This window comes from Kitasatospora sp. NPDC002551 (genome assembly GCF_040296005.1).
Lineage (GTDB): Bacteria > Actinomycetota > Actinomycetes > Streptomycetales > Streptomycetaceae > Kitasatospora.
Genome location: NZ_JBEOWI010000050.1, coordinates 1 through 57,671, shown reverse-complemented (window position 1 = coordinate 57,671; position 57,671 = coordinate 1). Strand labels below are relative to the sequence as shown.

General features: G+C 75.6%; 42 protein-coding genes, 3 tRNA genes and 1 pseudogene (1 of these 46 running past the window's edge). 20 read left to right on the top strand and 26 right to left on the bottom strand.

Annotation, left to right across the window (positions count from 1 at the left end):
• A protein-coding gene (locus ABT093_RS31670; protein ID WP_350570267.1) for a S41 family peptidase crosses the window boundary here: on the bottom strand, positions 1-2,328 show its 5' portion. 900 nt of this gene lie to the left of the window's left edge; 2,328 of the gene's 3,228 nt are visible here — the first part of the coding sequence; its start codon is at positions 2,326-2,328; its stop codon lies beyond the left edge, outside the window.
• 224 nt (positions 2,329-2,552) lie between these two features.
• Here ABT093_RS31670 and ABT093_RS31665 point away from each other — a divergent pair, with 224 nt between their 5' ends.
• Positions 2,553-4,256, top strand: coding sequence for a chitinase (locus tag ABT093_RS31665; RefSeq protein ID WP_502884359.1), 1,704 nt, complete (start codon positions 2,553-2,555; stop codon positions 4,254-4,256).
• A gap of 114 nt (positions 4,257-4,370) precedes the next feature.
• Here the strand turns inward: ABT093_RS31665 and ABT093_RS31660 are convergent, their stop codons facing one another.
• Positions 4,371-4,733 carry a MerR family transcriptional regulator gene (locus ABT093_RS31660; protein ID WP_350570265.1) on the bottom strand — a complete coding sequence of 121 codons (363 nt, stop codon included), beginning with the start codon at positions 4,731-4,733 and terminating at the stop codon, positions 4,371-4,373.
• Positions 4,734-4,798: 65 nt separating this feature from the next.
• Here ABT093_RS31660 and ABT093_RS31655 point away from each other — a divergent pair, with 65 nt between their 5' ends.
• Complete coding sequence (locus tag ABT093_RS31655) at positions 4,799-6,022, top strand: MFS transporter (RefSeq protein WP_350570263.1); 1,224 nt, start codon at positions 4,799-4,801, stop codon at positions 6,020-6,022.
• 23 nt (positions 6,023-6,045) lie between these two features.
• Here ABT093_RS31655 and ABT093_RS31650 read toward each other — a convergent pair whose 3' ends face one another.
• Entirely contained in the window at positions 6,046-6,729 is a 684-nt protein-coding gene (locus tag ABT093_RS31650; RefSeq protein WP_502884358.1) for a response regulator, read from the bottom strand.
• A gap of 83 nt (positions 6,730-6,812) precedes the next feature.
• Positions 6,813-7,973 (bottom strand): sensor histidine kinase, encoded by a 1,161-nt coding sequence (locus tag ABT093_RS31645; RefSeq protein ID WP_350570259.1) that lies wholly within the window; start codon positions 7,971-7,973, stop codon positions 6,813-6,815.
• Between the two features lie 185 nt (positions 7,974-8,158).
• On the opposite strand from ABT093_RS31645, the gene ABT093_RS31640 reads away from it, so the two are divergent.
• Positions 8,159-8,815 (top strand): DUF2306 domain-containing protein, encoded by a 657-nt coding sequence (locus tag ABT093_RS31640; protein WP_350570258.1) that lies wholly within the window; start codon positions 8,159-8,161, stop codon positions 8,813-8,815.
• A gap of 42 nt (positions 8,816-8,857) precedes the next feature.
• Positions 8,858-9,793, top strand: a complete 936-nt coding sequence (gene hemC / locus ABT093_RS31635; RefSeq protein ID WP_350570257.1) for a hydroxymethylbilane synthase — start codon at positions 8,858-8,860, stop codon at positions 9,791-9,793.
• 84 nt (positions 9,794-9,877) lie between these two features.
• On the opposite strand, the gene ABT093_RS31630 is transcribed toward hemC, so the two are convergent.
• A tRNA-Lys gene (locus tag ABT093_RS31630) sits at positions 9,878-9,951 on the bottom strand.
• Between the two features lie 78 nt (positions 9,952-10,029).
• Entirely contained in the window at positions 10,030-10,938 is a 909-nt protein-coding gene (locus ABT093_RS31625; RefSeq protein WP_350570255.1) for an NADP-dependent oxidoreductase, read from the bottom strand.
• A gap of 190 nt (positions 10,939-11,128) precedes the next feature.
• On the opposite strand from ABT093_RS31625, the gene ABT093_RS31620 reads away from it, so the two are divergent.
• Positions 11,129-12,712 carry a Na+/H+ antiporter gene (locus tag ABT093_RS31620; protein ID WP_350570253.1) on the top strand — a complete coding sequence of 528 codons (1,584 nt, stop codon included), beginning with the start codon at positions 11,129-11,131 and terminating at the stop codon, positions 12,710-12,712.
• Positions 12,713-12,997: 285 nt separating this feature from the next.
• Positions 12,998-14,659 (top strand): glucose-6-phosphate isomerase, encoded by a 1,662-nt coding sequence (gene pgi / locus ABT093_RS31615; protein ID WP_350570251.1) that lies wholly within the window; start codon positions 12,998-13,000, stop codon positions 14,657-14,659.
• Positions 14,660-14,812: 153 nt separating this feature from the next.
• On the opposite strand, the gene ABT093_RS31610 is transcribed toward pgi, so the two are convergent.
• The 6 genes from ABT093_RS31610 to ABT093_RS31585 form a co-directional block, all read right to left on the bottom strand.
• Positions 14,813-14,886: transfer RNA gene (locus tag ABT093_RS31610), tRNA-Lys, on the bottom strand.
• 89 nt (positions 14,887-14,975) lie between these two features.
• A complete protein-coding gene (locus ABT093_RS31605) occupies positions 14,976-15,503 on the bottom strand; it encodes a bifunctional DNA primase/polymerase (RefSeq protein WP_350570249.1) in 528 nt (175 codons plus the stop codon).
• A gap of 182 nt (positions 15,504-15,685) precedes the next feature.
• Positions 15,686-16,093, bottom strand: a complete 408-nt coding sequence (locus tag ABT093_RS31600) for a DUF8844 domain-containing protein (RefSeq protein WP_350570247.1) — start codon at positions 16,091-16,093, stop codon at positions 15,686-15,688.
• Between the two features lie 284 nt (positions 16,094-16,377).
• On the bottom strand, positions 16,378-17,748 hold the full coding sequence (locus ABT093_RS31595; protein ID WP_350570246.1) for an AAA family ATPase: 1,371 nt from the start codon (positions 17,746-17,748) through the stop codon (positions 16,378-16,380).
• Positions 17,749-17,756: 8 nt separating this feature from the next.
• On the bottom strand, positions 17,757-19,403 hold the full coding sequence (locus ABT093_RS31590; RefSeq protein WP_350570244.1) for an ATP synthase subunit B family protein: 1,647 nt from the start codon (positions 19,401-19,403) through the stop codon (positions 17,757-17,759).
• Positions 19,400-20,686, bottom strand: a complete 1,287-nt coding sequence (locus tag ABT093_RS31585) for a hypothetical protein (RefSeq protein ID WP_350570243.1) — start codon at positions 20,684-20,686, stop codon at positions 19,400-19,402. The genes ABT093_RS31590 and ABT093_RS31585 overlap by 4 nt, the downstream gene beginning before the upstream one ends.
• A 205-nt stretch (positions 20,687-20,891) precedes the next feature.
• Here ABT093_RS31585 and ABT093_RS31580 point away from each other — a divergent pair, with 205 nt between their 5' ends.
• Positions 20,892-21,542 carry a histidine phosphatase family protein gene (locus ABT093_RS31580; protein ID WP_350570242.1) on the top strand — a complete coding sequence of 217 codons (651 nt, stop codon included), beginning with the start codon at positions 20,892-20,894 and terminating at the stop codon, positions 21,540-21,542.
• Between the two features lie 31 nt (positions 21,543-21,573).
• Here the strand turns inward: ABT093_RS31580 and ABT093_RS31575 are convergent, their stop codons facing one another.
• Positions 21,574-23,172 (bottom strand): NsdA family TPR-like regulatory protein, encoded by a 1,599-nt coding sequence (locus ABT093_RS31575; protein ID WP_350570241.1) that lies wholly within the window; start codon positions 23,170-23,172, stop codon positions 21,574-21,576.
• 362 nt (positions 23,173-23,534) lie between these two features.
• On the opposite strand from ABT093_RS31575, the gene ABT093_RS31570 reads away from it, so the two are divergent.
• The 3 genes from ABT093_RS31570 to ABT093_RS31560 are packed head-to-tail and all read left to right on the top strand — an operon-like array spanning position 23,535 to position 25,550.
• Positions 23,535-24,035: a hypothetical protein gene (locus tag ABT093_RS31570; RefSeq protein WP_350570240.1), complete on the top strand. Its 501-nt coding sequence runs from the start codon at positions 23,535-23,537 to the stop codon at positions 24,033-24,035.
• A 60-nt stretch (positions 24,036-24,095) separates the two neighbouring features.
• A complete protein-coding gene (locus tag ABT093_RS31565) occupies positions 24,096-25,034 on the top strand; it encodes a spermidine synthase (protein ID WP_350570238.1) in 939 nt (312 codons plus the stop codon).
• Positions 25,035-25,085: 51 nt separating this feature from the next.
• On the top strand, positions 25,086-25,550 hold the full coding sequence (locus tag ABT093_RS31560; RefSeq protein WP_350570237.1) for a GNAT family N-acetyltransferase: 465 nt from the start codon (positions 25,086-25,088) through the stop codon (positions 25,548-25,550).
• A gap of 63 nt (positions 25,551-25,613) precedes the next feature.
• On the opposite strand, the gene ABT093_RS31555 is transcribed toward ABT093_RS31560, so the two are convergent.
• From ABT093_RS31555 to ABT093_RS31530, 6 genes and pseudogenes are all read right to left on the bottom strand, one after another.
• A complete protein-coding gene (locus ABT093_RS31555) occupies positions 25,614-26,531 on the bottom strand; it encodes a hypothetical protein (RefSeq protein ID WP_350570236.1) in 918 nt (305 codons plus the stop codon).
• A 128-nt stretch (positions 26,532-26,659) separates the two neighbouring features.
• A complete protein-coding gene (locus ABT093_RS31550; RefSeq protein WP_350570235.1) occupies positions 26,660-27,106 on the bottom strand; it encodes a DUF4442 domain-containing protein in 447 nt (148 codons plus the stop codon).
• A gap of 177 nt (positions 27,107-27,283) precedes the next feature.
• Positions 27,284-27,359: transfer RNA gene (locus ABT093_RS31545), tRNA-His, on the bottom strand.
• Between the two features lie 182 nt (positions 27,360-27,541).
• Entirely contained in the window at positions 27,542-28,144 is a 603-nt protein-coding gene (gene orn, locus ABT093_RS31540) for an oligoribonuclease (protein WP_350570234.1), read from the bottom strand.
• Between the two features lie 733 nt (positions 28,145-28,877).
• Positions 28,878-29,880 (bottom strand): annotated as a pseudogene (locus ABT093_RS31535) (helix-turn-helix domain-containing protein); the annotation flags it as partial.
• 1,563 nt (positions 29,881-31,443) lie between these two features.
• The gene (locus ABT093_RS31530) at positions 31,444-32,604 is read right to left on the bottom strand and encodes an HAD-IA family hydrolase (RefSeq protein ID WP_350570233.1); all 1,161 of its coding nucleotides are present in this window, start codon (positions 32,602-32,604) and stop codon (positions 31,444-31,446) included.
• A gap of 817 nt (positions 32,605-33,421) precedes the next feature.
• Here ABT093_RS31530 and ABT093_RS31525 point away from each other — a divergent pair.
• The 3 genes from ABT093_RS31525 to ABT093_RS31515 all read left to right on the top strand — a co-directional run bounded on the left by ABT093_RS31525 (position 33,422) and on the right by ABT093_RS31515 (position 36,692).
• Complete coding sequence (locus tag ABT093_RS31525) at positions 33,422-33,904, top strand: universal stress protein (protein WP_502884360.1); 483 nt, start codon at positions 33,422-33,424, stop codon at positions 33,902-33,904.
• A 162-nt stretch (positions 33,905-34,066) separates the two neighbouring features.
• The gene (locus ABT093_RS31520; protein ID WP_350570232.1) at positions 34,067-35,899 is read left to right on the top strand and encodes a hypothetical protein; all 1,833 of its coding nucleotides are present in this window, start codon (positions 34,067-34,069) and stop codon (positions 35,897-35,899) included.
• Positions 35,900-35,921: 22 nt separating this feature from the next.
• Positions 35,922-36,692 carry a bestrophin-like domain gene (locus ABT093_RS31515; RefSeq protein WP_350570230.1) on the top strand — a complete coding sequence of 257 codons (771 nt, stop codon included), beginning with the start codon at positions 35,922-35,924 and terminating at the stop codon, positions 36,690-36,692.
• Positions 36,693-36,797: 105 nt separating this feature from the next.
• Here the strand turns inward: ABT093_RS31515 and ABT093_RS31510 are convergent, their stop codons facing one another.
• The 4 genes from ABT093_RS31510 to ABT093_RS31495 form a co-directional block, all read right to left on the bottom strand.
• Entirely contained in the window at positions 36,798-37,988 is a 1,191-nt protein-coding gene (locus tag ABT093_RS31510; RefSeq protein ID WP_350570228.1) for an acyl-CoA dehydrogenase family protein, read from the bottom strand.
• 95 nt (positions 37,989-38,083) lie between these two features.
• Positions 38,084-39,103, bottom strand: a complete 1,020-nt coding sequence (locus tag ABT093_RS31505; protein ID WP_502884357.1) for a hydroxymethylglutaryl-CoA lyase — start codon at positions 39,101-39,103, stop codon at positions 38,084-38,086.
• Positions 39,100-41,346, bottom strand: a complete 2,247-nt coding sequence (locus ABT093_RS31500) for an acetyl/propionyl/methylcrotonyl-CoA carboxylase subunit alpha (RefSeq protein WP_350570227.1) — start codon at positions 41,344-41,346, stop codon at positions 39,100-39,102. Before ABT093_RS31500 ends, ABT093_RS31505 begins: the two co-directional genes overlap by 4 nt.
• A gap of 109 nt (positions 41,347-41,455) precedes the next feature.
• On the bottom strand, positions 41,456-43,144 hold the full coding sequence (locus tag ABT093_RS31495; RefSeq protein WP_350570226.1) for a carboxyl transferase domain-containing protein: 1,689 nt from the start codon (positions 43,142-43,144) through the stop codon (positions 41,456-41,458).
• Between the two features lie 134 nt (positions 43,145-43,278).
• Between ABT093_RS31495 and ABT093_RS31490 the strand changes: the two genes are divergently transcribed.
• Together ABT093_RS31490 and ABT093_RS31485 are read left to right on the top strand one after the other, a co-directional pair.
• Positions 43,279-43,986 (top strand): SACE_7040 family transcriptional regulator, encoded by a 708-nt coding sequence (locus ABT093_RS31490; protein WP_350570225.1) that lies wholly within the window; start codon positions 43,279-43,281, stop codon positions 43,984-43,986.
• Positions 43,987-44,486: 500 nt separating this feature from the next.
• On the top strand, positions 44,487-48,338 hold the full coding sequence (locus ABT093_RS31485) for an ABC transporter ATP-binding protein (RefSeq protein WP_350570279.1): 3,852 nt from the start codon (positions 44,487-44,489) through the stop codon (positions 48,336-48,338).
• 64 nt (positions 48,339-48,402) lie between these two features.
• Here the strand turns inward: ABT093_RS31485 and ABT093_RS31480 are convergent, their stop codons facing one another.
• The gene (locus ABT093_RS31480; RefSeq protein WP_350570224.1) at positions 48,403-49,416 is read right to left on the bottom strand and encodes an ATP-grasp domain-containing protein; all 1,014 of its coding nucleotides are present in this window, start codon (positions 49,414-49,416) and stop codon (positions 48,403-48,405) included.
• Positions 49,417-49,615: 199 nt separating this feature from the next.
• On the opposite strand from ABT093_RS31480, the gene ABT093_RS31475 reads away from it, so the two are divergent.
• On the top strand, positions 49,616-50,152 hold the full coding sequence (locus tag ABT093_RS31475) for an NUDIX hydrolase (protein ID WP_350570223.1): 537 nt from the start codon (positions 49,616-49,618) through the stop codon (positions 50,150-50,152).
• Between the two features lie 48 nt (positions 50,153-50,200).
• On the opposite strand, the gene ABT093_RS31470 is transcribed toward ABT093_RS31475, so the two are convergent.
• Positions 50,201-51,217 (bottom strand): hypothetical protein, encoded by a 1,017-nt coding sequence (locus tag ABT093_RS31470; RefSeq protein ID WP_350570221.1) that lies wholly within the window; start codon positions 51,215-51,217, stop codon positions 50,201-50,203.
• Positions 51,218-51,424: 207 nt separating this feature from the next.
• Entirely contained in the window at positions 51,425-52,549 is a 1,125-nt protein-coding gene (locus ABT093_RS31465) for an ABC transporter substrate-binding protein (protein WP_502884356.1), read from the bottom strand.
• Between the two features lie 410 nt (positions 52,550-52,959).
• Here ABT093_RS31465 and ABT093_RS31460 point away from each other — a divergent pair, with 410 nt between their 5' ends.
• The 4 genes from ABT093_RS31460 to ABT093_RS31445 all read left to right on the top strand — a co-directional run bounded on the left by ABT093_RS31460 (position 52,960) and on the right by ABT093_RS31445 (position 57,570).
• Positions 52,960-54,477, top strand: a complete 1,518-nt coding sequence (locus ABT093_RS31460) for an APC family permease (protein ID WP_350570220.1) — start codon at positions 52,960-52,962, stop codon at positions 54,475-54,477.
• A 265-nt stretch (positions 54,478-54,742) separates the two neighbouring features.
• Positions 54,743-55,780, top strand: coding sequence for a tryptophan--tRNA ligase (gene trpS, locus ABT093_RS31455; RefSeq protein ID WP_350570276.1), 1,038 nt, complete (start codon positions 54,743-54,745; stop codon positions 55,778-55,780).
• A gap of 91 nt (positions 55,781-55,871) precedes the next feature.
• Positions 55,872-56,828, top strand: a complete 957-nt coding sequence (locus ABT093_RS31450) for a S66 peptidase family protein (protein WP_350570219.1) — start codon at positions 55,872-55,874, stop codon at positions 56,826-56,828.
• A gap of 13 nt (positions 56,829-56,841) precedes the next feature.
• Positions 56,842-57,570: a nucleoside/nucleotide kinase family protein gene (locus ABT093_RS31445; protein ID WP_350570218.1), complete on the top strand. Its 729-nt coding sequence runs from the start codon at positions 56,842-56,844 to the stop codon at positions 57,568-57,570.
• Positions 57,571-57,671: the final 101 nt, after the last annotated feature.

Sequence of the window (57,671 nt, the reverse complement as noted above, 5' to 3'; positions counted from 1 at the left end):
GCGCGGGTCGGAGGACTCGCCGGCCAGCACCCGGTCGACCAGCCAGCGTCCGTCGGAGGAGCGGTGGGCGTTGGCGCCGAGCAGGCCGAGCGGCTGCTGGGCGAGCGCGGGCCCCTCGCCGCGCCGGGACGGGGTGACGTAGGCGTGCGAGGTGCCGAGTTCGCCGAGCAGCTCGCGCAGCAGGTCGGCGAAGTCGTCGGGACCGGCGATCCGCTCCAGCAGCGGCTCGTACTGGGCGACCAGGGCGGGCCAGTCCAGCCCGCACATGCCCGCGTCCCAGAACTGGTCGCGCACGATCCGGGCGGCCTCCGCGTAGGCCTGGCGCCACTCGGCGGCCGGGTGCACGGTGTGGGTGATCCGCCGCAGGTCGACGCTGGTGCCGGCGGAGGGGGCGGCGACCGGGACGATCCGCAGGGTGCCGGCCGAGTAGACGGCCACCGAGCCGCCGTCGCCGGAGACCGCGTAGCCGTCGAGCCGGTCGGCGAGCGTGGAGCGGGAGCCGCGGGCCAGGTCGAAGTACTCCAGGGAGGGGCGGCCGGAGGTGTCGTCGGGGTTGGTGAAGGTCTGCCCGAGGACGCCGGAGATCGGCCAGCGCAGCCAGACCAGCCCGCCGCGCACCGCGTCGGTGGCCGAGTACTTGCCGGCCAGCACCGGGAACGGGATCAGCCGCTCGCCGATGCCCTCGGCGTCCACCTCGACGGTGCCGTCGCCGCCGCCGTCGCCGTGCGGGGCGCCGTCCTCGGCGGGGGCGGCGAACGGCGACGGGGTGCCGGCGGTGAGCGGGACGACGTAGGGGCGGCAGCCGAGCGGGAAGGAGAGGTCACCGGTGTGCACGTCGTGCACGGGGTCGAAGCCGCGCCAGGACAGGAAGGCCAGGTAGCGGCCGTCCCGGGTGAAGACCGGCTGCTCGTCCTCGAACCGGCCGTCGGTGACGTCGACCACCGGCCCGGGGACGTCGGCGCGGGTGAGCCGGATGCGGCGCAGCGAGCGGCCGGCGGCGGGCTGGGACCAGGCGATCCAGTGCGCGTCGGGGGAGAAGCGGGCGCTGGTGACCGGTCCGTGGCCGGAGGAGGCGAGTTCGCGCACGCCGCCGTCGGCGGCGGTGACCAGCAGCAGCCGGCCGTCGGAGGTGGTGGCCGCGAGGCGGGCGCCGTCGGGGGCGGCGGTGAGTTCCAGGACGCGGCCGATCCGGCCGGCGGCGAGCACCCGGTGGCCGTGCTGGGAGGGGGCGTGCTCGTGGCCGGGCAGCGGCACGACCTCGACCGCGTCCTCGCCCTCGGCGTCGGTGATCCAGGCGGCCTCGCCGGTGCGGCCGAGCACGACGGGCAGCCGGGTGCGCACGCCGGGGGTGTCGGCGAGCGCCCGGGCCGGGCCGTCGCGGTGGGTGAGCCAGTACTGGCTGCCGCGGACGGTGATCACCCCGGCCCGCCCGGTGGCGTCGCAGGCGAGGTCCTTGACGTGCGAGGCGGCGCTGACCTGGTACGGGCGCCGGCCGGCCCGGGCGCCGCCGAGCGGCACCCGCAGCCGGCGCGGGGCGGGCGCGTCCAGGCCGTCGAGCAGCCAGAGGTCCCCGGCGTGCTGGTAGACGATCCGCACGCCGTCGGTGGCGGCCTCGCGGGCGTAGTAGGAGGCGTGGTCGGTGTGCCGGCGCAGGTCGGTGCCGTCGGGGCGGCAGGAGTAGAGGTTGCCGACGCCCTCGTGGTCGCAGAGGAAGGCGATCCGCCCGCCGTCGGCGGCGGTGACCGGCATCGGGGAGGCGAGGTGCCCGGGCAGGTCGGCGAGGATCTGTGTGCCGTCCACCCAGAGCCGGCCGGTGGCACCGCCCCGGTAGCGCTTCCAGGCGGCGGGCTCGTGCGGGGCGGCGCCGGTGAGCAGCACGGTGTGGGCCGGGCCGACCTGGGCGTCGCCGACCGGGCCCCAGGGCATCCGGCGGGCGGGGCGGCCGTCGGCGGGCAGGGCGTGCGCCCAGGTGTAGTGGCCGAAGGGCTCGTGGTAGGAGGTGACGGCGAGCAGTTCGCCGTCCGGCAGCCAGCCGCGCAGGCGGGTGTCCTGGCTGCCCCAGTGGCTGAGCCGGACGGCCTCGCCGCCGTCGACGGGGGCGGTCCAGATCTCGGGGGCGAGGCTCTGCCAGGCGGTCCAGGCGAGGGTGGCGCCGTCGGGGGAGAGCCGGGGGTGGCTGACCCGGGTGCGGTCGCAGCTGACCCGCCAGGCCCGGCCGGTCGCGGTGGCACCGGGGTCCAGCGGGGCGACCCAGACGTCGTCCTCGGCGGTGAACGCCAGCAGGCCCCCGCGCAGGTGGGGGTAGCGGAGGTAACCGGGCGACGTCACCCCTCCATGCTTCGACGGGGCGTCACGCGCGGCAACCGGAAGGGCCGCCGAGCCGCTGCCCCGGGCGCCGGAACCGGTCTGGACCATTGACACCGTACGGCCGGATCCACTTCAGTGGTCTAGTCCAACTCATCTGCCCGGCCGCGCCGTTCCCCCACCACCGGTGCGCGCCCAGGCATGTCCGGACGCCCCCACGACCGCGCCCTCCGCAAGGAGTCCCCCACATGCGCAGAACCCCTGTGACCCCTGTGACCCCCGCGTCCCCCGCCACCTCCCGCCGCTCGCGCACCCTGCTGGCCGCCGGCACCGCCTCGGCCGTCGCCGCGGCCACCATGGTCGGCCTCACTCTGGGCCTGGCGCCCAGCGCCTCGGCCGGCGAGTTCCTGGTCAACGGCGGCTTCGAGAGCGGCGCCCTCGGCCCGTGGAGCTGCTCGGCCGGCTCCGGCAGCGTCGTCACCGGCCAGGCCCACGGCGGCAGCTACGCCCTGGCGGCGGCCGCCTCGGCCGGCGACACCGCCCGCTGCGCGCAGACCGTCACGGTCGCGCCCAACACCACCTACACGCTCAGCGCCCACCTCAAGGGCTCCTACGTCTACCTCGGCGTGGACGGCGGCACCGCGACCTGGACGCCCGGCACCGGCGGCGCCTACCAGAAGCTGAGCACCACCTTCACCACCGGCGCCACCCAGACCAGCGCCACCGTCTACACCCACGGCTGGTACGGCCAGGGCACCTACTACGCGGACGACGTCTCGCTGGACGGCCCCGGCGCGCCCAGCCCGACCATCACGCCCACCCCCACGGTCACGCCCACGGTGACCCCCACCGTGACGCCCACGGTCACCCCGACCGTCACGCCCACCGTGACCCCGACCGGCACGCCCACCGGCACGCCCACCACGCCGCCGCCCGGCTCCAAGTCCCTGGTCGGCTACCTGCACGCCAGCTTCGCCAACGGCGCCGGCTACACGAAGATGGCCGACGTCCCCGACTCCTGGGACATCATCAACCTCTCCTTCGGCGAGCCGACCTCGGTCACCTCCGGCGACATCCGGTTCAACCGCTGCCCGGTCACCGAGTGCCCGAGCGTCGAGTCCGACGCCGACTTCAAGGCCGCCATCGCCGCCAAGCGCGCCAAGGGCAAGAAGGTGCTGATCTCGATCGGCGGCCAGAACGGCCAGGTCCAGCTCACCACCACCGCCGCCCGGGACGCCTTCGTCAGCTCCGTCTCGGCGATCATCGACAAGTGGGGCCTGGACGGCCTGGACATCGACTTCGAGGGTCACTCGCTGTCGCTCCAGACCGGCGACACCGACTTCAAGAACCCGACCAGCCCGGTCATCGTCAACCTGATCTCCGCGATCAAGACGCTCAAGGCCAAGTACGGCCCGAACTTCGTGCTGACCATGGCCCCGGAGACGTTCTTCGTCCAACTCGGCTACCAGTACTACGGTTCCGGCCCCTGGGGCGGCCAGGACCCGCGGGCCGGCGCCTACCTGCCGGTCATCCACGCCCTGCGCGACGACCTGACGCTGCTGCACGTCCAGGACTACAACTCCGGCTCCATCATGGGCCTGGACAACCAGTACCACTCGATGGGCGGCGCCGACTTCCACGTCGCGATGACCGACATGCTGCTCAAGGGCTTCCCGGTGGCGGGCAACACCAACAACGTGTTCCCGGCGCTGCCCGCCTCCAAGGTCGCCATCGGCATGCCGGCCACCACCAACGCGGGCAACGGCTACGTCGCCCCGGCCGAGGTCAACAAGGCGCTGGACTGCCTCACCAAGCTGGCCAACTGCGGCAGCTACGTGCCCAAGTCCGGCGCCCAGCCCGGCCTGCGCGGTCTGATGACCTGGTCGATCAACTGGGACCAGTTCGGCGGCCGGGAGTTCTCGAAGAACTTCGACTCCTACTTCCGCCGCTGACGGACCGGCAGGCCGACGGACCGGCAGGCCGACGGACCGGCGGACCGACGGACCGACGGACCGACGAGCCGCTGAACCGAAGGACCGCTGAGCGACGGGACCCGAACCCGTCGCTCAGCGGTCCACCCGTACCGCCGCCAGGTACTCGGCGATCGCGTCCCGGTTGCGGGTCAGACAGGCGATCCGCGCGCTCATCCCGGCCAGCTCCTGCTCCAGGGTGGCGATCATCTCCGGTGTGGCGTCCTCGAAGTGGATCGTCCGGGGCTTGCTGAGGCAGGGCAGGATCTGTTTGATGATCCGGGTCGGCAGCCCCGCGTCGAGCAGCCCCCGGATCTGCAGCACCCGGTCCACCGTCGTCCCGTCGTACGCGCGGTAGCCGTTCGCGCAGCGCCCGGCCGCGATCAGCCCCTGCTCCTCGTAGTAGCGCAGCAGCCGCCGGGACGCCCCGGTCCGCTCGGACAGCTCGCCGATCCGCATGTGCCCCACCTCACAGCCGGTCGCGTTGACCCTCACATCAGTGTGAGGGTTCGAGCATAACGGCCATGCGGACCACTTCCCGGACCATCGACCGACCCGCCGCGGCCGCCCGCGGCCGGCGCCCTGCCCTGCCCCTGCCCGCCCTCCTCGCCCTCGCCACCGCCGTCTTCGTCACCGCCCTCACCGAGACCCTGCCCGCCGGCGTGCTGCCCGCCATGAGCGCCGACCTCGGCGTCGGCGAGTCCGCGATGGGCCAGTCCGTCACCGTCTACGCCCTCGGCACCGCCCTCACCGCCGTGCCGCTCACCGCGGCCACCGCCGGCTGGGGCCGGCGGCGCCTGCTGCTCACCGCGATGCTCGGCTTCGCCGCCGCCAACACCGTCACCGCGCTGTCCACCGACTACCCGCTCACCATGGCCGCCCGGTTCGTCGCCGGGGTCGCCGCCGGCCTCGCCTGGGCCCTGCTCGCCGGATACGCCCGCCGGCTCGCGCCGCCGGAGCTCCAGGGCCGGGCCATCGCCGTGGCGATGGCCGGCGCGCCGCTCGCCCTGTCGCTGGGCGTGCCCGCCGGGGCCTTCCTCGGCGAGGTGCTCGGCTGGTGGGTGGCCTTCCTGCTGATGACCGTGATCGCCCTCGGCGTGACCGGCTGGATCGCCGCGGCCGTCCCCGAGGTGCCCGGCCAGGCCCGCGGCGAGCGGACCCCGGTGCTGCGCGCCCTGGCCGTCCCCGGCGTCACCCCCGTGCTCGCCGTCACCTTCGTCTTCGTCCTCGCCCACACCGTCCTCTACACCTACATCGCGCCCTTCCTCGACCGGCGCGGCATGGGCGGCGCCACCGACGCCGTGCTGCTCGCCTTCGGCGTGGCCTCGCTCGCGGGCATCTGGTTCACCGGCGCGCACATCCACCGCCGGCTGCGCGCGCTCACCGTCGTCTCGACCCTGCTGGTCGCGGCCGCCGCGGCCGTGCTCGGCCTGGCGGCCGGCAGCGCCGCCGCCGTCTACGCCGCCGCCGTGCTCTGGGGGCTCGGCTGGGGCGGCGTCCCGACCCTGCTGCAGACCGCCGCCGGGGACGCGGGCGGCGAGCAGGCGGACGCGGCGCAGGCGATGCTGGTCACCCTGTGGAACGCGGCGATGGCCGGCGGCGGGGTGGCCGGCGGCCTGCTGCTGGACCGGCTCGGCACCGGCTCCTTCCCGTGGACCGTCCTGCTCCTGCTGCTGCCCGTGCTCGCCCTCGTCCTGGCCGCCCGCGTCCACGGCTTCCCGGCCCGCCGTCCGGGCGCGGCTTCCTGACCACGGGCCGGCGCCCCGGGCGCTCAGTACCCGCCGCCCCCGTACCCGCCGAGCGGGTCCCGGGGCGGCATCAGCCCGCCGCGGTAGGAGATGGCCACCGCCTGCGCCCGGTCCCGGGCGCCGATCTTCGCCAGCACCCGCTTCATGTGGGTCTTCACGGTCGACTCGGCGAGCACCAGCAGCGCGGCGATCTCCCGGTTCGAACGCCCCTCGGCCGCCAGCCGCAGCACCTCCCGCTCCCGCGCCGTCAGCTGGGCGAGCCGGATGTCCTGCGGCTCCGGCGGCGGTCGCCCGCCGCCCCGGCCGACCACCTGGGCGACCAGGTCCCGGGTGACCGCGGGGTCCAGCACGGACTCGCCCGCGGCCAGGGTGAGCACCGCGTCGATGAGCCGCTCGGCCGAGGCCCGCTTCAGCAGGAAGCCGGCCGCCCCGGCCCGCAGCGCCCCCCAGACGTAGTCGTCGTGGTGGAAGGTGGTCAGCACCAGCACCCGGGTGGGCAGCCCGGCGGCGGTGATCCGCCGGGTCGCCTCCACCCCGTCGACGCCGGGCATCCGGACGTCCATCAGCACCACGTCCGGCAGCAGCTCCCGGCAGCGGGCGACCGCCGCCGGCCCGTCCGCCGCCTCGCCGACCACCTCGATCCGGTCGTCGGTCTCCAGCACCAGGCGGACCCCGGCGCGCAGCAGCGCGTCGTCGTCGGCCACCACGACGCGCACCCGTCCGCCCGCCGGCCCCTGCCCCGGTTGTTCCCGCCCGGCCGGCCCCCCTGCCGCCGGCCCCTGCCCGGCCGTCACGGGACCGGCAGCTCGGCGCGCAGCCGGAACCCGCCCGGCTCGCCCGGCCCGTGCTCCACCCGGCCGCCGAGGACCGAGACCCGCTCGGCCACGCCCAGCAGCCCGCGCCCGGCCGCGTACCCGGCCGGCACCCCCCGCCCGTCGTCGCAGACCTCGACGGCCAGCCGGCCGGCGGAGCACCGGACGGTGACCGCGACGGTCCCGGCGCCCGCGTGCTTGACGGTGTTGGTGAGCGCCTCCTGGACGATCCGGTACGCCGACACGTCCAGGCTGCGCGGCACCCGGCGGGCGGCGGGGTCGATCCGCATCCGCACCCGCAGCCCGGTCCGGCCCAGCCGCTCGGCCAGCCGCTCCAGGTCGGCGATCCCGGGCTGCGGCGCCGCGCCCTCGGCGTCCCCGTCGCCCGCGCCGCGCCGCAGCAGGCCGAGCACCCGGTCCAGGTCGTCGAGCGCCTCCCGCCCGGTGTGCTCCATCCCGTGCAGCAGCTCCCGGGTGCGCTCCGGTTCGCGGTCGAGCAGCCGGCGCGCGGCCCCGGCCTGGACCAGCACCACGTTCAGGGTGTGGCCCACGGAGTCGTGCAGCTCCCGGGCGAGCCGGGCCCGCTCCTCGGCGACCACCTCCCGGCGCAGCAGCAGCCGGGCGGCCTCGCGCTGCTCGGCCCGCCGGGCCGACCCGTAGCCGACCGCCCAGCCGAGCAGCCAGAGGAACAGCACCCCGGCCGGGATGACGGGGTAGGCCCGGCCGAGGTCGGCGAAGTACGCGGCCATCCCGAGCAGCGCGGCGAACGGGCCGAACCAGGCGCGGCGCCGGGGCGCGTACAGGCCGAGCGAGTAGAGGCCGACGAGGTCGGCGTACGGGGAGACCGGGCTCGGCAGCACGAACAGCGCCTCCGCCGAGAGCGCGGCCGCCCCGACCAGGTACCCGGCCAGCGGCCTGGTCCGGCGCACCGCCAGCGGTCCGGCCACCGCCGCGCTCAGCGCGAGGGCGAGCGGCAGGCCGCCGTGCAGCCGGCCGGCCGAGCCGATCCGCTCGACGGCCATGACCAGCAGGAAGGCACCGGCCAGCGCGACGTCCCAGCGCTCGGCCGGGACCGTCCGGAGCGCGGGCAGCGACGGACCGGCGAGCGCGGTCGCCCGGGCGGGCGGCGGAGGAGTCATGGCGGCTCCGGGGTCGGGGGCGGTGGCCGCCACGCGGTGGTGCGGGCGCACGGGCCGTACGGTAGCGGCGGCCCCTCGGCCCGCGCATCGCCCTGGTGGGGTATTCCGGACCCCCTGCGGGGGCAGGCCGCGGGACCCCGCCGGGCGGACGCGGGCGGGCCACCGCGGTCCGTAGCGTCCGGGCCATGAACGCTCCCGATCCCCGCACCGCACCGCGCCCCGGCCGGGCCCGCCGGGCGGGCTGGTGGACGGTCACCGTCCTCGCCCTCGCCACCGCCCTGCTCACCGCCCGCTACCTGACCCTCGACCCGGAGGTCTTCCTCGACCGGCAGCGCGCCGTCTACCTGGCCCACCGCGTGCCGCTCGCCCTGCACGTCGGCGGCGGGGTGCTGGCGATCCTGCTGGGCCCCTGGCAGTTCCTGCCCCGGCTGCGCGCCCGCCGCCCGGCCCTGCACCGGCTGACCGGCCGGCTCTACCTGCTCGCCGTACTGGCCACCGGCACCGGTGGCCTGCTGCTGGCACCCCACGGGCTGGTCGGCCCCATCGCGCCGATCGGCTTCACCGCGCTCGCCGTCCTGCTGCTGCTCTCCTCGGCGCTGGCCTGGAGATCCGCCCGGCGCCGCGACCTGGTCCGCCACCGGGCCTGGGCCACCCGCTCGTACGCGCTGATCCTCGCCGCCGCCACGCTGCGGATCTGGCTGCCGGTGATGGACCTCGCGGGCGTCCCGTTCGACCAGGCCTACGCGGCCGTGGGCTGGACCTGCTGGCTGATCAACCTGGTGGTGGCCGAGCACCTGATCGGCCGCTTCCCGCGCCCCGCCGCCGCGCCGCCGGCCGGGTGACCCGGGACCGTCCGCGCTGTCATGACGCCCTATCATCCGGCCATGACCACCGCAGAGTTGATCCGCATCGTCTCCCGCTCCTCGCCGATGGCGCTCGCCCAGGTCGAGCGGGTCAGGGCCGAGCTCGCCGCCCTGCATCCGGGGGTGCGCACCGAGGTGGTGCCGGTGACCACCTCGGGCGACCGCTGGATGGGCGACCTCGCCCGGCTCGGCGGCAAGGGCGCGTTCACCAAGGAGGTGGACGCCGCGCTGCTGGCCGGCGAGGCGGACCTCGCCGTCCACTGCCTCAAGGACGTGCCCGCCGACCGCCCGCTGCCGGCCGGCACCGTGTTCGCCGGCTACCTGCGCCGCGACGACATCCGCGACGCGCTCGTCCACCCCGGCGGCCTGACCCTGGACGAGCTGGCGCCCGGCACCCGGATCGGCACCTCCTCGGTCCGCCGCCGGGCCCAGCTCGCCGCCTCCCATCCGCACCTGGAGTGCGTGCCGATGCGCGGCAACGCCAACAGCCGGCTGGCCAAGCTCGCGGCGGGGGAGGCGGACGCGCTGCTGCTCGCGCTGTCCGGGCTGGAGCGGATCGGCGAGGCCGCGCGGATCGGCGAGGTGCTGTCGCCGGACGTGATGTGCCCGCCGATCGGCGCCGGGATCCTCGCCCTGCAGTGCCGGGCCGAGGACACCGCCACCATCGACGCGGTCACCGGCCTCGGCGACCAGCCGACCTGGCGCGAGGCGAGCGCCGAGCGGATGTTCCTGCACGTGCTCCAGGGCCACTGCAACTCGCCGATCGCCGGCTACGCCCGGGCCGAGGCGGACGGCCGCCTCTCGCTGCGCGGCCGGGTCTTCACCCCGGACGGCAAGCAGGTCCTGGACGCCCACGAGTGGGCCGGCTCGCTGACCCCGGAGGACCTCGGCACCGCGACCGCCCTCGCCCTCAAGCGGCAGGGCGCCTCCGAGCTGATCGCCGCCATCCCGCACTGAGGCACCGGGGCCGGGGGCGGGTGCTCCCGGCCCCGGAAACGCCGGAAGGCCCCTCGCTCTCACGAGGGGCCTTCCGGCTGTCTGTGCGCCGCCAGGGACTCGAACCCCGGACCCGCTGATTAAGAGTCAGCTGCTCTAACCAACTGAGCTAGCGGCGCCTGCTGACGAGGAAGACCTTACCTGGTCAGCGGCCGAAACACACAATCGGCCCGGAGTCCCGCCCCCGGCGGGACCGCTCAGGGGGTGAGCACGACCTTCCCCCGGACGTGCCCGGTGCCGACCAGCCGGTGGGCGTCGGCGACCCGCTCCAGCGGGAAGGTGTCGGCGATCTCCAGCCGCAGCCGGCCCGCCTCCCAGAGGCCGACCAGCTCGGCCAGCCGCGCCGCCGTCCGCTGCCCCCGGATCCCGAGCACGCCCAGGCGACGGGCCACCGGGTAGTCGACCACGGTGCCGATCCGGTCCCGGTCGGCGACCAGCTCGACGGAGGCCTCCAGCGCCCCGCGCCCGGCCGCGTCGAAGGCCGCGTCCACGCCCTGCGGGGCCGCCGCCCGGACCCGCTCGACCAGCCCCTCGCCGTACGTGACCGGGACGGCGCCCAGCTCCCGCAGGTAGGCGTGGTTGCGCTCGCCCGCGGTGCCGACCACCCGCGCGCCCCAGGCCCGGGCCAGCTGGACGGCGACCGTGCCGACCCCGCCGGCGGCGCCGTGCACGAGCACGGTGTCGCCCTCGCCGACCTTCAGCTCGGTCAGCGCGAGGTGCGCGGTCTGACCGGAGGCGGACAGCGCGCCCGCGTGCTCCCACGGCATCCCGGCCGGCTTGCGCACCAGCTGGGCGGCGTCGGCCGCGACCAGCTCGGCGGCGCAGCCGAGCAGCCGGAAGCCCAGCACCTCGTCCCCGACCGCCCAGCCGTCGACGCCGGGCCCGAGCCGGTCGACGACCCCGGCGAACTCGTTGCCGGGGGTCAGCCCGGGGACGAGCTCGATGCCGGCCGGGGCCTGGCCCTCCCGGATCGCGAGGTCCACCGGCTGCACCCCGGCGGCGTAGACCCGGACCCGCACCTGTCCCGGGCCGGGGACGGGGTCGGGCACCGCGGTCACCCGCAGTGCCTCGGGGCCGCCGAACCTGGGGACGGTCACTGCCTTCATCGCGGGCACTCCTGTCGGGTCCTGTCGGGCGAGTTCCCCTGATCCTGCGAGGTGAAGCGCGCTTGAGGTCAACCCCTTCCCGGCGTGTCGCCCCAGTTGAGATCATTGTCGGATTTATCCTCGACGGCGGCCCGGGCCATGTCCGGAGCCGCACACCCCCGCCCCCGCCCGCCACCGAGAGGACGTCCCCGTGGGCCAGCTGCCCCTGCTCTTCCTGGTGCTGCTCGCCTCCGTGGTGACCATGCCGCTGGCCCGCCGCTCCGGCGTGCCCCAACCGGTGCTGATGACCCTGCTGGGCATCGCCATGGCACTGATCCCGCAGATCCCCGACATCGCCATCGAACCCGAGCTGATCCTGCCGCTGGTCCTGCCGCCGCTGATCTTCGCCGTCGCCCGGCGCTCCTCGGTCCGCTACTTCAAGGCGAACATCCGCTCCATCCTGCTGCTCGCCGTCGCCCTGGTCGTGGTCACCACCGCCGTCGTGGCCGGCACCGTGCACTGGCTGCTGCCCGGACTGCCGATCGCCGCCGCCATCGCGCTCGGCGCCCTGGTCTCCCCGCCCGACCCGGTGGCCGCCGTCGCCGTGGCCGGCAGCGTCGGCCTGCCCCGCCGCCTGGTCTCCATCCTGGAGAGCGAGGGCCTGTTCAACGACGTCACCGCGATCGTCGTCTACTCGCTGGCCATCGACGCGGTGGTCGGCGGCCACTTCTCCGGCGGCGGGGCCGTGCTGCGCTTCGTCCTGTCGGCGGTCCTCGCGGTCGTCATCGGCGTCGCCCTCGGCTGGGCCAACACCAAGCTCGCCGCGCTGCTGGAGGACCCCACCCAGCAGGTCGCGCTCAACCTGCTGGTGCCCTTCGCCGCCTACAGCCTGGCCGAGGAGGTGCACGGCTCCGGCGTGCTGGCCGTCGTCGTCTGCGGCCTCTACCTCGCCGAACGGGCCGCCGACGCGGACGCCGTCGCCTACCGGCTGGTCGGCAACGCCTTCTGGGAGATCGTCGAGATCCTCATCACCGGCGTCGCCTTCGGCCTGATCGGCCTGGAACTCGCGACCGTCCTCAAGGAGGCCGGCTCCGGCTGGACCGGCATGCTCGGCGACGCCGCCGTGGTGATCGCGGTGGTCGTGGTGGTCCGGCTGCTCTGGCTGCTCCCGGCCGGCTGGCTCTCCCAGAAGCTGCGCTCCGGCTCCGAGGAGGACACCCCGATCAGCTGGCAGGAGAGCGTGCTGCTCTGGTGGTCCGGGATGCGCGGCGTGGCCACCGTCGCGCTGGCCCTGGCCATCCCGCTCACCCTGGACACCGGCGAGGCCTTCCCGGAACGCGGCCGGCTGGTCTTCATCGCGTTCAGCGTGGTGCTCTTCACCCTGCTGGTCCAGGGCCTCACCCTGCCCTGGCTGGCCAAGCGGTTCGAGCTCGACCTCGACCACGACCGGCACGAGCAGCAGGTCCGCCAGCTCTGGTGGCGGGCCGCCAAGGCCGGCCTGCGCAGGCTCGGCGAGCTGGAGGAGGCCGACCGGCTGCCCGCCGAGGTCGCCGATCGCCTGCGGGACCGTCAGCACGACCGGCTGGCCCGGCTCTGCCCGGAGAACTACGCCGAGGAGGAGGCCACCGAGGCCAAGCAGCGGCTCGCCCAGTGGCGCGCGGCGCACAGCGTCGAGCAGGAGATGATCGCGGCCTCCCGGCGCGAGATGCTGACCGCCCGCGCCGAGCCCGGCGCCGACCCGGAACTCGTCGACCAGGTGCTGCGCGGACTCGACCTGCGCTCCGAACGGCGCTGAGGGCCGGGCGGGGCTGACGGCGCGTCCGTCCGGGTGGCGGTGCGGCGGGTCGGGCGGCCGGTCCGTGACGGCCGGACGGACGCCCCGCGACGCCCGTCCGAACGGCGGGAATCCCGACGGATCGTCGGCGAACGGAATGTGCGCCCGGGGTCCCGGCGTTGCATAGGCTGGCCCCGGGCAAGGCCGTCAACGGAGTCGGCGCACCCCCAGTACCCGCACGACCTCGCGAAACCCTCCCGCCTGGCCCTGCCGGTATCTGCACCCAGATGAAACGAGGAGCCACCGATGTCGGAGACCCGCGCCGACGCCCGTACCCCGCTGGACCGCACCCCGCAGTGGGCCGCCCTCGCCAAGCACCGGGAGGAGTTCGGCGACACGCACCTGCGCGAGCTGTTCGCCGCCGACCCGGAGCGCGGCCGCCGCTACACCCTCCAGGTCGGCGACCTGCACGTCGACTACGCCAAGCAACTCGTCACCGACGAGACCCTGGCGCTGCTGCGCGAGCTGGCCGAGGCCACCGGCGTCGCCGCCCTGCGGGACGCCATGTTCCGCGGCGAGAGGATCAACACCACCGAGAACCGGGCCGTCCTGCACACCGCGCTGCGCGCCCCGCGCGGCGCCGTGGTCGAGGTCGACGGCGAGAACGTCGTCCCGGCCGTGCACGCCGTGCTCGACAAGATGGCCGCCTTCGCCGGGCAGGTCCGCGGCGGCGAGTGGCGCGGCCACACCGGCAAGCGGATCCGCACCGTCGTCAACATCGGCATCGGCGGCTCCGACCTCGGCCCCGCGATGGCCTACGAGGTGCTGCGCTCCTACACCCAGCGGGGCCTCGACGTCCGCTTCGTCTCCAACGTGGACGGAGCCGACCTGCACGAGGCGGTCCGCGACCTGGACGCCGCCGAGACGCTGTTCATCGTCGCCTCGAAGACCTTCACCACCATCGAGACCATCACCAACGCGGTCTCCGCCCGGAACTGGCTGCTCACCGAGCTGCGCGCGGACACCGACGCGGTCGCCAAGCACTTCGTCGCGCTCTCCACCAACGCCGAGGGCGTCGCCGACTTCGGCATCGACACCGCCAACATGTTCGAGTTCTGGGACTGGGTGGGCGGCCGCTACTCCTACGACTCGGCGATCGGCCTCTCGCTGATGATCGCCATCGGCCCGGACGCCTTCCGCGAGATGCTGGACGGCTTCCACCTGGTCGACGAGCACTTCCGCACCGCCCTGCCGGAGGAGAACGTCCCGCTGCTGCTCGGCCTGCTCGGGGTCTGGTACGGCGCGTTCTTCGACGCCCAGGCGCACGCCGTGCTGCCGTACTCGCACTACCTGTCGAAGTTCACCGCCTACCTCCAGCAGCTGGACATGGAGTCCAACGGCAAGTCGGTGGACCGCGACGGCCGCCCGGTGAGCTGGCAGACCGGCCCGGTGGTCTGGGGCACCCCCGGCACCAACGGCCAGCACGCCTACTACCAGCTGCTGCACCAGGGCACCAAGCTCATCCCGGCGGACTTCATCGGCTTCGCCCGGCCGGTCGCCGACCTGCTGCCCGGCCTGGTCGCCCAGCACGACCTGCTGCTCGCCAACTTCTTCGCCCAGACCCAGGCGCTGGCCTTCGGGAAGACGCCGGAGGAGGTCGCCGCCGAGGGCGTGCCGGCCGAGCTGGTCCCGCACAAGACCTTCCGGGGCAACCACCCGACCACCACCGTGCTGGCCGCCGAGCTGACCCCCTCGGTGCTCGGCCAGCTGGTCGCCCTCTACGAGCACAAGGTGTTCGTCCAGGGCGCGATCTGGAACATCGACTCCTTCGACCAGTGGGGCGTCGAGCTGGGCAAGGTGCTCGCCAAGCGAATCGAGCCGGTGCTGCTGACCGGTGAGGGCACGGAGGGGCTGGACAGCTCCACCGCCGCGCTGGTCGCCCGCTACCGCGAGCTGCGCGGCCGCTGACCCGGCCGGGGCCGGTGCACGGGCCGTCCGCTCCGGCGGGCGGCCCCGCCGGCCCCGCGGGTCCCGCCCGATGCTCCCGGCTGCTCCCGGTCCGGCCGTGGCCGGAAACGCCGGAAGGCCCCTCGCTCTCACGAGGGGCCTTCCGGCTGTCTGTGCGCCGCCAGGGACTCGAACCCCGGACCCGCTGATTAAGAGTCAGCTGCTCTAACCAACTGAGCTAGCGGCGCCTGCTGACAGAGAAGACTTTAGCAGCGGGGCGCGGTCCGGCCAAAATCGAATACCCGCACCTCCCGGGCCCGCCGCCGGCCCGGGCCGCTCAGAGCGCCTCGACCGGCTCACGGGCCGCCCGGACGCAGGCCCACAGCACGACGGAGGCCCCCGGCAGCCACGGCTCCCGGCTCTCCGGGGCGACGATCCACCGCCCCGGGCCGTGCCCCGGCGCGTCCGGGCCGCCCGCCGTGCGCTGCACCGGCGGCACCGTCACCGTGTCGCCCTTGCCGTGGCAGAGCAGCGGCGGCACGTCCCGGGCCCACTCCTCCCAGGCCAGCAGCCGGCGCAGCCGGGGCGCCGCGCCCGGCTGGACGAACAGCAGCGTCCGCCCCCGGACGACCGCCACCGGCCCGCAGCCGGGCCCGGAGGCCCACAGCTCGTCCAGTACCCGGCGGCCGAACAGCGCCGGCATGCTGATCACGTCGAAGGCCCGGCCGCACGGCAGCACCGAGGGTGCCCACGGGCGGGACTCCCACAGGGCGCGCATGCTGCGCGGGTACTCGCTGGCGGAGGCGAGCCAGGCCTCCCCGGCCACGGTCACGTACTCCACCGACTGATAGGTCCAGATGTCCACGCACAGGAGGGTGGGGCATCCGGAGGGTGTCCGGGAGGGAAAGCGCGGTTCGCCGGACAGCGGGACGCGTGGGGGCGTACCCTTCCGCTTCCCCCGGCATATGCCAGAGGCGAGGAGCCGGGCCGGGCCGCGAGCGGGCCGTTCCCGGCGGGCCGGTCCCGGCGACCGCCTCTGGGAACGGATCAGTCCTCGTGCCGCCGGGGGCGCAGCAGGGTGCGCCCGTACTCGATCATCTTGGCGGCGTAGTCCGGCGTCCAGTCCGCCCGGCCCGCGATCTCGGCCTCGGACAGCGCGTCGAACCGGCGCGGATCCGCCAGCTGCGCGGCCGCGACCGCCTGGAAGTCGGTGGCCCGCTCGGCGGCGGCCCGGAAGGCCAGCGCCAGCTCCGTGGAGCGGCGCAGCAGCTCGGCCGGGTCGTCGATCGACTCCAGGTCGAAGAAGCGCTCCGGCTCCGGTTCGTCGGCCTGCGGCTCGAACAGCAGCTGCGCCGGGCGCTGCCGCCGGCCGGGCGCCGCACCGGTGCCCGTGCCGGGACCGGCCGCCGCGGCGGGGCCGCTCGGGTCGGACGCCTGCGCATGGGAGTCGGGCATGGACGGACACCTCCGGGTGCTCGATGGGGGCGGGCGGCGGCTGCTCGGGTCGGGCGCCGCCCGGTCGTGGCCGCCGTCCATTGTCGCGCGGCGGCGGCCGGTAACGGAACGGTGCGCATCCGGGTGCTATTCCCACCCGGCGTGCCGGGGGCGTGTGTGCGCCGGTCCGGCCTTCCACGCGCCGGTTCGGTCCGCCCCGCGCCCCATGCCCCACGCCCCGCGCCTCGTGCCCCGTGCGGCCCGTGTGTCCGCCGCGTGTCCGCGCCGCCCCCGGACGGGGGCCGTCAGAGCCGGCCCAGCCGCACCCGGTGCTCGGACAGATGGTGCAGCACCCGGTGGTTGGCCTCCCAGCCGTCGGGGAACGCCACCGGAACGTTCAACTGCACCGGTTCGGTGGCCGGATGCTCGTCCAGCAGCTCCGCGATCCCCGCCCGGGCCACCACGATGCAGGCGTGCCGGTGCCGGGAGGCCAGCACGCAGAGCCGACCGGTCTCCAGGTGGAACGCGGTGGCGTCCGGCCGCCCCGACAGCGGGTGCAGCACCACCGTGACGTCGTACTCGCGCCCCTGCAGCCGGTTCGCGGTGTCCACGGTCACCGCGGGACCGGCCGTCGGGTCCACCGGCACCCCCACCCGGACGAGCGCGGCCCGCACCGCCGCCGCCTGGTCCCGGTGCGCCGTGCCGACCGCCACCCGGTCCGCCGTGAGCGGGGCGGACCCCTGCTCGGATCGCGCCGTCAGCCCGCGGTCCAGCAGCCGGCGCACGGTGGCCGCGACGGCCGCCACCGCCTGCGGGTCGGTGCGCACGGTGTGCCGGGCCGGCAGCTCCAGCAGCGCCCAGCCGTGCTCGGCGGCCCGGTCGATCGCCGCGTCCAGCGCCGAGCCGTCCGGGCGCACCGAGGCGGTCAGCGAGCGGTCCCCGGGGCCGGTGCCCGAACGGAACGGCGTGAACGGGTAGAACGCGCCGGAGATCAGCGGCGCCGCGCTGGCCGGCAGCCGCCAGGACACCGGCAGCCGGTGCGGCTCGATCTGCGGGTTGTGCGCCAGCAGGGTGACCACCGCGCTGCTCGACGGGTCGTACGACAGGCCCGCCCACTGCTCGGTGCCGACCACGGTGAACGGGTCCAGCTGGCCCGGGTCGCCGACGAACAGGGCCCGCTCGAACAGCCGGGCCACCGCCAGCAGCGCGTCCGAGCGCATCTGGTACGCCTCGTCCACGATCGCGTGCCGCCACGGCTGCTCGGCCCGCACCCACTGCCACTTCGCCGAGGTGGAGATCACCACGTCCAGCTCGGCCAGCTCGGCGACCTTGTCCGAGGGCGTGACGTTGGCGTGCCGCAGCACCTCCGGTCCCGGGCGGGCGTCGGCGGCGTGCAGCCGGCCGATCGTCAGATCCGGTGCCTTCACGGCCAGTCGGTCGACCAGGTCGTCCACCTGGCCATTGGTCTGGGCGACGATCATCAGCCGCTCGCCGGCCGCGACCAGCTCCCGGGCGGCGCGCACCACCAGGGTCGACTTGCCGGCGCCGGGCGGGGAGTCCACCACCACGCCGCGCGGCGCGCCGGCGGCCGGGCGGACGGTCGCCTCCAGGATCCGTGCCACCGCCGCGTCGGCGGCCGCGCCGGGGGTCTGGCCGGCGCCCTGCTCGGTGCTCATCGGGCGGATCACTCCCAGTCCTCGGCGGCGCCGGTCACGAGCGGCACCACGGTGACGACGGCCCCGGGCGGGCCGCCGTGCGTCCACGGCGTGTCGTCCGGATCGGGCAGCGGCGCCGCCTGCCGGACCGTCAGTTCGAACAGCGTGAAGGTGACCCGCTCGCCGGGCTCGGGCAGGCTCCCCGGCTCGGGCTCCTTCTTGCGCCCCATGCCGGACAGCACCCGCACCGTGATGGTGCCCTCCTGCGGGTCGGCCGCCGCGATCACGGCCTTCTGCGCCGGGCCCGCCCCGGCCTCGGGGGCCGCCGGTTCCCGGACCCGGTGCACCTCGCGGCCCAGGTCGGCGTGCGGGCGGTCGTCGGTCCGCACCGTCACCAGCGGGCGCGGCTTGGGGGAGCGGCCGGTGGTGTCGTAGTCCGGCACCACCTCGGTCACCACCCCGCTGAACGCCTCCCCGGCGAGCCGGTGCTCGGCCATCGCCAGCGGGTCGTCCAGCGCCTCCTGGACGTCCAGCCGGGCCTGCTCGCGCTCGCGCTGGGCGAGCTTGCGGGCGGCCGTCACGGCGTCGTCGATCCGCGGCTGCGGCGGCTCGCCGGCCGCCAGCCGGTCCCGGTGGCCGGTGTACGACCAGCGGTCGCCGGTCCAGCGCTCGGGCAGGTGGCCGGCCGGGGGCAGGGCGCGCAGCAGGTCCAGGCCGTGCCAGACGTCGTGCCAGGTCGGCAGCAGCTCCTCGCGCAGGACGGCGCGCAACTGCTCCACGGCGACCCGCACGGCCTCCCGGGCCGCCGCGGCGTCGCCGCCGCCCGGGCCGCCGGGTCCGCCCGCGCCGTCGGCCTCGCGCAGGGCCGCCGCGGCCGCGTCGTAGCGGGCGATCGCCGGGGCGAGCACCTTGGCGTCGAACACCGGGTCGGTGGTCGGACCGGCCGGCGGGTGGAGCAGCCGGCCCCCCTCGCCGCGCCCGGTCTCGGCCAGCTCCGCGGCCTCCGCGCCGGTCAGCCCCTCCGGCGGCGTGTGCCAGGCCAGCCGGGCGGCCAGGTGCTGGTCCTCCAGGTGGCTCTGGCCGGTGGCCCAGTGCCGGGCCAGCAGACCGGTCATCGGCAGCAGCAGGCTGGAGCCCGGCACCATGGCGCGCTCGGCGAGGTGGGTCAGCCAGCGGCCGAGCAGCGGCACCCGGGCCGGCGCCGGGAACGGGCCCGGATCCTCGTCCTCGGCGGTGCGGCGGAAACGGGTCGAGCGCCCGAGCAGCGCCAGGTACCGCACGCCCCCGCTGTTCGGCACGATCAGCTGCGGGGCGTCCGCGCACAGCTCGCGGACGACCGGCGTCTTCTCGCCGCTCTCCGGATCCTTCTCGGAACCCTCGATCAGCTCCACCTCGTCGCCGAAGGACTCCAGGTAGGGCAGCAGGTCGGCGGCCAGGTCGGCCAGGAACTCCGAGCGCAGCGTGCGGTTGAGCGGCTGCGGCACGATGTGCAGCGCCGGCACCCGCCGGTCGGTGCCCAGCAGCACGGCCAGCGGCGCGCCGTCCTCACCGGCCGAGGTCAGCGGGACGAGCACCAGCGGGCGCTCGGACAGGTGCCGGTGGCGGACGGTGGCCAGCGGCTCGGCCCGGCCGCTGCGCACGGCCTCCAGCCGGGCCAGGGTGGACAGCAGGCTCACCGCTCGGCCCCCGCACTCTCGGGCCGGGGGCGGCCGAGCGCCTCGGCGCGCAGCGCGGCGGCGTAGGCCAGCCGGGCGGCGGCCTCGTCGGCCCCGTCGCCGTCGGTCCCGTCGCCGTCCGCGTCGCTTCCGTCCCCGTCGGCGCCGTCCCGCGCCGGTCCGCCCCCGCCGCCCGGGCCGGTACGGGCCACGGCCAGCGCCTCGGTCACCGTGCGGATGCTGCCCAGCTCGCCCCGCACACCCCGGCCGAGCTGCTCCACCCGGTCCCCGCAGCGGGCCTGGGCCCGGCAGTGGAAGCCCAGTTCACAGGTGGAGAGGCAGTCCGGGCTGTACGCGGCGGGCACCGTCCCGACCGTCTTCTCCAGCTCCTCGGCGGACCGCACGGGCGTGCCGTCCGCAGCGGGGGAGAGGTCGAGGTCCGCCCCCGGCGGCAGCACCGCCAGCAGCCGCTCGATGCCGGTCATCCGGCTGAGCTGGCGCCGGGTGGTGGCCAGCTCGCGGCGCACGTCCACCGGCACGGCGGTCGGCCGGCTGCCGAAGTCCTCGGGGCAGACCAGCAGCACGCTGGTGCGCGGACTGCCCGGCAGCCGCTGCTCGGTGTACGGGTCCGGGTCCACCGGGCGCCCGGCCAGCGCGGCCGCGGCCTCCTGGAGGGCCAGCACGTAGACGGCGGCCTGCCGGGCGGCGGCGCCCACCTTGCCCGGGTCCGCGGTGCCGTCCAGCACCGGGAAGGACTTGATCTCCACGACGGTGCAGCGGCCGCCGTGCACCACGACGGCGTCCGGCTCCAGGTAGGCGGTGGAGCCCGCCACGTCCAGCCGCAGCATCGGGTGGTCGAGCAGCGTCCAGGCGTGCTCCTCGGCGGCCGCCTCGGCGAGCGCGGCCGCCGTCCGGTCGGCCCGGACCGCCGGACCGGAGGAGCGCAGCAGGTCCGGCACCAGCAGCGGCCCGCCCTCCTCGGACATGCCGAGCCGGCGGCGCAGCGGCTCCAGCAGCGCCGCGTAGCCGTCCTCCTTCAGCCGGGCCTCGAAGACGACGCCGCGCGCCAGCGCGAACGGCGACCGGCCGAAGGGGGCGGGGCGGCCGAGCCGGGCGGCCAGCGCCGACTTGTCCACCCCGGCGGCGTCCAGCACGGCGCGGCGGTGGCACCCCGGATTGGCGGCCAGGGCGGCGAGGGCACGGGCGTTCAGACTGCGCTGCGGCGCCGGTCCGCGCAGCTCGGCGAGCCGCTGGGCGAGCGGCTCCGCCGGCCCGCGGAGCGGGGCGTTCGTCGAGACGTTCATGGTGCGGCCCAGTGTCGCATCCGGTTCCGACAATCCGCCCCGGACGGGCCGTTGGCGGCGAACCCGCAGGTCCGGCCCGTCCCGCCCTCCTCGCCGCGGGCGGAGGCCGGGATCGTGGCCGCACCGCCCGTGGGGGATCATGGAGGCCGGTGCTCGCCGGCGAGGCCGACCGTTGACACCGCCCCCGAACGCGAGGAGCCTGCCCATGCCCGCCCGCATCCTGCTGGTCCGCCACGGTGAGACCGACTGGTCGGCCACCGGCCGCCACACCGGCCGCACCGACATCCCGCTGACCGAGGACGGCCGGGCGATGGCCCGGGCGCTCGGCGCCCGGCTCGGCGGCGCGCCCTGGAACGGCCTGCCCGACGCCCTCGTCTACACCAGCCCGCTCGGCCGCGCCAAGGAGACCTGCTCCCTGGCGGGCTTCGGCGACCGCGCCGTGGAGCGCCCCGAACTCCTGGAGTGGGACTACGGTCAGTACGAGGGCCGCACCGGCGCCGACATCCGCGCCACCGACCAGCCCGGCTGGCTGATCTGGCGCGACGGCGTCCCCGGCGGCGAGAAGCTCTCCGAGGTCGCCGCCCGGGTGGACGCGCTGCTCGCCGACCTCAACACCGAGCACGGCGTGCCGGACCCGGACACCACGGTCATGCACTGCGCCGACTGCGACGTCGTGCTCTTCGCCCACGGCCACCTGCTGCGCATCCTGACCGCCCGCTGGCTCGGCCTGCCGCCCGAGTACGCCCAGCGGTTCAAGCTCGGCACCGCCGCGCTCTGCGTGCTGTCCTGGGAGTACGGCGCACCGGCCGTCGAGCTGTGGAACGACCAGGGCCACCTGGAGACCCTGAAGCACTGAGCCGGGGCCGCCGCGGCCGGCCGCCGCCCGCTCAGGCGGCGGTCGCCGCCGCGCCGTACTCGGCCAGGAACCGCCCCACCTCCGGCACCCGCCGGTGCTCGCGCAGCCGCTGCGCGGTGTCCGCCAGCATCGAGCGGATCCGGGCCGAGCGGACGTCGCCGAACAGCGCCACGGCGGCCGAGCCGTACGCGGCCGCGCCGGCCAGGTCCCCCCGGCCGAGCCGGTCGTGGGCGAGTTCGGCGGTGTAGAGCACCCGGTTGCGCACGAAGTGCGGCTGCTGGAGCGCCATGGCCAGCCGGGCGTGCTCGCTGGCCCGGTCCCAGTCCCCGAGCGCGGACCAGCACTGGGCCTGCAGCCCGGCGAGTTCGGCCTCGCCGAAGAACGACATCCACTCCGGATCGGCCTCACCCGGGCCCTGCTCGAACAGCCGGCGGGCCCGGGTGACCGCCCGCTCGCAGGAGCCGCGGTCCTGCAGCAGTGCCCAGCCGCCGGCCTCGCGCATCGTCAGCAGGGCGAGCAGCCGGGGGGAGCCGAGGTGCCGGGCGGCGGACTGCCCGGCCTGGGCGGCGCGCAGCGCCTCGCGGGGGCGGCCGGCGTCCCGGGCGAGGAAGGCGCTGTTGGAGAAGACGTGCGCCTCCAGGGCGGAGTCGCCGGCCATCCGCGCGGTGGCCAGCGCCTCCGCGTAGTACGAGCGGGCGTCCGCGAGCCGGTTCGAGTCGTGCGCCAACCAGCCGACCGAGATGGCCAGTTCGCCGGCCCCGGCCTGGAGCCTGCGCTCGGTCTCGGTGGAGTACTCGCAGGCGTCGAGCAGCAGGTAGGCCTCCCGAAGGGAGCGGCCGGCCTGCTCGAACAGCGCGTCGGCGCCGTGCGCGTCGTCGGCCAGCCGGATGTCCCGGACGGCCTGCTCCACGCCGAGCACCTCGGCCGTGCCGACCTTGCGGGGCGGCGGGACGGGGCCGGGGCGGCCGGGCACGACGGCGCCACCGGGCGCCGCGGCGGTGGGGGCGCCGTGGGGGGCGGGGGCCGCGGCGGCCGGGCCGGGCAGGTCGATGCCGATCACGGCGGCCAGCGCGGCAGGGCCGCCGGCCAGGAACGTACGGCGACGCACGTCGTCGTTCTCCTCGTCACAGGGGTGCGGTTCGTCGGGCCACCCGGGCGCCGTCGCGAACCTCGGCACCGGGGCCCCGACCGGTGGGGGCGGTTCCGCGTACGGCGAGGCAGCGTACGGGAGTTGGGTGGAGAGCCGCGAGCGCGGGGCGGGCAGCGGCGGGAACACCGGATGGCCCGGCGGTGGCGCCCCGGCGCCCGGTCCGCCGTTCCCGCTCCCGCGGCCGGCGCCGTCGGGCGGGCGGCGGCGGACGGCGGTGCGGGGGGCGAAGCCGAGGTCGACCAGCGAGCGGTCCGGCCACATGTGCCGGAACACCCGCTCGTACGCGTAGTTGGGACAGCGGATCTCGCCGGACTCGACCCGCCCGACGTACCGGGCGTCGCAGGAGACGTGCTCGCCGATCTCCCGGGCCGCCCGGCGCACGGCCGTGGCGAACTCGCCCGGCGAGCGGTCGCCGCGCAGGGCACGCATCACGGTGTTGGGTGACGGGCGGTTCGGCTCGGCCGGTGGGGTGGCTGCCATGGTGCGCTCCGTGGTGGTGCGGGTGGCGGTGCGAGGGTCGGGCGGCGGGGTCGTCCGGCCGCGGGAGGGTCCGATGGGGCCCGGGCGGGGACGGTCGGGCGCCACGACAGTACCGGGAGTCACCGGTCGGACACGGCGAGTTCACCTCCGAAGTGCCACCAAACGGGGGCAATCCGGGCGTCCTTGCCGGGATCCGCCATGAAATGCCATGCCTTGCTGTAAGACGCCCCGTGGCCTGCGACACCCGCCCGGCGTTGTCCTGGTACGCGGAAGCCCCTGCCGCCGTCCCCCCGCCGCGTCCCTGGCGGAACCCCCACCCGGGCGGCACGGCTTCCGGTCCCGACGAGGTGACAGGAGGGCCCATGCCGGCCACAGGAGTACCGCAGTTCCGCCGCCTGGCCGTCGGCGGGGTGCTCGACGGAGCGGCCCCCGCCCTGATGCCCGAGTCGGCCGACGACCGCGGCCCCGGCCGGTCCCCGTCCGGCGGCGGCCCCTCCCGCCGCCCCCGCACCGACCCGGACGCCGTCCTCGTCGCCGCCTTCGACACCGTGACGGTCGCCCTGCGGCACGGCCTGGAGGCGGTCGACATCCTGCGGCTGCGCCGGGCCTGCGGCGCGGTGCTGCAGAGCCGCAACGGCGCCACCGTCTCCTTCCTCGTCCCGGGCGGCACCTCCACCACCTGGCACCTGCCCGGCAGTTCCTGTACCGCCGGCGCGCAACTGCTGCCCGCCACCGACCCGCGCTGGGTGATGCCCCCGGCGGGAGTCGACTGCGCCGCCCGCCCCACCGACCCCTGGGTCCTGCGCTCCGCGCTCTGCGAGGCCGCCTGCACCCTCACCGCGGGCGGCCTCGGCCCGTCCTGACCGCCGACCGCCCCCGGCCACCCCCGCTGAGCTGCGGGGCTCCCGCGGACGGCGGCGATAATGGCGGGTATGGGACGAAGCAACCGAGCCGGCCGCACCGCGGACCGGGACCGCAGCGCCGCGCCGAGCGAGCCGGCCGCCACCGGCCCCGGCGGCCGCACCCACGCCCAGGGCCCGCTCACCCGCGCCGTCGACTCCGGCCTCGCCGAGCTGCGCCCCGACCGCGACCGCCCCGCCGCCTGGTCGCTGCTGATCGACGGCGCGCCGCAGTCCCTGGTCGACCTCGCCGACCCCGCCCACCTGGGCTTCGAGTACCAGCGCCGGCTCGGCCACCTCGTCGACCTCGTCGCCCCGCCCGGCCGCCCGATCACCGTCCTGCACCTCGGCGGCGGCGCCCTCACGCTGGCCCGCTACGTCGCCGCCACCCGGCCGCGCTCGCGCCAGCAGGTCGCCGAGATCGACACCGCGCTCACCGAACTGGTCCGCGCCGAACTCCCGCTGGAGCGCGGCTGGCAGGTCAAGGTGCGCGGCGCGGACGCCCGCAGCGTGCTGGAGCGCACCCCCGAGGGCACCGTCGACCTGGTGATCGCCGACGTCTTCTCCGGCGCCCGGGTGCCCGCCCACTGCACCACCGTCGAGTTCACCGCGCTGGCCGCCCGGGCCCTCGCCCCCGGCGGCTGGTACGCCGTCAACATCGCCGACGGCTCGGGCCTGCCGTTCGCCCGTTCCCAGGTGGCCACCCTCGGCACGGTCTTCCCCGAGCTCTGCCTGGTCGCCGACCCGGCGGTGCTGCGCGGCAAGCGCTTCGGCAACCTCGTCCTGGCCGCCGCGCACACCCCGCTGCCGCTGGCCGAACTGACCCGCCGGGTGGCCTCGGACGCCGCCCTCGGCAGGGTCGAACACGGCCGCGCGCTGGCCGACTTCGCGGCCGGCGCCGCCCCGGCCACCGATGCCACCGCCACCGCGTCCCCCACCCCGCCCCCGGGCGTTTTCCGTTAGGGTCACCGGGACGGGGGGTCCCGGACGATCCGACCAGGAGGAGCACCCGCCATGGCGATCCGACCGGCCCGGCCGAGCGAGGCGGCGGCGCTCAGCGCCCTCGCCCTGCGCTCCAAGGCGCACTGGGGCTACGACGCGGAGTTCATCGAGGCCTGCCGGGCCGAGCTCACCCTCACCCCCGACCGGATCGCGTCCGGGCGCACGGCCGTCGCCGAGGAGGACGGCCGGGTCCTGGGCTTCGTCACCCTCACCGGGGCGCCCCCGGAGGGTGAACTGGGTCTGCTCTTCGTCGAACCGGACATGATCGGCCGCGGCGTCGGCCGCCGGCTGATGGCGCACCTGCGCGCCGAGGCCGAGGCCCTCGGCTTCGAGCGGATCACCTTCGCGGCCGACCCGAACGCCGAGCCCTTCTACCGGGCGATGGGTGCCGTGCGCCTCGGCACGGTCCCCTCCGGCTCCATCCCCGGACGCCGACTTCCCCTGCTCGCCCTGCACGTGGCCACCCCCGGCTCCTGATCCCCGCCCGTCCTGCCCTGGCCTGCCCTGCCCCGTCCGTCCTGCTCCGTGCTGTCCGTCCGCTCAGTGGCCCTTCGGCAGGCCCCGGTGCTTGTACATCGCGGCGCCGGTCAGCAGCAGCCCGGCCGTGATCGGGGCGAGAACGGAGGTCGCGGTGCCGGCGGTGTCGTGGGCGACGGTGACGGCGGCCGTCCTGGCCGCGCCCGCGCCGGGCGGCGCCGCGGTGCCGGCCGCCGGGGCGCCGGAGGAGGCGGGGCCGCGTTCCCGCCAGGCGGTCCGTCCGCTCGCGCCTCCGCCGCCCGCGGCTGCCGGAGGCCCGGCGGTGGGGGGCGAGGGGCGCTCCGGTGCGGCGGGAGCCGGGGGCGGGGCCGCCGGGCCGTGCGGGGCTCCGCCCGGCCGGACCGGTCGCGCGGCGTCGACGGGTCGCGCGGGCTTGCCCGACGCCCCGTCGGGCGTCCCGTCACGGGCCGCGCGCGTCTCGGCGGGGTGCGTCCCGGCGGGCGCGAGGCCGAGCAGCCCGGAGGCGAGCGCGAACGCGTCCGGCAGAGCGGCCCGCTGGCCCGGCAGGGGGAGCCCGCCGGCCCTGATCCGGTCCTGCAGCGCACCGCCGATCGAACCGGCCACCGTGCCGGTCACCGGGCCGGTCGCGGCGTCCAGCTCCGGAACGACGGCGTCCGCCGCGGCCGGGACGGCGCCGGCGAGCCCGTCGAGCAGTCCGTCGGACGGACCCGGACCGGGCTGCCGCACCGTGCCGTCGGGCGCCGCCGCGCCCGTGGCCAGGGTCCGGCCGGCCGGTTCCGGGAGGGGTTCGCCCCCGGCCGCGAGGGCGACGGGGGCGCCGAACCCCCAGAGCTGCGCGAGCAGCGCCCCGCCCGCCGCGACGGTGCGCGGCCGGGACAGCCACCGCCGGGCCGCCCGCCACCCGCCGCCGACGGTCCGTCGGGCGGGTTCCGGACGCCTGGTCGCGTGTTTGGCTCGCACGTGAATCGAGAACGAGCGGGCGGACCGCGAGGACACGGCCACCGTCACGGACAGTCATCGCGGGCGGCCGCCGGACGACCGGCGGACGGTGCCGGCACGGCCGCCGCGGACCGTCCGCCGTGCTCCGCTCAGGAGTTGGGGCGCAGCGTCCAGACGACCGTCATGACGCCGGTCACCGCGCCGTCGGCACGGGTGATCTCGACGGTCACCGGGAACTCCGGGCGCTCGCCCTTGTCGAGCTCGGCGACGATGTCGGCGGCCGGCCGGCCGAGCACGGCGGTGGCCGTGACGGCGCCCATGGCGAGCTTCTTGTAGGCGATCTCGGCGCTCACCGCGAGCGGCACCGCGCGCGAGAGCTGGTCGCCGAAGGCGCCGAGCACGATGCAGCCGCTCGCCGACTCGGCGAGGGTGAACATCGCGCCGGCGTGCGGGCCGCCCACGTGGTTGTGGTACTCGGGCTGGTCCGGCAGCCGCAGCACGGCGCGCTCCGGGGTGGTCTCCAGGTACTCGAGCTTGAGGGTCCGGGCCATCGGGACGGTGGAGTCGAGCAGCCGGCCGATCGAAGGAGTGGTCATGGCCGCCACGTTACTAGTCAGTAGCTTCCGGTGGCAGATCCGCGAGCGGGGAAAGCGGTGAGACGCGGACCACGGTGCGACGTGCGCCACACCACCCCCGCCCGGCCGTCGCCGATGTGAGGGAACGCGAAAAAGCCCGAGGGGCCGGTCTCTTGACGAGACCGGCCCCTCGGGCTCTGGGGTGAGTGACGGGACTCGAACCCGCGGCCACCTGGACCACAACCAGGTGCTCTACCAACTGAGCTACACCCACCATCTGTCCGGACCGTTCCCGCTCTTCGGCGTTCCCGCTCCGACAGGAAGAACTCTACAGGATCCGAGAGGGTGCTCGCGCCAGGGTTTCGTTCCCCGCACCCGGGCACCCCTGGCGTCCGCGGACATCCCGCGGACCCGCCGGGCCGCCGGACCCTTCCCGCGACCCGGCGGCCCCGGGGCTCAGCCCGCCGGCGCCTGGTACTTCTCGGCGATCGCGCGCGCGGTGTCGGTGTCCGGGCCGGGCTGCGGGACGAACACCGCCTCGCGGTAGTAGCGCAGTTCGTCGATGCTCTCGCGGATGTCGGCGAGCGCCCGGTGGTTCCCGCCCTTCTGCGGGCTGTTGTAGTACGCCTTCGGGTACCAGCGCCGGGCCAGCTCCTTGATCGAGGAGACGTCCACGATCCGGTAGTGCAGGTGGCTCTCCAGCGCCGGCATGTCCCGGCTCAGGAACCCGCGGTCGGTGGCCACCGAGTTCCCGCACAGTGGTGTGCGCCCGGCCTCCGGCGCGTGCTCGCGCACGTACGCGAGGACCAGCGCCTCCGCCTCGGCCAGCGTGACCCCGTGCTCCAGCTCGTCCAGCAGCCCGGAGGAGGTGTGCATCTCCCGCACCACCCCGGGCATGTTCGCCAGCGCCTCGGCGGGCGGGCGGATGATGACGTCCACACCCTCGCCGAGGATGTTCAGCTCCGAGTCCGTCACCAGTGCCGCGACCTCGACCAGGGCGTCCCGGTCGAGGTCGAGGCCTGTCATTTCACAGTCGATCCATACCAAACGGTCATTCACGCCACTCACCCTACGGCGCGATCACGCGCCGCGGGCACCGATGGAGCCGAGCGAGGCGCCGGGGTGCGGCTCTCGGAACCGTGCTCGTCCGGGGCGTGGCCGTCCGCCTCCCGGGCCTCGCGGCCTTCCCGGCCGGGGTGGCCGGCGGGATGCACCGGGCGGACCTCCCGGGCGGACCGCGCCTCCCGGGGCTCCCGGGCCTCCGACGGGGCCGCCCGGCCGCCCTGCGGACGGAGCTGGCCCGCCCTCGCCTGCCGGGCCCGGATCTCCGGCGCCACGTCCTGCGGACGGTCGGCCGCGCTCCGGTGCCCCTGGCCCTGACCGCGCGCCCCCGGCTGCGGCACCCCGTCCTCGGCGGCGGCGTGCTCCGCCGTCCTGGGCGGACGCCCCGCGCCGGGACCGGGCTGCGTCGGGACCATCGGCGGGCGCGCCGGACCGCGGCCGCTCCCCGGCTGCCCGGGGTGCGACTGGTGCCCGGCCGCCTGGTGCGGGTACGGCTGCCCGGCCCGCGCGTGGACGCCCGGCCCGGACGGCTGCCCGTGCTGGCCCGGGTGCGCCGCACCCGGCCCGCCCGGGAACCCCGGGGCACCGGCCGACCCGTGCCCGGCCGGCACACCGTGCCCGCCGGGAGCGCCGTGCTGGCCAGGGAACGACCCGCCCGCGGCGGCCGACGACGCGACCGCCCCGCCCGCCCGCAGGTCGCCGCCCGCCGGAGCGGTCGGCGCCGCAGCGGACGCCCCGGGCCGCCGGGCCCGGTAGCTGGTCCGGTACGCGGCCGGCGAGACCCCGAGCTGGCGCCGGAAGTGGCCGCGCAGCGCCACCGGCGAGCGGAAGCCGCAGCGGCGGGCGACGTCGTCCACCGACAGCTCCGAGGTCTCCAGCAGCCGCTGCGCCTGCAGCACCCGCTGGGTGATGAGCCACTGCAGCGGGGCGCTGCCGGTGAGCGTGCGGAACCGCCGGTCGAAGGTCCGCCGGCTCATGTAGGCGCGGGCCGCCAGCACCTCGACGTCGAACTGCTGGTTGAGGTTCTCCAGCGCCCAGGTGACCACCTCGGCGAGCGGGTCGTTGCCGATCTCCTCCGGTAAAGACTGATCGATGTACTGGGCCTGTCCTCCGCCGCTGCGACGGCTCGGCACCACCAGCCGGCGGGCGAGCGCGTTGGCGGCCTCGGCGCCGTGGTCGCTGCGGACCACGTGCAGGCACAGGTCGATCCCGGCGGCGGTGCCGGCCGAGGTGAGCACGTCGCCGTCGTCGACGAACAGCTCGCGCGGGTCGACGTGCACCCGCGGGTAGCGCTTGGCCAGGGTCGGCGCGTACATCCAGTGCGTGGTCGCCGGGCGGCCGTCCAGCAGGCCGGCCGCGGCGAGGACGAACGCGCCGGTGCACAGGCCGATGATCCGCGCGCCCTCGTGGTGGGCCTTGCGCAGTGCGGTGATCGCCTCGACCGGCGGCGGCTGCGAGATCGAGCGCCAGGCCGGGACGACGATCGTGCCGGCCCGGGCCAGCGCCTCCAGCCCGTACGGGGCGGAGAGGGTCAGGCCGCCGGTGGTGGCCAGCGGGCCCTCCTCGCCGGCGCAGACCAGCAGGCGGTAGCGCGGCACCCCGGCGTCCTGGCGGTCGACGCCGAAGACGGAGAGCGGGATGGAGCTCTCGAAGATCGGTGCGCCGCCGAAGATCAGGACGGCGACGGTCTCGCGGCGGCGGCGGCCGGAGAGCTTGCGGGGCGCCGCGGCCATCGCGGGCGTCGAGGCGCCGCCCGGGCCGACGGCGGAACCGCCGTGGCCGCCGGGTCCGTGCCCCGCCGGGCCGTGTCCGCCGAGGCCGTGTCCGGCGGTGCCGAGGCCGAGCGGTCCGCCGGGGAGTCCGCCGGTGGCCAGGGGGCCCGACAGGCCGGGGAGGGCCGGTCCGAGCCCGGCACTGGGAAGTCCCGGGGCGAAGGCGGTGGCGGACGGGGCGGCGGCGAAGGGCGGGAAGCCGCCGTCGGGTCCGGCGTGGCCGCCCGGGTAGCCGCCGGAATGGCCGGTAACCGACGCCCCGCTCCGGCCGTCCTGGCCGGCTCCGTACCCGCCGGAGTGGCTGACGGCCGGTCGGCTGACGGGGCGTCCGCCGTGCTCAGGGGCGCCCGGGTAGGACGGGGATCCCGTGGCCTGCGGTGCGCCGGAGGCGGCGGTGGCACCCGGTGCCGACGGGGCGCCCGGGACGGACGGGGCCACCGGGGAATAGGAGGGGTGGGAGGCGGTGCCGGAGTGACGGGTGTTGGCGGTGGAGGCCTGGGAGGCGGCGCTTCTCGCGGAACGACCCGCGATGCCGGCCACGGCCTGGCCGCTGTCAGGACCCGCGTCGCTCCTGCTCACCCTGCTCAAGGCGCTCAAGCCCCCTCGGTGGTGTGGTGTGGTGGTGCGGCACTGCTGGCCAAGATCGAATCTATCGGGTGGACCGTTGCCGTTGTGACAAGTTCACCATCCGACGCTATGTCGACATGGCAATTTGGCGTGATGCATTCGATCACGAAGCGTGGCACCCGTCGACCCTTCTGGGAAGAGGGTCGGGGCAACGGTGGCTGGTTGTCGCAGGACGGGTCCTGGGGCGTCCGGCTCCGATGCGCCCGGCCGGTGCGTCTGGGCTGCGGATTTGCCCAAGGGCAGGGGAGCCGTACGAGATTGACCGAAAATAGGCGGTGCACGGGAGGGCGCACAGGCGCACGCCGTGCGCCTCCCAGGCTTCATCCGGCCAGTGCCGGAGCCGGAGGGCGGTGCTCCGGGGTCCTGCCCATCGTTCGCCCGCGGAGCGCCGCCGCCGGCTCGAACAGGCCAAGGGCGGCTTCTGCGCCCGCCCGGCGGGCGGCGGACCCGGGGCGGGGGAGGGGCAGGGGAGGGGCGCGGCGGCGCCCGCGCGGGGCCGAACCTGCCGCGCCGGGACCGGAACTGACGACGCCGATCACGGCGAAAGGGTTGCGCGGCGGACGGATCGGATCCGAGCCGTCCGGCCGGGACGCTCCGATGCTCCGTGCGGGGGCGCGCTGCTGACGGCAGGTGAGCCGTGGGGCGTGGACGGCGCGGCCGACGGCGCTGCCGGCGGTGCGGCCGCGTCGCCGGCGATGCCTCGGTGGCGGAGGCGGTGCGGACCGCCGCGACCGCCCGACCGCCGCGATCCGCTGTGGTGGCCGCCGCCACCGTGACAGCCGCCACGGTCGCCGTCACCGGCACCGCCGCAACCACGGCCGTCCGGTGAGCGGGCGCGGACCGCGTGCGGCTCGTCCGCGTCCGCGAGGACGGCGCGCGATGCCGGACCGAAGGCCGCTACCCGGCCCGGGCCGAGCGGTGCGGCGGCACCGCGAAACTCGTTCGCGCCGGGAGCACGACCACGGGCTCCATCGGCGCGGGGCGGGTGGCGGCATCCTCCGCAAACCCGTCGGACCGGTTTCGGACAGCCTCCCCGGCTCCGGAGTCCGGGGAAGCACTGCCGGTGGCGTGCGCGGTTGAAGGTGTGTGCCCGCCGCCAGGGGTGGATGCCCGGAGGGGCACGCCGTCGCGTGCGCCGCTCCGCGCCGCCGCCCTCCGCTCCACCCCGGGTTCGGCCCGCGCTCCCCGGGCGCCCGGCCCGCCGACCGCTGCCGGGCCCGCTGCGGACCGCGTACCGCCGAGGCCGCGCTCGTTGCCACGCGTGCCGCCCGTGCCACCCGCCGGAGCCGTCCGGCGTGCCACCGCGACCCCGCCGCCGGCGCCGGCGCCGGCGCCGGCGGTCCGGTGCGCGGCAGCCACGCCCTCCGCGAGGGGCTCCGGGCCGGACGCCGGAGCACCCCGGGCCGCCAGCACCTGGCCGACGGCCTCCGGCAGGCCGGCCGCCTTGAGCGTCGGCCGGTAGGCGGGCTCGGCCCACGGGCGGCCGTGGTGCAGCCAGACGCTGCGCAGCCCGGCCAGCTCGGCGCCCGCGATGTCCGCGGGGGCGTGGTCGCCGATCATCCAGGTGTGCGTGGCCCAGTCCCCGGTCGGTGCGATGCCGCACCGCTGGGCCGCGATCTCGAAGATCAGCGGGTCCGGCTTGAGGCAGTCGGCCTCCTCGGAGATCACCCAGCCGTCGACCATCGGGCCGAGGCCGGTCCGGCGGATCTTCTCCAGCTGGGCGCCGGTGCCGCCGTTGCTGACGATGCCGAGCGTCCACCCGGCGGCCCGCGCGGCCCGCAGCGCGTCGATGTTGCGGGCGGGGCAGTGGATGTAGGAGTTGATGCCGTGCCGGTAGTGGGAGAGCAGCCGGTCGAGCGACTCGTCGAGGCCGTAGCGGCGCCGGGCGGCGGACAGTACGGTGCTGCGCGGTACGTAGCCGCCGCCGTCGATCGTGACGAGCCAGTCGACGTCTCCGGGCGGCAGTGACCGTTCGGTCAGAAAGTCCTGAGCCCAGGCCCGGAATGCGGCGTCCCTGGGGAGCAGCGTGTTGTCGAGGTCGAGCAGGAGCAGGGGCATGCCGAGCATGGTGCCAGCGGCCGCTGCTATGCACTTGGCAAATGCCAGAGGCCGTCCCGAACCCGCGCCCCTTGGCCGAAACGGGTGCCGGGCACGGTGGTGCACCACCGCGCACCGCCCGCCTCCGTGCCCGCCTCGCGAGCCGCTGCACGACCGGCTCGCGAACCGGCTCGCGAACCCGCTCACTGCCCGGCTCACTGCCCGGCTCGCCGGACGGCCCGTGGTCCGCCTCCTGGGCCGCCTCACTGCCCGGTGACTGTCGGCAACGGATCGTCATCGATCCATGACAGTCCGGTCACGGTGTCCCGGAGTCCTGTTGCGCCGCCCGGTCCGCTCAGTCAAGCTCCAGGGAACCTCCTTCGCCGGAGGGGCGCCTTCGCGCCCGGGTGAGGGGCGCGTCGCCGTCGGCGCGCGCATCCCTCGTTCGCGGGAAGAGTCTCGCCCCCGAGGCCGCGCGGCTGGGCTGCGTGTCCGGCCCGTCGTACTCTGAAAGGAACAGGTCACAAACGGTGGTGCTCGGCGCAGACCGACGTCTTCCCGTGGGCGGGCCTGCCGCCCGGGCAGCGTTGTCCTCTCCTGTCGGCCCATCTCCTTCGAAGAGCCTTGTGCCATGGCTGGTTCTGAGCCCTCCCGACCGGTGGAACCGGGCGAGGACGCCCGGGGTGGTGGTTTCGCCCGCCCCCTTCGCAACCTCGCGCGCCGCGGGCGCCCCGGCGCAGGCTCCCGCCAGCGGCGGGACGACCGGCGGTCCGACGTTCCGGAGCCCCCGGTGACGGGCCGGCCGGGACCGGGCGCCGAGCGTCCGAGCGCCTCCGGCCTGCCCGACGGCGCGCCCGGCGAGTCGGCGGTCCGCAAGGGGTCCGCCAAGTCCTGCGACCCGGCCTTCCAGCACGGCGTGGTGGTCGGCTTCGACGGCTCGCTCTCCAGCGAGCGCGCCCTCGCCTACGCGGTGGGCATGGCCCGCCGCTCCCAGTGCGGCCTGGTGATCGTGCACGTGGCCAACCGCCTGCCCGCCACCGTCTGGGCGGGTTGCGAGCCGCCGGTCTTCGTCGACCTCCCCGACCACCGGACGGAGGTGCTCGGCCTGGAGCTCGCCTGCGCGGACTTCCTCGCCGGAGTGCCCTGGATCCTCGTCGAGCGGGGCGGCGACATCTGCCACGAGATCGAGGAGGTCGGCCGTGAGTTCGCCGCCGACGCGATCGTGGTCGGTACGACGCACGGCCTGCTCGGCAAGATCTTCGGCTCGGTCTCCGGGCGCCTCGCCCGCCGCGCCAACCGGCCGGTCATCGTGATCCCCTGACGGTCGGTCCGGTCGGCTCGTTTGGTCCGGCGGTCGGGGCGGGGGCGGTGTGGGCCGTCCGTGTTATCCACGCCGACGGCGCGCGGTGCCGCCCCGCTCGGCCGTGCGGGTGCGGCAAAGAATGACAAGGTGATCGTTGGATCAGCCTTACCCCCGCGTCGTATGCCGCGCCGCTCCTCGCGCCGCCCGATCCGCCGTGCCGTCGCGCTGCTCGCCCTCCTCCTCGTCCTGGCCCCGGCCGGGCTGACCGAAGCGCCCCGGGCGTCGGCGGTCCGCCCGGCGGGCGGCGAGGCCGGGGCCGCGGTCCGGCTGGAGGTCCGCACCAACGGCGCGACAGGTGTCGACGTCCGGGTCCGCGCCGACGAACAGCTGCTCCGCGTCTACCGGTTGACGAACCAGGCCGAGTATCCGCTCACCGTCTCGGCCGTCACCGACGCCCAGGTCTCCGGGGCGGCCGTGGTCTGCGGGAGCGGGCAGCCCTTCGCGCTCCCGCCGCTGGGCGTGGCGGAGTGCTCGGCCACCCTGCCGGCCCGCGGTGGGCGGCAGCGGACCGAGGTCCGGGTGGAGGCCACCGCCCCGAAGGGCATGCCGAAGGCCGTCGCGACCGCGGAGGCCGGCTATCAGGGACTGGTCGCCGGGATCACCCTGACCCGGGTCGGCGTCCCGACCGGATCGGGCGTGCTGGCCCGCGCGGACCGTTCCGCGCGTCGGCAATTGATGGTCACTCGGTCACGTGCGGGCGAAGCTCCTTTCGTCGGCGGGTGGGCGGTATCGGGTCGCCGGGCGCTGCCGATGGTGGTCGGCGGCGACGTCCGGCTGCGGTACCGGGTGGACGCCGTCGGGGACTCGCCGATCAGCGCGGTCGGCGTGGTGGATCACCTCCCGGGGGTGGGGCCGGTCAGCTGCACCGGACAGTCCGCCGCCGGACTGCTGGAGATCGGCCGCCCACTGGACTGCACCGCCTCCGGGGAGGCCGTGCCCGGGCGGCACACCGCCGTCGCGAGGGCCGACGGCCTGGCGGTGGACGGCGCGGTCGGCCAGGACGGCCGCCCGCTGGCACCCCGGCCGGTCGCCGCCGAGGCCCCCGGCGACTACGAGGGCGAGGCTCCCGCTCCCGCCCCCGCCCCGCCCGGCCCGGGCGGCAACCCGGCACCGGCGGCCCCCGGCGCAGCTCCGGCGGCCGGTGGGGCCGCCAACCCCGCCGGTGTGCCCCCGGGCACCGCTGCCAATGCCGCCGGTGCCAACGCGCCACCACCCAACCCCGCTGCCCCCGCCGCCGCGGCCGTGCCCCCTGGTGCCGCGGCCGCCGCCATCCCACCTGCCGCGGCGGCGGCAGCCGCAGCAGCAGCCGGGTCCGCCGTGCCGTTCCGTCCGGGCACCAGCATCTTCGGGCTGCCCGCGAGCCCGTTCCAGGCGGTGGCGGCTGCCGCTGCCGCTGCCGGAGCCGGCGGAGCTGCCGGGGCCGCCGCCGGTGCCGGGGCGGCGGGTGGGGCTGGAGCCGCCGGGGCTGCCGCTGCCGCCGGGGCGGCCGCAGCAGGTGGGGCTGCCGGTGGAGCTGCGGCCGGGGGCGCCGGAGCAGCGGGGGCCGCCGCCGGTGCCGGGGCAGCCGCCGGTGCCGTCGGAGGGGCCGGAGGAGCCGGTGCCGCCGGCGCCGGAGCGGGCACGGCAGCAGAAGGAGCCGCCGCAGGTGGCGCGGCCGGCAGCGCGGGTGCCGGTGCGGGGGCCGGCTCCACCGGGCCGGGGAGCCCGGGCCGGCCCGGCAACCCGAACTCGAACGGGAACGCGTTCTCGGCCGCTCAGCTTCCGGACGACACCCCGTTCGACTGGGACGACGACTGGGGCGCCGACGAGGTGCTGATGCTGCTGATGTCGATCGTGCTTCCTGTCCTGGTCGTGCTGGCGGCCGCCCTGTCGGTGCGGCAGCAGCGTCGGAGAGAAGGCCCTGGAGGCGATGGCGATGGTGGCGGCGGTGGTGGCGGTGGCGGTGGCGACTGAACGTCGGGGGAGTGGTCGGTAGATGTGGGTCAATATCGTGGCGGCGCTGGCCGGCGCAGCACTCGCGCTGGCCATCGGTGCCCTGGTCGGCCGGTCCCGCGGTTCCCGCGAGGGCGCGACCAACCCGTCCGCGATCGGCTTCGCGGGCGCGGCGGTGCTCGGCTTCTTCGCCCTCTTCACCGGCTTCGCCATCGCCGGTTCGTGGCAGCAGCTCAACACCGCCCGCCAGCACACCTACGAGGAGTCCCGGGCGCTCACCGAGGTGTACTGGTCGGCGCGGCTGCTGCCGGTGCAGGACCGTCCGGTGGTGCAGCAGCGCGTGCGCGACTACACCCATCAGGTGATCGAGGACGAGTGGGAGCAGATGGCCCACGGGCACGGCAGTGCCGAGACCTGGGCGGAGGCCGACCGGATCCGGACGTCGGTGGACGCCGTGCGGAGTCAGAACACGGCCGAACTCGCGGCCAAGGCCGATGTGTTGAGAAGCCTGACGGACGTCTACGCGCGGCGGAACGCCCGGCTGGCGGACATCCGCGCGCAGGTGCCGACGCTGGCGCTCGGAGGTCTGGTGGTGGGGTCGGTGTTCGTGCTGGCGACGCCGCCGGTGGTCGGGCTGACCGCCAACGCGCGCAACCTCGTGCTGATGGGGTTCGTGGGGGCCTCGGTGGCGTTCGCGGTCAGCCTGGTGTTCCAGCTCAGCGGTCCGTTCGACGGCGCCGTCAGGGTCGCGCCGACGGCCTTCGAACTCGCGCTGACCCGCTACGACCAGATCGACGGGGGCGGCCCGGGGTGACTCCCTCCCCCTCTGTCTCCTCTCCCTTCTCGTGATCGCCCGGGCCCGCGGTCCGCCGGCCCGGGCGGGCCGACGGACGACGCGGGTACGGGACCTGTGGCAGCCTCAGGAGACGACGCCGAGCTCTCGCGCGATGAGCATCCGCTGGACCTCCGAGGTGCCTTCGCCGATTTCCAGGATCTTGCAGTCCCGCCAGAAGCGGGCGACCGGGAATTCGTTCATGAAGCCGTACCCGCCGTGGATCTGGGTCGCCTCGCGGGCGTTGTCGACGGCGGCCTCCGACGAGTACAGCTTGGCGATCGCGGCCTCCTTCTTGAACGGTTCCGAGTGCAGCAGCCGGGACGCGGCGTCCCGCCAGGCGAGGCGGGCGGTGTGGGCGCGCATCTCCATGTCGGCGAGCTTGAACTGGATGGCCTGGTTGGCGCCGATCGGCCGGCCGAAGGCGCGGCGCGTACCGGCGTACGAGACGGACTGGTCGACGCAGCCCTGGGCCAGGCCGGTGGCCAGGGCGGCGATCGCGATGCGGCCCTCGTCGAGGATCCGCAGGAACTGGGCGTAGCCGCGACCTCGCTCGCCCAGCAGGTTGGCCGCGGGGACGCGGCAGTCGGTAAAGGACAGTTCGCGGGTGTCGGATGCGTTCCATCCGACCTTCGAGTACTTCTTCGACACCTGGAACCCGGGGGTCCCGGTGGGCACGATGATGGAGGAGATTTCCCGCCGTGGCGAGGAGAATTCGCCTCCTTCACTCGAACGAGCGATCGGTTCGGTGAGCGCGGTGACGGTGACCAGACCGGTGATGTCCGTGCCGGAGTTGGTGATGAAGCACTTGGTGCCGTTGATCACCCACTCGTCGGTGGCCTCGTCGTACCGCGCGGTGGTGCGGGTCGCCCCGGCGTCGGAGCCGCCCTCGGGCTCGGTCAGGCCGAACGCGCCGAGCATCTCGCCCGAGGTCAGCCGCGGCAGCCACGCGCGCTTCTGCTCCTCCGTGCCGAACCGGTAGACGGGCATCGCGCCGAGCGAGACCGCCGCCTCCAGGGTGATCGCGACCGAGGAGTCGACCCGGGCCAGCTCCTCCAGCACCAGGCAGAGGGCGAAGTAGTCGCCGCCCATGCCGCCGTACTCCTCGGGGAACGGCAGGCCGAACAGGCCCATCCGCCCCATCTCCCGCACGATCTCGTAGGGGAACTCGCCCTGCTCGTAGTACTCGCCGATCTTCGGCGCCACCACGTCCTGGGCGAATTCGGCCACGGTGCGCCGCAGTTCCTCGTGCTCGGTGTTCAACCGGTGGTCGAGCATGGTGATCCTCCTGGAGCCCCGCCGGTGGGCGCGGGCGTGGTCGGGAAGCCGCCGCCCGTGCGGGTGTGACGGGCGGTCGGTGCGGGCCGGTCCGGTCAGTCCGGTGATCCGGCGGGAGTGGTGCCGAGCAGGGCCTGGACCGTGCGGGACGGGCTCGGTCTGCCGAGCCGGCGCGCCATCCAGCCGCTGGTGGCGACCAGGGCGCGCAGGTCGACGCCGGTCCGGATGCCGAGTCCGTGCAGCATCCACACCAGGTCCTCGGTGGCCAGGTTGCCGGTGGCGCTCTTGGCGTAGGGGCAGCCGCCCAGCCCGCCGGCCGAGGCGTCGACGGTGGTGACCCCGCTGCGCAGCGCGGCCAGCGTGTTGCTGAGTGCCTGGCCGTAGGTGTCGTGGAAGTGCACGGCGAGCCGGCCGGTCGGCACCCCCGCCGCGGCGAACCCCTCGAGCAGGGCGGTGACCTGGCCGGGGGTGGCCACGCCGATGGTGTCGCCGAGGCTCAGTTCGGCGCAGCCCATTTCCAGCAGCCGCACGCCGAAGCGGACCACCTGGGCGACCGGGACCGGGCCCTCCCAGGGGTCGCCGAAGCACATCGACAGGTAGCCGCGGACCGGGATCCCGGCCGCCGCGGCCCGTTCCACCACGGGGCGGAACATCGCCATCGCCTCGTCCGCCGAGCGGTTGAGGTTGCGGCGGGCGAAGGTCTCGGTGGCGCTGGCGAACACCGCGACGTCGGTGGCGTGGTGGGCCAGCGCGCGGTCCAGGCCGCGCTCGTTGGGCACCAGCACCGGCAGCCGCAGGCCGGGGTGGCGCTCCGGCAGGCCGGCGAGCCGGGGCATCAGGTCCTCGGCGTCGGCGAGCTGGGGTACCCATTTCGGGTGAACGAAGCTGGTGGCCTCGACGGTTCGCAGCCCGGCGGCCGCGAGCCGGGCGATGAACTCGGCCTTGACCTCGACGGGGACGAGCGAGCCCTCGTTCTGCAGGCCGTCGCGGGGGCCGACCTCGTGGATCCGCACCTCCTCGGGCAGGCCGGGGGCGCGGACCGGGTCCGGCAGGCCCAGGTCGAGGGCGTCCGGTTCGCGGGCGGGGGAGCCGCCTCCCGGCGTGGGGGCGGTCACGACGCCACCGCCGCGGGGGCGGGCTCGGCCTCGGCGGGGGCCACCACGACCAGCAGCTCCTCCATCGCCACGGTGGCGCCGGCGGTGGCCCGCAGCTCGCTCACCGTGCCGTCGTGCGGGGCGGCGATCACGTGTTCCATCTTCATGGCCTCCAGGACGAGCAGGGGCTGGCCCTTGCGGACCGACTCCCCGGCCGCGGTCTTCACGACCGTGACGGTGCCCGGCATCGGCGCGGTCAGGGCGCCGTGGTGGGCGGCGCCGGCGGCGGCGCCCTCGCCGACCGCGTCGTGGGTGTGCACCGGCCAGGCGTCGCCGTCGACGCCGAGCCAGGTCACGGGGCCGCCGGCGGGCGCGGCGGGGCCGTCGGCGACGAGGGTGAAACTCGTCCGCAGGCCGTCGACGGTCAGCTGGAGGCGGTCGCCGGAGCGGCCGGCCCGGGCCCGGTGGACCGGACCGGCGTCGAGCCGGATCTCGACCTCCAGGGCGCTGTCGGACGGATTGTCAGTGGCGTCCGTTACGTTGCCCGCAGTGATCGATCGGACGCGCACCGACACCGGTTCCTGGCCGGGGGTACGGAGTCGGTGGGTGGTCCAGGCCGGGTCGCCGCCCAGGCGCCAGCCGGAGGGAAGGGAGAACGGGTCGGTCCAGCCGTCGGCGTCGGCGGCCGGGGCGAGGTCCAGGTGCCGCGCGAGCGCGGCCGCGTAGTAGAGGAGGTGGGCGGGGGCCGGAGGCTCCGGCGGCAGGGAGCCGGAGGGCTCGGCCGGTGGTGCGACCGCGGCGGCCGGGGAGTACGGCGAGGCGAGCAGCCCGGGCTGCTGCTGCGCCGTCTGCTCGACCAGGCCGGTGTCGAGCCGTCCGGCGGCGACCTCGGGGTGGGCGAGCAGCCGCCGCAGGAAGCCGGTGTTGGTGGTGACGCCGAGGATCCGGGTGTCGGCCAGCGCGGCGCGCAGGCGCCGCAGCGCGGTCGGGCGGTCGGGCCCGTAGGCGATGACCTTGGCGAGCATCGGGTCGTAGGAGCTGGTGATCACGGTTCCGGGGGCGACTCCGGAGTCCACCCGGATGCCCTCGCCCCGCGGTTCGTCGAGAAGCAGGATGCGTCCGCCGGTGGGCAGGAAGTCGCGTTCCGGGTCCTCGGCGCAGATTCGGGCCTCGATGGCGTGGCCCTGGAAGGAGATGTCCGACTGGGCGAAGGAGAGGGGCTCACCGGCGGCGATCCGCAGCTGCCACTCGACCAGGTCCAGCCGCCGGGGCCGGCCGGCGGACGACTCGGGGTCGGCCACGGCGACGGCCAGCTCGGTGACGGGGTGCTCCACCTGGAGACGGGTGTTCATCTCCATGAAGAAGAAGTCCCGCACGCCCTCGTCGGTGGCGGGGGAGTCCGGGCCGACGCCGGGGACGATGAACTCCACGGTGCCGGCGCCGGTGTAGCCGCAGGACTCGGCGGCCCGGACGGCCGCGGCGCCCATCGCGGCGCGGGTCTCGGCATTGAGCAGGACGGAGGGAGCCTCTTCGATCAGCTTCTGATGGCGGCGCTGCAGGCTGCACTCGCGCTCGCCGAGGTGGACGGTGGTGCCCTGGGCGTCGGCCAGCACCTGGACCTCGATGTGGCGCGGGCGGTCGACCCAGCGCTCCAGCAGCAGGGTGTCGTCGCCGAAGGCGGTGCGGGCGACGCGCCGGGCCGCGGCGATCTCGGTCGGCAGGTCGGCCGGGTCGCGGACCAGCCGCATGCCCTTGCCGCCGCCGCCGGCGGACGGCTTGAGCAGCACGGGGTAGCCGATCCCCTCGGCGGCCGCGACGAGTTCCTCGTCGGTGGGCGCGGTGGCCTGGCTGCCCGGAACCACCGGCACGCCGGCGGCCCGTACGGCCTCCTTGGCGTTGATCTTGTCACCCATCAGCTCGACCGCGGCGGGAGGAGGTCCGATGAAGACGAGGCCGGCGTCGGCGCAGGCGCGGGCGAAGGAGGCGTTCTCGGCGAGGAAGCCGTAGCCGGGGTGGACGGCCCGGGCGCCGGTCCGGCGGGCGGCGGCGAGGATCTGGTCGGTCCGCAGGTAGGTCTCGGCGGCGGAGCTGTCGCTGCGGTCGGCCGGGCCGAGCCGGACCGCGACGTCGGCCTCGCGGACGTGGGGCGCGTCGGCGTCGGCGTCGCTGAACACGGCGACCGAGCGCACGCCGAGCCGCCGCAGGGTGCGGATCACCCGGACGGCGATCTCGCCGCGGTTGGCGACCAGGACTGTGTCGAACATGGGAGGCGTTCCTCCGGTCGAAAGGAGCCGTACGAAGAGGTGTGGCACCGGGTGGGCGCCGGACACCGGGGAGGCGGCGGGGCGGGTGGACCGCCGCCCGGGAGGAGCGCTACATGCGGAAGACGCCGAACGGGCCGGGCGCCGGGAGCGGGGCGTTGGCGCAGGCGGTGAGCGCCAGGCCGAGCACGGTCCGGGTGTCCATCGGGTCGATCACACCGTCGTCCCAGAGCCGGGCGGTGGCGTAGTAGGCGTTGCCCTGGCGCTCGTACTGCTCGCGCACGGGGCGCTTGAACTCCTCCTCCGCCTCGGCGGGCCACTGCTCGCCGTGCGCCTCCAGCTGGTCGCGGCGGACGGTGGCCAGCACCGACGCGGCCTGCTCGCCGCCCATCACGGAGATCTTGGCGTTCGGCCACATCCACAGGAAGCGGGGTGAGTAGGCCCGGCCGCACATCGAGTAGTTGCCGGCTCCGTACGAGCCGCCGATCACCACCGTCAGTTTCGGGACGCGGGTGCAGGCGACGGCGTTGACCATCTTGGCGCCGTGCTTGGCGATGCCGCCCGCCTCGTACTGCCGGCCGACCATGAAGCCGGTGATGTTCTGCAGGAAGAGGAGGGGGATGCCCCGCTGGTCGCACAGCTCGATGAAGTGGGCGCCCTTGAGGGCGGACTCGGCGAACAGCACGCCGTTGTTGGCGACGATGCCGACGGGGTGGCCGTGGATCCGGGCGAAGCCGGTCACCAGGGTCGCGCCGTACTCGGCCTTGAACTCGGCGAACCGGCTGCCGTCGACCAGCCGGGCGATCACCTCGCGCACGTCGTAGGGCGTGCGCGGGTCGACCGGGACGGCCCCGTACAGGCCGGCGGGGTCGACGGCCGGTGCCTCGGCCGGGGTGAGCGGCCACGGGCGGGCCGGGCGCGGGCCGAGCCCGGCGACGATGGTGCGGACGATGGACAGGGCGTGGGCGTCGTCCTCGGCCAGGTGGTCCGTGACGCCGGAGGTCCGCGCGTGCAGGTCGCCGCCGCCGAGCTCCTCGGCCGTCACCACCTCGCCGGTCGCGGCCTTCACCAGCGGCGGCCCGCCGAGGAAGATGGTGCCCTGATTGCGGACGATGACGGCCTGGTCGCTCATCGCCGGGACGTACGCGCCGCCGGCCGTGCAGGAGCCGAGCACGGCGGCGATCTGCGGGATGCCCGCGGCCGAGAGGCGGGCCTGGTTGTAGAAGATCCGGCCGAAGTGGTCGCGGTCCGGGAAGACCTCGTCCTGCATCGGGAGGAAGGCGCCGCCGGAGTCGACCAGGTAGACGCAGGGCAGCCGGTTCTCCAGCGCGACCTCCTGGGCGCGCAGGTGCTTCTTGACCGTCATCGGGTAGTAGGTGCCGCCCTTGACGGTGGCGTCGTTGGCGACCACGACCACCTCGCGCCCGGCGACCCGGCCGATGCCGGCGATCACCCCGGCGGCCGGGGCGGCGCCGTCGTACATCCCCTCGGCCGCCAGCGGGGCCAGTTCGAGGAAGGGGGAGGCCGGGTCGAGCAGGGTGTCCACCCGGTCGCGGGGGAGCAGCTTGCCGCGCGCGGTGTGCCGGGCGCGGGCCTTGGCGCCGCCGCCGAGCGCGGCCGTGCCGAGCTTCTCGCGCAGTTCGGCGACCAGGGCCCGGTGGGCGGCGGTGTTGGTCCGGTACGCCTCGGAACCGGGGTCGGCGGCCGTGCCGAGCCGGGGTGCAGGAGCGGCGGTGCCCGGGGTGCCGGCCGCCGCGCTGCCGTTGATGCCGGTGGGTGCGCCGGCGGTGGAGATGACCATCCCAAGAGCTCCCTTGCCCTCGGCGGCAGGTGGGCCGACAGGGCTGGTGAGCCCGCGACCCCCACACGTTAATGAACGTTAACTTTCGTCGCCCAGGTTAACGACCGATAACCCCACTGTCTACGATGGACGGCATGCCGAACGTCCCACCCGCCTCCGGGCTCCCACGCCGTGACCAGATCCGCAAGGAGGCCGCCCGCCTGTTCGCGGCCCGGGGTTTCCTCGGCGTCGGCGTGGACGAGATCGGCAAGGCCGTCGGGATCAGCGGGCCCGGGCTCTACCGGCACTTCGCCGGCAAGGACGCCATGCTCGCCGACCTGCTCGTCGGCATCAGCGAGCGGCTGCTGGAGGAGGGGCGCCGCCGGGCGGGCGGCAGCGAGGGCCCGGCCGCCGCGCTGGACGCGCTGATCGGCCGCCACGTCGACTTCGCGCTGGACGACCGCGACCTGATCACCCTGCACGACCGGGAACTGCTCAACCTCCGCGAGGAGGACCGCCGGACCGTCCGCCGTCTCCAGCGCGCCTATGTGGAACTCTGGGTCGACGTGGTCCGCCAGGCCTATCCGCCGCTCGCGGTCCCGTCCGCCGAGCCGGTGGCCCGGGCGTCCGTGCACGCCGTCTTCGGGCTGATCAACTCCACCCCGCACAGCCACGGGCCGAACCCCGCCCACGGCGACGAGCGGGCCGGGCTCGCGCGCGACGCGATGGCCTCGCTGCTGCACGACCTGGCCCACGGGGCCTTCTCGGCGGCCGCGGCCGCCGTCACCACCGCCGCCGACGACGGGGCCGCCGGGGCCGACGGGACCACCCGCGTCGGGGCCGACGCCGGCGCGCGGGCCTGAGTCAGGATCCCGCCGGGGCTGGTTGCGCCGTCCGGGGGAGTGCGGCCGGCGGACGCGGGGCCGGGCGCGCGCTCGGGCCGGCGGCCTAGGACCAAGGGAGGCCCGCGCTCTGCGCCGCTGGGCGGTGGGCGGCCCGGGGTTCGTCGGCGACCCTGGTAGCGGGCGCGCCGGTCCGGTCCGCCGGGAATCACCGCAGGTTGCGGGCTGTTGCCCCCTCCGTCGGGCCGGGACCCCCGGCTCGCCCTGGCCTGAAACTCCATGGCGGCCACCCGACGGAATGGTTAGCATCCCTAAATATGCCTGAGACTCACGGATCTACGGTGGAGCTTTCCCCGAGCGGCACCCGAACCGACACCCCGGGCGGCGCCGGGGACGGGCACGCCCGACCGGGCCCGGCCCCGGACCCCACGACTCCCGACGACACCGCCGCCGGCACCCCCGCCCACGGCGGCCACGAGGCCGGCGCCGACGGCACCGACGGCCAGGGCTGGCTCCGCCGGCTGCTCGGCTACTGCTGGCGCTCCCGGCGCAGCGTGCTCCTCGCCTTCGGCGCCTCGCTCCTCGGCATGGCCGTCACCGCCCTGGTGCCCCTGGTCACCAAGGTGATCATCGACGACGTCATCACCGCGCACACCCGCCCGCTCGCCCCCTGGGCCGTGGTCCTGCTGCTGGCCGCCGCCGTGGTGTTCGGTTGCACCCAGGTCCGCCGCTACTACGGCGGGCAGCTGGCCGTCGACGTCCAGCACGACCTGCGCGCCGACCTCTTCCGCTCGCTCGGCAGGCTCGACGGCCACCGCCAGGACCGCCTGGACACCGGCCAGGTGGTCGGCCGCGCGACCTCCGACCTCCAGCTGGTCAACGGGCTGCTCTCGATGCTGCCCATGATGACCGGCTTCCTGATCATGTTCGCGATGTCGCTCGGCGTGATGATCTGGCTCTCGCCGCCGCTCACCCTGGTCGCCCTGGTCATGGCCCCGGCGCTGTGGTGGGTCTCGGTGCTCAGCCGCAAGCGGCTCTTCCCCTCCACCTGGGCCGCCCAGCAGGAGGCCGCCGCCGTGGCCGGCGTGGTCGACGAGGCGATCGGCGGCGTGCGGGTGGTCAAGGGCTTCGGCCAGGAGGCGCAGGAACTGGACAAGCTGGAGACGGCCTCGCGCCACCTCTTCGCGGCCCGGCTCCGCTCGATCCGGCTCAACAGCCGCTACAACCCCGCGATGCAGGCGATCCCCGCGCTCGCCCAGGTGGCGGTCCTGGCCTTCGGCGGCTGGCTGGCGGTCGACGGCCGGGTCACGCTCGGCACCTTCGTCGCCTTCTCCGCCTACGTGGCGCAGATGACCGGCCCGGTCCGGATGCTGACCATGGTGATCACGGTCGGCCAGCAGGCCCGCGCCGGTGTCGAGCGCGTGCTCCAGCTGATCGACGAGCGCCCGCTGGTCCAGGAACGCCCGGACGCCGTCACCCTCGACCTCGCCCGCACCCCGGCCGTCGCCCCCGCCGGCACCGAGGCCTCCGCGCCGTCCGGCGCCGGCGGGCCCGGCACCACCGGCCCGCGCGTGGTCGGCCCGCTCACCACCGAGGTGGCGCTGGAGTTCGACCGGGTCGGCTTCCGCTACGACCCCGAGCACCCTTCGCCCGTCCTGCACGACCTCGACCTGCGCCTGGCCCCGGGCGAGACCCTGGCCCTGGTCGGCGCGTCCGGCTCGGGCAAGTCCACCGTCGCCCAGCTGGTGCCGCGGTTCTACGACCCGGCGGCCGGCACCGTCCGGCTCTACGGCCACGACCTGCGCGACCTGACCCTCGACTCGGTCCGGGCGGCCGTCGGCATCGTGCCCGAGGAGAGCTTCCTCTTCTCCGAGACGGTCCGCACCAACATCGCCTACGGGCGCCCGGACGCCACCGACGAGCAGGTCGTCGCCGCCGCCCGCGCCGCCCAGGCCGACGAGTTCGTCCGGGCCCTGCCCGACGGCTACGAGACCAAGGTCGGCGAGCAGGGCCTCACCCTCTCCGGCGGCCAGCGCCAGCGCATCGCGCTGGCCCGCGCCATCCTCACCGACCCCCGCATCCTGCTCCTCGACGACGCCACCTCGGCGGTCGACCCGCAGATCGAGGCGGAGATCCACGACGCGCTGCGCTCGGTCATGGCCGGCCGCACCACGCTGCTGATCGCGCACCGCCGCTCCACCCTCCAGCTGGCCGACCGGATCGCCGTCCTCGACCACGGCCGGCTGCTGGACCTCGGCACGCACGAGGAACTCGAGGCCCGATGTCCCCAGTACCGGGCCCTGATCACCGACCCCGAGGCCGGGCGCACCCTCGCCGCACCGAAGCCGTCCGACCCCTCCGGCCTGGCCGAAGCAGCCGAAGCGACGGTGGCCGGCGACCCGGCCGAAGCGAAGGACCCGGCGCGGCCGGCCCCCGCCGCCGCGCCGCCCGCACGCCCCGCGATGCCCACCCCGGCCCTGGCCAAGGCGGCCCGCACCGCCGCACCCGACCTGCTCGCCAGGGTCACCGCCCTCCCGCCCGCCACCGACACCCCGGCGATCCCCCGCGCCGAGGCCGAGCACGGCGACCCCGACTTCAGCCTCCGCCGCCTGCTGCGCCCCTTCCGCGCACCGCTCGCCCTCGCCCTGGTGCTGGTCGCCCTGGACGCGGGCGCCGGCCTGGTCCTGCCGATCCTGATCCGGCACGGCATCGACGACGGCGTCAGCAAGGGCGTCATGACCGGTGTCGCCGTCGCCGCGCTCACCGCCCTGGCGATCGTCCTGCTGGACTGGCTGGTGCAGAGCGCCGAGAACCGGGTCAGCGGCCGCACCGGCGAACGGGTGCTCTACACCCTCCGGCTCAAGATCTTCGCCCACCTCAACCGGCTCGGCCTCGACTACTACGAGCGCGAGCTGTCCGGCCGGATCATGACCCGGATGACCACCGACCTGGACTCGCTCACCTCGTTCCTGCAGACCGGCGTGGTCACGGCCGTCGTCAGCCTGCTGACCTTCCTCGGCATCCTCGCGGCCCTGCTGGTGATCGACGCCGGACTCGCCCTCGCGGTCTTCGCCGTGCTGCCGCCACTGGTCGTGGCCACCCTGGTGTTCCGACGCAAGTCCAAGGCCCAGTACGAGATCTCCCGGGACCTCATCAGCACGGTCAACGCCGATCTCCAGGAGAACGTGGCCGGCATGCGGATCGTCCAGGCGTTCCGCCGGCTGGACACCAACACCGACCGCTTCGTCGCCCGCGGCATCGCCTACCGGCAGGCCCGCGTCCGGGCCCAGCTCTACATATCGCTGTACTTCCCGTTCGTGCAGTTCCTCTCCAGCGTGGCCGCCGCCCTGGTGCTGATCGTCGGCGCCTCGCGGGTGGACTCCGGCACGCTCACCGTCGGCGCGCTGGTGGCGTACCTGCTCTACATCGACCTGTTCTTCGCGCCGGTCAACCAGCTCTCCCAGGTGTTCGACGGCTACCAGCAGGCGGCGGTGGGCCTCGGCCGGATCCGCGAACTGCTGCGCACCCCGACCAGTACCGCGCAGGCCGCCGACCCGGTGCCGGTCCGGGCCGCACTGCGCGGCGAGATCGAGTTCGACCGCGTCGGCTTCGCCTACAACGGGGGAGCGGACGGCGCCCCGGACGTCCTCACCGACGTCAGCCTGCGGATCCCCGCCGGGCAGACGGTGGCGCTGGTCGGCGAGACGGGGGCCGGCAAGTCGACCCTGGTCAAGCTGGTCGCCCGGTTCTACGACGCGACGTCCGGCACCGTCCGGGTCGACGGCGTGGACCTGACCCGCTACGACCTCGCGCAGTACCGGCACCGGCTCGGCGTGGTGCCGCAGGAGGCCTACCTGTTCGCCGGGACGGTGCGCGAGGCGATCGCGTACGGCCGGCCCGGCGCCTCGGCGGCCGAGGTGGAGGCGGCGGCCCGGGCGGTCGGCGCGCACGACATGATCGTCCGGTTGTCCGACGGCTACGACCACGAGGTCGCCGGGCGTGGGCGCAACCTTTCGGCGGGCCAGCGCCAGCTGATCGCGCTGGCCCGGGCGGAGCTGGTCGACCCGGACATCCTGCTGCTGGACGAGGCCACCGCGGCCCTCGACCTGGCCACCGAGGCGGCGGTCAACCACGCCGCGGACCGGCTCAGCGGCGGCCGCACCACCCTGGTCATCGCCCACCGGCTGACCACCGCCGAGCGGGCCGACCGGGTCGTGGTGCTGGACCACGGCCGGGTGGTCGAGGACGGCACGCACGCCGAACTGCTCGCCCGGGGCGGGGCGTACACCCGGCTCTGGCAGGCGTTCGTGGCCGAGGGCCACCACCGGAGCGCCGCCGCCTCCGTGGCGGCCGCGGACGCGATCGTCGGATGACCGGACCGGGCCGTGGGTACCGGAACCGGCACCCGCGCCCCGGCCCGCCAGCATCTCGCCGGCGTCACGCCGCGAGCAGCGCGATCAGCAGCCCCGAGGGATCGATCCCCCGGGGCAGCTCGCTCACCTGCCCGTCCCCGACCTCGACCACCCGCCACCCGGAACCGTCGGCCCGCTCGGCGAGGTCGGTGGTGACGAACCGGCAGCCCAGCGCGCGCACCAGCGGCCGGACCACGGACAGGTCGGGCGCGGCCGGGCAGCCGGGCAGGTCCGGGTGCGGCCCGACCAGCACCGGCTCGCCGTCCAGCCACCACACCCGGGCCTCCACCGCCCGCCGCCGACCGTCCGGTCGCGTGTCGCGGCCCCCGGCCGGCGGTTCCGAGTCGCCCCCGGAACCGCCGGCCGGGGTGCCGGGGGTGTCCCACACCACCCGGGTGAACTCCTCGAACCGCCGCAGCACCACACCGCCCGCCAGATGCTCGGCCTGCAGTTCCACGAACCGCGCGACCACCCGCCCGACGGCCGGCAGGTCCGCCAACTCCGGGATGTAGCAGGCCTCGTCCCACTCGTGCTTGCGGGACTTCACGTAGTCCTTGACGATCGCCGGCCCCTGCCCGCCCAGCCGGGCGACGGCCGCCGCCAGCCGCTCCGCACCGGGCGGCTCGATCCCCGCCCCGGGCTCCGCTCCGGCCCCGGCTTCGCCCCCCGCGCCCGCCAGCGGCAGCCAGACGCTCTGCGGCGTGGCCCCCTCGAACACCTCGTACCAGCCCGGCAGTTCGTGCGCCGAGGCGTACCCGGGCGGGCTGGTCAGCAGCTGCCCGCCGCGTTCCGACAGGGCGGCGGCGAAGTCCGCGTAGCGGGGCGAGGGCAGCATCCACCCCCGGTACCAGAACGGCCCGCGCCCCGCCGGCACCAGGCGGACGGCCCCGTGGGCGTCCCCGGCGAGCAGCGCGTCGTGGTCGACCAGGTGGTGCTCGCCGCCCAGGTCGCGCAGCAGCCGGGCCTCCCAGGCGAACTGCGGATCGACCCGGCGCGGGTCCAGCGGATGGGCGGGGAGGAGAAAGGCGGGTGCGGGCATGGGCGTCAGGGTAAGGCCACCGGCTGACCGGCGGGCCGTCAAAACCCCGACGTCACAGGCCTGGACCCCGCATGGACGGCCCCGTCCGGGAGGCCGCCCGGGCAGCCGCCCGGCGGCCCGCGCCGACAGCCCCGCCCACCGGGCCGGCCCCGGCCGGAATCCACTCGACGCCCGCGCGGCCCGCTGCGAGAGTGACCCGATGCGAAACCTGTGGCGCAACGCGCGAAGGACCCCCCGGCAGGCGGCCCGCACGGTCGTCCTGGACGAAGGGGGCGCCGTCTTCCTCCTGCGCTCGGACAACAGCGAGGTCGGCGTGCACTGGACCATGCCGGGCGGCGGCATCGAGCCCGGCGAGACCCCGTGGGCCGGGGCACGCCGGGAGCTCTGGGAGGAGACCGGCTGGTCCGACCTCGAACCCGGCCCGCTGCTGTGCACCTGGGAGCACGACTTCACCTGGCACGGCACGCCCGTCCGCCAGCACGAGCACATCTACCTCACCAGCGGCCCGCACCGCGGCCCGGTCGGCGACGTCAGCGCGATGCACGCCGCCGACAAGATCCTCGACTGGCGCTGGTGGACCCCGCAGGACCTCGCCGACGAGAACGCGGACGCCCTCTGGCCGCCCCGGCTGCCCGACCTGCTGGCGGCCGTACGGGAGGGCTGGCTCACCGACCGCCGGGCACCCGAACCCGTCGACCTCGGCTACATCCCGAACGCCGACCCCGCCCGCTCCTGAACGGCCGCCCCGCTCCTCACCGGCCCGTCCGCCCCTGAACCGGCCGGCCTAGACCGTGCGCCGCCCGCCGCGCCGGCCCGTCCGCCCGGGCGGGCCGGCCCGCCAGTCCCGCGGCTCCAGCTCCCGGTCGTGCAGCGCGCCGGGGTTGATCACGACGGAGAGCTGCGCCCCGGCCAGCCGCTCGTAGGCGAGGCCGGTGGCGCCCAGCAGCAGCTCGGTCGGCACCGAGACGGCGATCGCGGGCCGCCACGCGGGCAGCACCACCAGGCAGGTCCCCCGGCCGAGCCGGACGAGTTCGGCGGTGGCGCGGATGGCGGGGCGCTCCTCGGGCCGGGTGGCCGTGCCGGCCGGCCCCGGTCGCCCGGCCGCCTCCGGCAGGTGCGGGGTGGCGCCGATCAGGACGCCCAGCGGGGCCTCGGTGCCCGTCGCCGGCCGCGCGGCGGCGCCGGTCCGGTCGTCGTCGGTGCGCGGCCCGGGGACGGACGGCACGTCCGCCGCCGTTCCGGGGCCGGTGCGCGGGGTGTCCGGCCGCAGCGGACCGGCCGCCTGCGGGTGCATCCGGCGCAGCCGGCGCGATGGAGCCGGGCGCCGGGTGGCGAGGGTGCGCAGTTCCTCCCGGGCCGCGCGCAGCACGGGGACGGTCCGGTCCTGGGCGGCCGGCGGCTGTTGCAGGCGGACGAAGCCCTCGCCGCCGCCACCGCCGGCGCCGTCCGTGCCGTCGGTTCGCTCCGGTGCGGCCCCGTCACCCGGACGGCCGAGCGCGGCGCCGGTCCGGTCGCCGGCACCGCCGCCGCGCGGCTGCGGCACGGAACCGCCGGGCAGGACGCCGGCCGTCCCGCCCGTCCGGCCGTCGGCCACCGCCGCCGCGATCGAGCAGCGGGGCGCGCCGCCCGGCGGCACGGCGCCCGCGGCACCGCCCGCGGCGGTTCCCGCGGATCCCGAGGCCTGCGCGGCCCCGTCCTCGCGGGCAGGCGCGGGCGCGGGCGCGGGCACGGACGGGGCCGGCGGCGCGGCTGGCGGGGCCGACGGCGGCGGGTCGGCGGCGGTCTGGTCGAGCGTGGTCATTGGTACGGGCCCTTCGGGGTTCGGTGCCGTCGATCCTCCCGCACCGGGCGATCTGCTCCAAGCGCCTTTCCGCCCCGCGCGCCCCACGCCGCCGTTCTGTCCCATCCGCCCCATCCGTCCCGCCCGCCCCGCGCCCTGACGCCCCTTCGGACCGGTCCGGACCGCGTCGGCCCGGACCGGCCCCGTGCGGCGCCCGGTGAGCGCGGATCAGGCGCCGGGCGCCACGAAGCCCTTGAGCTCGCTCAGGACGACGTTGGCCGCGGCCACGCCGAGACCGAGGAACCAGGTCTCGTCCGACACCGGACGGGCCTGCCCGGACTTGACCGCGCCGAGCGTCTTCCACAGCGCCCCGCCGAGCACCGTGTCCTGGTTGGTGGAGCTGGGGGTGCCGTAGACGCCGTAGAAGATCCAGTCGGCGTCGGCCTTGTCGATCTGCTCGGGGCTGATCTCGACCGCGAGCTCCTTGACCTGCTCGATCTTGGGCTGCGGCAGCTGGGCGTCGATGAGGATGGTGCCGATGAAGGACAGCTCCGCGTACAGCCGGGTCTTGCCGGGCATGAAGCGCAGCGGCGAGATGGTCGGCTTCTTGTCGCCGAGCTTGGCGCCGATCGCCGCGGCGGCCGCCTGGTAGGCGTCCAGCTGGGCCTTGGCCTCCGCCTCCAGGCCGAACGGGCTCGCGTTGAGCAGGAAGTTCTGCTTCCACGGGTAGCCGGGGCGCAGCGAGAAGACGGTCGGCGCGATCTTGGAGAGCTGCGCGTACTGGTCCTGGGCGCGCAGCTGGCTGCCGAGGATCAGGTCGGGCTTGAGCGCGGCGATGGCCTCCAGGTTGAGGCTGTTGATGGTGCCGACGTCGGTGGGGTTGCCGGCCTTGTCCCCGAGGTAGGACGGCATCTTCTTGGAGCCGTCGGTGTGGACGACGCCGACCGGCTGGATGCCGAGCGAGACGACGTTGTCGAGCTCACCGGTGTCGAGGACCACGACCCGGACCGGCTTGGCGGGGATGACCGTCTCGCCCATCGCGTGCTTGATCGTCCGGGGGTAGACGCCGGGGGCGGCGTCGGTGCCGAAGCCCTTCATCTTCTCGATCACGGTGGCGTAGTCGTCGCCGCCCTGCTTGACCGACTTCTGGTCCGGCGAGGAGCCGCCGGAGGGCTTGGCCGTCCCGCCGCCGGAACCGGTGGAGCCGGAGCCGTCCGTGCCGGAGTCGCCCGAGCTGCCGCAGGCGGTGAGCAGTCCGCCGAGGCCGAGAACGGCTCCGCCGGTGAGGGCCGCGGTGAGCAGGGTCCGGCGGCTGGGGCGGTGGGCGGTGGGCTGGCCGGGGGTGGGGGACACGCGGCACTCCTCCAGGGATGGGGCGTCGGGGTTAGGTGAGGCAAACCTATCCGACGTCCCCGGCGGGCTCCCCGCCGGACCGCCCGAGGGCGCGAAACCCGGTTCGAAAACATCACAAACCATGACGATTCCGGCACATCAATTCGGTAACAACCCTTAGAAATAAAGGTACACGCCTTAACGGCCCATGCATCATCGGCCAACTGTTGGTCGATGGCGGGCAAATCAAAGGGAGTGGCTCAGATCACCCGAGGTTGGCCTACTCAACCTTCGGTACGCGCACCTAGGGTGCGCTGGTGGTTGATCAGCAGCTCTCAGAGCACGGAAGCAGCGGCCGGGCAACGGCGCCCGCCGCTCCGCAGGGTGCCCCGGTCAGTGGTGCCAGTGGTGGAGCCCCCGGAACCGGACCGGTGGCGGCGGGGGCGACGGGGGCAGCGGGGGACAAGGGCCTACGGGGCAACTCCGTCGGCCTGCTGAGCAGCGTGGTCCTGGGCGTCTCCACGGTCGCCCCGGTCTACTGCCTGACCGCGACCCTGGGGCCGACCGTCACGGCGGTCGGCGTCCAGATGCCCGCGGTCTTCCTGGCCGGCTTCCTGCCGATGCTGCTCGTCGCGTTCGCGTACAAGGAGCTCAACAAGGACTTCCCGGACTGCGGCACGTCCTTCACCTGGACGGTCAAGGCCTTCGGCCCCCGGGTCGGCTGGATGGCCGGCTGGGGCCTGACGGTCGCCACGATCATCGTGCTGTCCAACCTGGCCGGGGTGGCCACCGACTTCCTGTACCTCATGCTCGGCGAGATGACCGGCAGCGGCGCCGTCGCCGACCTCAACGACAACAAGGCCGTCCACCTGGCCACCGTCGTCGTGCTCATCGCCGCCGCCACCGCGATGAGCTATCGCGGCATGACGGCCACCAAGTGGTTCCAGTACAGCCTGGTCGGCCTGCAGCTCGCCGTCCTGCTGCTGTTCGCCGGCATCGCCATCGCCAAGGCCGCCGCCGGCGACCTGCCCGACTCGATCGGCTTCTCCGCCTCCTGGCTCAACCCGCTCGAAGTGAGCTCGTTCAGCGCGTTCACCGCCGGCCTGTCGCTGTCGATCTTCATGTACTGGGGCTGGGACACCTGCCTCACCATGAACGAGGAGACCAGCGGCAGCGCCAAGACCCCGGGCCGGGCCGCGATGATCTCCATGGTCACCCTGGTCGGCTCCTACCTGCTGGTCGCCATCGCCGCCCAGATGTTCGCCGGCGTCGGCACCAACGGCACCGGCCTCGGCAACCCGGACACCGCCGACAACGTCTTCGCCGCCCTGGCCCGCCCGGTGCTCGGCTCCCCGTGGAGCATCCTGCTCTTCGTGGCCGTCGTCGCCAGCGCCGCCGCCAGCCTGCAGACCACCTTCATCCCGGTCGCCCGCACCCTGCTCGCGATGAGCGCCTACCGCGCCGTGCCGCCGCGCTTCGGCACCGTCCACCCGCGCCACCGCACCCCCGGCTTCGCCACCGTCGCCGCCGGCATCGCCACCGCCGCCTTCTACGTCGGCATGAGCGTGATCAGCGAGAACGTCGTCCAGGACACCATCCTGGCCCTCGGCCTGATGATCTGCTTCTACTACGCGCTGACCGCCTTCGCCTGCGTCTGGTACTTCCGCCGCTCGCTCCGCGACAGCCTGCGCGACCTCGTCGTCAAGGGCATCGCCCCGCTGCTCGGCGGTGTCCTGCTCAGCGGCGTCTTCCTGCAGACCCTCACCGACGCCTGGGACCCCGCCTACGGCAGCGGCGCCGTGTTCGGCATCGGCTCGGTGTTCGTCATCGGCGTCGGCATCCTGCTGCTCGGCGCGGTGCTCATGCTCGTGTACGGCGTCTACCGGCCCGCCTTCTTCCGGGGCGAGACGCTCCGCAAGGACACCCCCGCCCTCGTCGTCGAGGACTGACGGCGAACCGGGGTAACCACGGCGGACCCTGGCGGGCACCCGCTATCCTCGAACCCATGAAGCGCTTCGCAGGTCTGAACTGGTGGCCGTCCTAGGACGGCCACCAGCCACGCCTGACCAGGGCCGTCCGGGATGGACGGCCCTGCTGCGTTTCTCCGACGGGACGGGCCCCGAGCCCCGGACGGCCGCCACCACCGCCGTACCGAGGAGAAACCCCGTGACCACGACCACGACCGCCGCCGGCCCCGCCGCCCTCACCCCCGAGATGCTCGACACTCCCGACACTCTCGACGAGAGCCTCCGGGACAACCCGGCCGCCCACCGCGTCCTCACCGGCGACCGCCCCACCGGCCCGCTCCACCTCGGCCACTACTTCGGCAGCCTCCGCAACCGCGTCCGCCTCCAGCGCCTGGGCGTCGAGATGTTCCTGGTCATCCCCGACTACCAGGTCATCACCGACCGGGACCTCGCCGACCGCCTCGCCGAGCACACCGAGAACCTCGTCCTGGACTACCTCGCCACCGGCATCGACGCCGACCGGGCCACGATCTTCACCCACAGCTCCGTCCCCGCCCTCAACCAGCTGCTGCTTCCCTTCCTCAGCCTGGTCAGCGTCGCCGAGCTCCACCGCAACCCCACCGTCAAGGACGAGATCGCCCACTCCAGCCAGGCCGCCGTCAACGGACTGATGCTCACCTACCCCGTCCACCAGGCCGCCGACATCCTCTTCTGCAAGGCCGACCTGGTCCCCGTCGGCAAGGACCAGCTGCCCCACCTGGAGGTCGCCCGCACCGTCGCCCGCCGCTTCAACGAGCGCTACCCCCGCCCCGACGGCACCACCGTCTTCCCCCGTCCCCGGGCCCTGCTGGGCGCCGCCCCGCTGCTGCTCGGCACCGACGGCGGCAAGATGAGCAAGAGCCGCGGCAACTCCGTCCCGCTCGCCGCCGACGAGGACACCACCGCGCGTCTCCTCAAGGGCGCCAAGACCGACGCCGACCGCCGCATCACCTACGACCCCGCCGCCCGGCCCGAGGTCTCCAACCTCCTCCTGCTCGCCGCCCTCTGCCAGGACCGCGCCCCCGAGGAGGTCGCCGAGGAGATCGGCGACGGCGGCGCCGCCGCGCTCAAGCGCACCGTCACCGAGGCCGTCAACGAGTACTTCCGCCCGATCCGCGCCCGCCGCGCCGAACTCGCCGCCGACCGCGGCCACCTCCGCGACGTCCTGCGCGCCGGCTCCGAACACGCCAACGCGATCGCCGACGCCACCCTCGCCGAAGTCCGGGAGGTCATGGGATCGCTGTGAACGCGTCAGGGGCATAACCTCTCGGGGCCGGTCCCGCACCGGCCCCGGGACCCCCGCGCCCGAGACACCGCACCCCGGAAGGAACCCGGCCATGGACCAGCACCCGACCACCCCCGGCCGAGGACTGACCCGCCCGCCCCACCTCCGGCCCGGGGACCACATCGCCGTGGTCGCCACCAGCGGCCCCATCGACCCCCAGCGCCTCGCCGCCGGCACCGCCCTGCTGCGCTCCTGGGACCTGCGCGTCACCGTCGCCCCGCACGTCCTCGACACCCACCCCGTCCTCGGCCACCTCGCCGGCACCGACGCCGATCGCGCCGCCGACCTCCAGGCCGCCTGGCTCGACCCCACCGTCGACGCCGTCATCTGCGCCCGCGGCGGCTACGGCGTCCACCGCATGGTCGACCTCCTCGACTGGGACGCCCTGCGCGCCGCCCCGCCCAAGGTGCTGATCGGCTTCAGCGACGTCTCCTCGCTGCACGAGGCCTTCGCCCAGCGCCTCGGCCTCGCCACCCTCTACGGACCGATGAGCGCCACGGCCACCTTCCTCGAGGACGGGCCCACCGCCGAACACCTGCGCCGCACCCTCCTCGACCCCGCCGCCACGACCGTGCTCACCTCGGCCACCGCCACCGCCCTCGTCCCCGGCCGCGCCCGGGGCATCACCGCCGGCGGCTGCACCCACGTCCTCGCCGCCGAACGCGGAACCCCCGCCGCCCGCCCCTCCTTCGCCGGCAGCATCCTGATCCTCGAGGACGTCAACGAGCACCCCTACCAGCTCGACCGCCTCCTCACCCAGCTCCTGCGCTCCGGCGCCTTCGACGGAGTCACCGGCATCGCCCTCGGCTCCTGGGAGGGCTGCGGCCCGCTCGACCGGGTCCGGGACGTCATGCTCGACCGCCTCGCACCGCTCGGCATACCGATCATCTGGGAACTGGGATTCGGCCACGGCCCCTCCACCCTGACCGTCCCGCTCGGCGTCCTCGCCCTGCTCGACGCCGACGCCGGCACCCTCACCCTGGACCTGCCGGCCCTCGCCGAACGCTGAGTAGGGTTCGCCCATGAACGCGGACCGCTCCACCGGGACATCCACGGGAACCCCCGCCGAGGCCGCCCTCGACGCGGAGAGCCTCACCGCCCTCGCCCTCGGCCTGCTGCGGGGCCCCGGCAGCAACGCCCGCGCCATCCTCGGCCTCGCCGGCCCGCCCGGCGCCGGCAAGTCCACCCTGGCCCGGCACCTCGTCGACGAGGTCGAGCACCGCGAGGGCCCGGGCAGCGCCGCCTACCTCCCCCTCGACGGCTTCCACCTCTCCGGCGCCCAGCTGGAACGCCTCGGCCTCGGCCACCGCAAGGGCGCACCCGCCACCTTCGACGCCCACGGTTACCTCTCCCTGCTGCGCCGGGTCGCGACCGAGCGCTTCCAGGACATCTACGTCCCGGACTTCGACCGCGACCTCGACGAACCGGTGGCCGCCCGCCACGTCGTCCACCCGCACACCCGCCTCGTCATCACCGAGGGCAACTACCTCGCCGCCGCAGACCACCCCTGGCCCGAGGCCCGCGGCCTGCTGCGCGAACTCTGGTACGTCGAGACCGACGACGCCGTCCGCGAGGCCCGCCTCCTCGACCGCCACCGCGCCGGGGGCCGCGACGAGGCCACCGCCCGCCGGTGGGTCACCGGCAACGACCACCCCAACGGCGAGTACGTGAAGGCCGGCCGTGCCGCCTGCACCCGCGTCGTCCGAGTAGGCCGTTTGCCTCAGCCCCCGAATGGGCGTAGTGTTCTCTAGTCGCTCGGCTGGGAGCACCGGACACGCGTCTGCGCGGACGGTCCCGGGGCGGCCAATCCTCTGAAACACCACCTCTTCCCGGTTACGGGCCGAGGCGTGTC

Bases quoted from the DNA above. Each gene is read 5' to 3' on its own strand.
- ABT093_RS31570 (WP_350570240.1), top strand. From the start codon at position 23,535: ATGCCGGCCACAGGAGTACCGCAGTTCCGCCGCCTGGCCGTCGGCGGG.
- ABT093_RS31565 (WP_350570238.1), top strand. From the start codon at position 24,096: ATGGCGGGTATGGGACGAAGCAACCGAGCCGGCCGCACCGCGGACCGG.
- ABT093_RS31625 (WP_350570255.1), bottom strand. From the start codon at position 10,938: ATGAAGGCAGTGACCGTCCCCAGGTTCGGCGGCCCCGAGGCACTGCGG.
- ABT093_RS31595 (WP_350570246.1), bottom strand. From the start codon at position 17,748: ATGAGCACCGAGCAGGGCGCCGGCCAGACCCCCGGCGCGGCCGCCGAC.
- hemC (WP_350570257.1), top strand. From the start codon at position 8,858: ATGACCACCGCAGAGTTGATCCGCATCGTCTCCCGCTCCTCGCCGATG.
- ABT093_RS31515 (WP_350570230.1), top strand. From the start codon at position 35,922: ATGTGGGTCAATATCGTGGCGGCGCTGGCCGGCGCAGCACTCGCGCTG.
- ABT093_RS31645 (WP_350570259.1), bottom strand. From the start codon at position 7,973: ATGACTCCTCCGCCGCCCGCCCGGGCGACCGCGCTCGCCGGTCCGTCG.
- ABT093_RS31480 (WP_350570224.1), bottom strand. From the start codon at position 49,416: ATGCCCGCACCCGCCTTTCTCCTCCCCGCCCATCCGCTGGACCCGCGC.
- ABT093_RS31445 (WP_350570218.1), top strand. From the start codon at position 56,842: ATGAACGCGGACCGCTCCACCGGGACATCCACGGGAACCCCCGCCGAG.
- ABT093_RS31560 (WP_350570237.1), top strand. From the start codon at position 25,086: ATGGCGATCCGACCGGCCCGGCCGAGCGAGGCGGCGGCGCTCAGCGCC.
- ABT093_RS31470 (WP_350570221.1), bottom strand. From the start codon at position 51,217: ATGACCACGCTCGACCAGACCGCCGCCGACCCGCCGCCGTCGGCCCCG.
- ABT093_RS31660 (WP_350570265.1), bottom strand. From the start codon at position 4,733: ATGCGGATCGGCGAGCTGTCCGAGCGGACCGGGGCGTCCCGGCGGCTG.
- ABT093_RS31490 (WP_350570225.1), top strand. From the start codon at position 43,279: ATGCCGAACGTCCCACCCGCCTCCGGGCTCCCACGCCGTGACCAGATC.
- trpS (WP_350570276.1), top strand. From the start codon at position 54,743: ATGCTCGACACTCCCGACACTCTCGACGAGAGCCTCCGGGACAACCCG.
- ABT093_RS31500 (WP_350570227.1), bottom strand. From the start codon at position 41,346: ATGTTCGACACAGTCCTGGTCGCCAACCGCGGCGAGATCGCCGTCCGG.
- ABT093_RS31450 (WP_350570219.1), top strand. From the start codon at position 55,872: ATGGACCAGCACCCGACCACCCCCGGCCGAGGACTGACCCGCCCGCCC.
- ABT093_RS31655 (WP_350570263.1), top strand. From the start codon at position 4,799: ATGCGGACCACTTCCCGGACCATCGACCGACCCGCCGCGGCCGCCCGC.
- pgi (WP_350570251.1), top strand. From the start codon at position 12,998: ATGTCGGAGACCCGCGCCGACGCCCGTACCCCGCTGGACCGCACCCCG.
- ABT093_RS31530 (WP_350570233.1), bottom strand. From the start codon at position 32,604: ATGCCCCTGCTCCTGCTCGACCTCGACAACACGCTGCTCCCCAGGGAC.
- ABT093_RS31585 (WP_350570243.1), bottom strand. From the start codon at position 20,686: ATGAACGTCTCGACGAACGCCCCGCTCCGCGGGCCGGCGGAGCCGCTC.
- ABT093_RS31550 (WP_350570235.1), bottom strand. From the start codon at position 27,106: ATGACCACTCCTTCGATCGGCCGGCTGCTCGACTCCACCGTCCCGATG.
- ABT093_RS31640 (WP_350570258.1), top strand. From the start codon at position 8,159: ATGAACGCTCCCGATCCCCGCACCGCACCGCGCCCCGGCCGGGCCCGC.
- ABT093_RS31580 (WP_350570242.1), top strand. From the start codon at position 20,892: ATGCCCGCCCGCATCCTGCTGGTCCGCCACGGTGAGACCGACTGGTCG.
- ABT093_RS31600 (WP_350570247.1), bottom strand. From the start codon at position 16,093: ATGCCCGACTCCCATGCGCAGGCGTCCGACCCGAGCGGCCCCGCCGCG.
- ABT093_RS31510 (WP_350570228.1), bottom strand. From the start codon at position 37,988: ATGCTCGACCACCGGTTGAACACCGAGCACGAGGAACTGCGGCGCACC.
- ABT093_RS31575 (WP_350570241.1), bottom strand. From the start codon at position 23,172: ATGGCAGCCACCCCACCGGCCGAGCCGAACCGCCCGTCACCCAACACC.
- ABT093_RS31495 (WP_350570226.1), bottom strand. From the start codon at position 43,144: ATGGTCATCTCCACCGCCGGCGCACCCACCGGCATCAACGGCAGCGCG.
- ABT093_RS31520 (WP_350570232.1), top strand. From the start codon at position 34,067: ATGCCGCGCCGCTCCTCGCGCCGCCCGATCCGCCGTGCCGTCGCGCTG.
- ABT093_RS31665 (WP_502884359.1), top strand. From the start codon at position 2,553: ATGCGCAGAACCCCTGTGACCCCTGTGACCCCCGCGTCCCCCGCCACC.
- ABT093_RS31475 (WP_350570223.1), top strand. From the start codon at position 49,616: ATGCGAAACCTGTGGCGCAACGCGCGAAGGACCCCCCGGCAGGCGGCC.